Source organism: Sulfurimonas sp. (genome assembly GCF_029027405.1).
Taxonomy (GTDB): Bacteria; Campylobacterota; Campylobacteria; order Campylobacterales; family Sulfurimonadaceae; genus Sulfurimonas.
In genome coordinates, this window is sequence record NZ_CP093396.1 from 1,268,772 (window position 1) to 1,326,442 (window position 57,671).

A 57,671-nucleotide genomic window follows, 5' to 3' on the forward strand; every position below is an offset into this window, starting at 1 on the left:
GTGATGATTCAAAATATTTATATCTTTTAGCAAAAGGAATAATAAAACTATATAAGACTTCATCAAATCATAAAGAGATAGTTTTAAAATATTTTCATGAAAATGAGCTTATAGGAGAAGTTGCAAATTTTGAGCAAATTCCTTATCCTGCAACTGCTAAAGCATATACTGAAGTTGAAATTATGAAAATTGACTTTGATAAATTAAAAAAGATTATATATTCAAATCCTGAATTATCTTTTATGATTCAAACCTCTTTAATAAAAAAGATTAAAAACCTTGAAGCTATCATATCTACAAACTTAGTTCTAGATTCTAAAGAGAGAGTGGCAAAGTATATTTATAACCATTCAGATAGTTTTTTTACAACAAAAAATATAATTATTGCAGAGATTTTAAGTGTATCTCCAGAAACACTTTCAAGAATATTAAAGTTTTTTAAAGACAATAATATTATAAATATAAAAACAAAAATAATCAATAGAGATGCTTTGTTAGAGTATTTTGAATAAGGAGTTTAAGTGGTTATTTTAAATGCAGTCGTTTGTGATGCTAATGGAGAATATGAAGCAGATATTCGCATAGAAAATGGAGTTATAAAAGAGATAGCAAAGGGTTTAAGTGATAGCCAAAGCATAGATGCTAAGGGTGCATACTTTATGCCTTTGATGATAGATACAAATATTAGACTACTAGACTCAACACTAAACTCAAAAAATCTTGAAAAAATTTCAAATGAAGCATTAGAAGGTGGAGTAGGGCATGTTATTATAAATGCTGATAGCGAACCTGCCATAGATAATGAAGTAGTTTTAGAATTTGCACAAAATGGACTTCGTGACTTAAATGGCGCAAAAATAGACTTAATGCTAAATAGCTTAAAAGAAGATAGCACCTTAAGCAATATAGCAATTTTATTAAAAAGTGGAGCAAAAGTTCCCTTTATGAGTACCATTGCAAAAAATGATGTAGCTATAAAAATAGCAGAGTATGCTTTGATGTATGATGTAACTATTTTTTGTAAAGCAGAAGATAACTCACTTATAAAAAGTGGTGTTATGTTAGAAGCAACTGTTAATTCAAAGCTAGGACTTGCCGGTATTCCTGACTTGAGTGAAGTTTTACATGTCTCTCGTATGATTGAAATTGCAAGACATTTTAAGATAAAAATACTCTTTAAGTCAATAGCATCTCCTCGTTCAATATACTTGATAAATCAAGCTAAAAAAGATGGAGTAGATGTTAGTTGTGAAGTTTCTATTCATCATCTTATGTTTTGTGATGAAGCGTGTGAAGATTTTAATACAACAGCAAAATTAGACCCACCATTAGCATCTAGAAGTGATATGCTACTTCTTCAAGTTGCACTAAAAAATAACCAAATAGATATACTTACAACACTTCATCAACCAAGTTCTCCAGTAAATAAAGAAGTTGCATTTTTTAATGCTGCTTATGGTTGTGAGGCTCTTAGCGATGCAATGCCTCTTTACTATACAAAACTTGTAAAATCAAATATGATAACTATGAGTGATTTAGTGAAATTCACAACACAAAATAGTGCAAATAGTATAAAAAAAGAGTCTACAAAGATAGAAGTAGGTCAGAAAGTAAATGCTATGTTATTTGATAAAACTATAGAAAATATAGTTGATAATGAGCAGTCTTTATACAATGGACAAACTTTAAATGGTAAAGTCTTAATGACATTTATAAGTGAGAATATAAGAAGATTTTAATTATAGAATATTTTTAATACGAAGTATTAAAAATCAAGTTCTTTTTTTATAAAACTTTTTTTTATATTCTTCAAATTTATCTTCTAAAATCGACTTTCTAACTTCTCTCATAAGGTTTAAATAATAATGTAGATTGTGAATAGTTGCAAGTCTAAAGTAGCTTATCTCACGAGCACGAAATAGATGGTTTAGATATGCCCTAGTGTATCTTTGACATGTTAGACATTTACACTCAGCATCTATTGGCGTGGCGTCTTCTTTAAACTTTGCACCTTTTATATTTATACGACCAAAAGAAGTGAAAAGTGTACCATTTCTAGCATTTCTAGTTGGCATAACACAGTCAAACATATCGATGCCACGCTCAATGTTTTCTATGAGGTCTTCAGGAGTTCCAACACCCATAAGATAGCGAGGTTTATCCTCTGGCATATACTGCACTGTATGCTCAACTGTATCGTACATTTCGTTGTTTAACTCTCCAACACTAAGCCCTCCAATAGCAAAACCATCAAAGTCCATAGCACATAACTCAGTGGCACTTTTTGTACGAAATACCTTATCTGTACCGCCTTGAATAATTGCAAAAATATTTTGCTCAACACCAACGCCTTCTTTTTGTTTAGCACGAAAATACTCAATAGATTCTTTTGCCCAAGCAGTAGTTCTTTCAATAGAAGTTTTTATACGCTCTTGTGTAGCAGGTAATGCAACTAAATCATCTAAAATCATCATAATATCGCTTCCAAGATTGTGTTGAATATCTATGACTTTTATTGGTGTAAAGAAGTGTTTTGAGCCATCAATGTGAGAGCGAAATTCGATTCCGTTTTCTTTAGGTTTTGAGATGTCTGATAGTGAGAAAGCTTGAAATCCACCGCTATCTGTTAAAAAACTTTTTGGATAAGTTGTAAAACCATGAAGTTTACCCATTTTTGCAATGGTTTTATCACCTGGTCTTAAGTATGTATGGTAAGTATTTGCTAAAATTATTTCAGCACCAAGAAGATTTAATACATCGTCCATATCGAGAGCTTTTACACTTCCTAAAGTTCCAACAGGCATAAATACTGGTGTTTTTATAGTTGAATGTAAAGTTGTAATAGTACAGGCACGAGCTTTTTTACTTGTAGCATCTAAAGTGAATTTCATGAGGGTAAGTATCCTAGATAGTGTGTTATTTTTGACATTATAGCATTTGTGACTTAATGGATGTAGTTAAAAAAGATATGTAGAAGTTAGCTTCATAACATTATAAGAACCTTTATTGTAAAATTTTGTAATTATATTTTAAGGGTTTGTTAATGGCAACTATAGGAATGAGTGATATAAAAAAGAATGTTCGTCTAATAGTAGGTGAAGTACCATATAAAATTGTAGCGTTTCAACATGTAAAACCAGGGAAAGGTGCTGCCTTTGTTCGTATGAAAATGAAAAGTTTTTTAAATGGAAAAACTGTTGAAAAAACTGTTCATGCAGGAGATAAATTTGAAGTTCCTGTAATCGACTTTAAAACTATGCAGTATCTTTATGATGATGGTGATATGTATCAGTTTATGGATAACGAAACTTACGACCAACTTGGTCTTGCTTATGAACAATGTAGTGATGCTTCAAAATGGTTCAAGGATGGAATCAATGTTGATATCGTATTTTTTAGAAATAAAGCTATCTCAGTTCAAGCACCTGAAACTATGGAACTTATTATCACGCAAACTCCTCCAAACTTTAAAGGTGATACTTCAAGTGGAAGTAAAAAACCTGCAACTCTTGAAACTGGTGCTGTTGTACAGATTCCATATCATGTGCTTGAAGGTGATCTAATTAGGGTAAATACAGTTGATTGTGAGTATTTAGAGAAGATTAAATAATTTAATGCTATATTTAGCTAAATTATAACTTAAATTTAAGATTAAAACAGTATAATCGCGTTTATATTTAAAAAATGGAGAAAAAGTAACATGGGATTAACAAATAAGCAACTACCAAAACTAGGATTTTTATATTTAGACTATGTATTGAGATTTTTTGACCACTCAAACTTTAAAGGTTGGCCAAACAAAATTGAAACAGTAACTTACCATTGGAAAAATGATAAAGATAGATTTATCAAAGAGGTAAAACGCAAAAAAATCGATGTTTTGATAGGTAATATCCCTGCTACTGCTTATGAGACTTTTAGGGAGATTGCTAGAGCACTTCCTCATGTTCGTTTCATCCCATCTATGGATACTCAGTTTTCAAACAAGTCTAAAGAAAATGTAACTAGATTTGCTTGGAAATATGACCTTCCAATCCCAAAAACTTATATATATTACAAGCATGATAATGCGGACAAATTTTTGAAAAAATGTGATTATCCAAAAATCATAAAAAAATCTTATGGACCATCAAACTATGGTGGTTACTTTGTTCATAAAGTTGACTCTTACAAAGAAGCAAGAGAACTTTATGATGATAAACAATACCACCCACAATATTTCCAAGACTTTATCCCAATGGAAGCAGATATTCGCGTAATGCTTATCGGTCATAAACCTGTATGTGCTTTTTGGCGTCGTGCTCCAGAAGGTGAATGGCTTACAAATACTTCTCAAGGTGGAAGTATGGACTATATGGATGTTCCTAAAAATGTTCTTGATTTAGCTGTAAAAGTTTCAAAAGCTGCTAATGCTGAGTATTGGGCAGTTGATGTTGCTTATGGCATAGATGGAAAAGTTCGTATCTTAGAATGTGCTACCGCATTTGCAGCATTTCCATATATCAGAGATTGGATTGGTCAGTATATTATGTGGAGTTTAAGTGAAGGTAGATTTAGAAAACCTCATGCTCCTATGTTTAACTGGGAAGAGTTAGGTAAAATGGACGCATCTATACTAAGAACACTTAGACACATACACTTTGGTAATTATAATGCTAGTTATGATGGTGCATATTTTGGTAAAAAGAGAAAACTATTTGGTGAAAATGAAATCTATCTTCATGTTTTGGATAGTGAATATAAGATGCATGATGTAAAAAGAAGATGGAGTGAAGAATGGCCAAGTGAGAAGTGGAATTATCAAGATAATCTTGCGCTTAAACCATCTGCAAAATCAAAGAAAAAAGATTTTAAAAATGCACCATCTCCAACAAATGATGAATCAGCAGAATCAACTCAAGAAGAGTTTGAAATAACTAAAAAAGAGTTAAAAGAATTTTTAACTTCTATTGATGGTATTGGAAATAAAAAAGTTGATAGTATTGTAAACCACTTTGGTGATGTTAATGAAGTGATTGGCGTACTTCATCAAAATACCTCAATGCTCACAGAAGTAAAAGGCATCACAAAAAAACTTGTTTCTAAGATAACAAAAGCTTGGAGTAAACTTATAAAATAATCACTACATTATTATTTTTAGTCCCCATGTTTTGTGGGGACTTCATATTCAGTTTTAAAAAGACAACTTAATAAAGAATAAATTTATTTTTAAGTGATACTAAATTATTTTCTTTTATTTTTTTAATTAAATTTTTTAATTCAAGAGATTTCTCCTCTTCATTTGCGATAGAGCTTTTTGCCCCTAAATCAAACTTATTCATGTTCATGTCTAAATATCCCGTATCGAATTTTCCATTTTTAAAACTTTCATCTTTCGCAATCTCTCTATGGAGTTGTATATTTGTTTTGAACCCTTCTATGTGGAACTCATCCAATGCTCGTCTAGCTTTTTGAACTGCACCTTTCCAGTCAAGCGCCCAAACAATCAACTTTCCAAGCATTGAATCATAGGATGTTGGTAATTCATATCCTGAATACAAACTAGTATCAAGTCTTACTCCAGGACCACCAGGTGTTAAATATTTTTTTACCACTCCAGATGTAGGCATAAAATTATTTTGAGGATCTTCAGAATTGATTCTAAATTCTATAGCGTACCCTCTAAATTGTATTTCGCTTTGTTTATATTTTAATTTATCCCCAGAAGCTATCTCAATCATTCTTTGGATAATATCAACACCAGTCACTATCTCTGTCACGGGATGTTCAACTTGCACTCTCGTATTCATCTCTATAAAGTATGCATTATCTTTTTCATCAACTAAAAATTCAACAGTTCCTACACTCTCATACCCAAGTTCTTTCATAGCATTAACAGAAATATCACAAAGTTTTTGTCTAACTTTATCATTTAATAGCGGGGAAGGTGTTATCTCTATTACTTTTTGATGTCGTCGTTGAATAGAGCAGTCTCTTTCACCTAAATGAACTACATTTCCATATTGATCAGCAATAACTTGTATCTCTATATGTCTAGGGTTTTGAACATATTTTTCTATAAAAACATCCCCTTTACCAAAATATTTTATAGACTCATTAGTAGCAGATTCAAACATTTTAGAAAAATCATTAGCAAAATGAACAATTCTCATACCCCTTCCACCACCACCAAATGCTGCTTTAATTATAATGGGATAACCTATTTCTAAAGCAATTCTCTTACCTTCTTTTATATCAATAATAGGGCTGTTTGTCCCTTCTAATACAGGAACATTTATCTTTTTCATAGCAACTTTTGAAGCCATTTTATCTCCAAATAGTTCTATGTGTTTTGGTTTTGGTCCTATAAAAATCAAATCATTATCTATACACGCTTGTGCAAATTCAGCACTCTCTGACAAGAAACCGTAACCTGGATGGATAGCATCACAGTTTGATTTTTTTGCTAGATCAATTATTCTATCATACTTCAGATATGCATCTACAGGATTACCAAGTATAGGATAACACTCATCAGCTCGTGGCACCCATATTCCATTTACATCATCTTCGGAAAAGATAACTACCGATTTTATTTCAAGTTCTTTACATGCTCTTATAATTCTCAGAGCTATTTCTCCTCTATTGGCTACTAACACTTTAGAAATTCTTTTCATAACAAGTCCTCATATTAAATTTAAGCACTATTATAATAGATAGAGCAGTAAAAAATCTTCTTTTTTTTTGTCAATTTTTTTATTCATTAAAATAGAATAAATTGTCCATTATTGTTATTTTAATTGCTTATTTTTGCTATAATTTTTTATGCATAAAGATACACTGCAAAAAAACACTAAAATTGCTAATAGTATAATGTATTATATTTATACTCATATAGAAGTAGACATCGATATAAATGAGTTAAGTAAAAATCTTAATATTAGTAAATTTCATATGCATAAAGTTTTTAAAAAAATATTTGGAAAAAATATTTATGAGAGTATAAAATCTATAAGACTTCAAAAAGCAGCTAGTTTACTTTTAACGAATAAATACTCAACTATATCGGAAGTGGCAAACTTATGCGGATATAGTTCCCATTCTTCATTTATAAAAGCTTTTAGAAACAAATTTGAATCTTCTCCAAAAGAGTGGAGAAATGGAGCATATAAAAAATACTCGAATTCAATCTTACAAGATTCTAATATATCTACAGAAACTAGTATTGATTTTTCAAATATTATAGCTACTATTGTTGATATGCCAGAGATGAAAAGTTATTATATACGAAATAATAGCTATATAAATAATGTTAAAGAGACTTGGCAAAAACTATATACGCTGATTTTAAACAATAAAGTAAAAAAGTATCAAATGATAGCTTTATTACATGAAAATCCGACTATAACTGATCTAAATAATTACCAATATATAGCTTGTATCAAAACAGATGAGAAAGAAGATATATTAACACAGCGATTACCCAAATTCAAAATATCAAATGGTGTATACGCAAAATTTGATTTACAAGGTAAGGGTGAAGATATACTAAGGTTTATACAATGGGTATATCACGATTGGCTAGTTGATAGTGAGTATGAGACAACAACAAAGCCTTCATATATTATTTATCACAAGAATAATTATTTAAATAATGAAAATTTATTTGATATTAGTTATTACATATCAATTAAATTTTAATAAATCTTTTTAGACCAAGCTTTTCGAGGTAAGTTGTAGTTAATTTTAAAACTCATTTCATATTAAGAGAAATCCACTATAATCTCTTTAATAATTTATATACATTAGGCTTTTATTATGAGCGTACAACCTTTCACACATTTGCATCTACACACAGAGTATTCTCTCCTTGATGGAGCAAACAAACTTTCAAATTTAGTACCACGCTTAAAAGAGCTTGGAATGACTTCTGTTGCTATGACTGACCATGGAAATATGTTTGGTGCTATAGACTTTTATCAGCAGATGAAAGCAGCTGGAATAAAGCCTATTATCGGTATGGAAGGTTATATTCATAATGGTGCAACACTAGACGATAAAAGTACAAGACAGCGTTTTCATATTTGTCTTTTTGCTAAAAATCAAAAGGGTTATGAAAACCTTATGTATCTCTCTTCAAAAGCATACATAGAAGGAATGTATTACTTTCCTCGTATAAATAAAAAAGAGTTAGCTCTTCATAGTGAAGGTTTGATTTGTACTTCTGCTTGTCTTCAAGGTGAAGTAAACTGGCATCTGAACTTAGCAAATGATAGAAATGTAAGAAATGGAGCTTTAGGATATGATGGAGCAAAAGCAGTTGCATTAGAATATAAAGAAATATTTGGAGATGATTTTTACCTCGAACTTATGCGTCATGGTATTGGTGACCAACTTTTTATTGATAACAATATTTTACAAATTGCACAAGAAACAAACATTAAAATAATAGCTACAAATGATACTCACTACACTTTTCCTGGAGATGCACAGTATCATGAAGCATTTATGTGTATAGGTATGAATAAATTATATGATGATCCAAATCGTATGCGTCATTCTGTTCACGAATTTTACTTAAAATCACCAGAGCAAATGGCTAGAATTTTTGCGGATATTCCAGAAGCAATAGCCAATACTCAAGAAATAGTAGAGAAATGTCAACTTGAGCTTAAACTAGGTGACCCGATTCCTCCAAATTTTAAATTTACTCCAGAGTATGCTACGGCGGATGGTTTAGAAATAAATCACACAGATGATGAACCTTTAAGTCCAGATGCATCCCAAGAAGAAAAAAAGCTTTGGTTTAGTGCCATAGATAAAAATGATGCGGAGTATTTTACTTATAGATGCAAGGTTGGTTTAGAAGAGAGACTAAAGCATGTAGTAGAGGAAAAACATGAAAAGTATAAAGAACGCCTAGAATTTGAAATGAAGATTATAAATTCTATGAAGTTTCCAGGATATATGCTTATAGTTTGGGATTTTGTAAAGGTAGCAAAAGAGATGGGTATCGCTGTTGGTCCAGGGCGTGGTTCAGCGGCTGGTAGTTTAGTAGCATATTCTTTAGACATAACTGATATAGACCCTATGAAATATGACTTGCTTTTTGAGCGTTTTTTAAATCCTGAGCGTGTGTCAATGCCCGATATCGATATGGACTTTATGCAGGCAAGGCGTGGAGAAGTAATTGACTATGTTGTTAAAAAATATGGTCGAAATCAAGTAGCTCAAATTATAACCTTTGGTTCACTTTTAGCAAAAGGGGTTTTACGAGATGTTGCAAGAGTTCTGGATATGCCACTTTCTCAAGCCGACAAAATGGCAAAACTTATTCCTGATGAGCTTGGAATAACTTTAAATGGAAAGATGAAAAAAGGTGAGTTTATAGATGGGGCTTTTCAAAAAGAGCCTAAGATACAAGAACTTTTAAATGAAGATGCTAATGCAAAGAGAGTTTGGGAGTTTGCCAAAAAACTTGAAGGCTTAAAAAGAAACTCAGGTATTCATGCTGCTGGTGTTGTTATTTCAAATGAAGAATTATGGAAAAAAACTCCTATTTATAAACCTTCAGGAGAAGATACTTTTGTTACTCAGTATTCACTAAATTATCTTGAAGATGTTGACTTAATTAAGTTTGACTTTCTTGGTTTGAAAACTCTTGATGTCATAGACAATGCAATAAAACTTATAAAAAGAAGATATGACAAAACGGTAGACTGGCATAAAATAGATGAAAATGATGAAAAAGTATATGAAGTTATTCGTGGCGGAGATACAGTAGGAATGTTCCAAATAGAGTCTTCTGGTATGCAAGATTTGAACAAACGACTTAAACCTGATAGTTTTGAGGATTTAATTGCCGTACTTGCACTTTATAGACCTGGTCCTATGGAGTCTGGGATGCTTGATAGTTTTGTTGAGCGTAAACATGGTCGTGAGAAAATTGAGTACACTTTTGATATTATGGAACCCATTCTTAAAAATACTTATGGGGTCATCGTTTACCAAGAACAAGTTATGCAAATTGTTCAAAATGTTGGTGGATTTAGCCTTGGATATTCAGATATTATCCGTCGTGCTATGGGTAAGAAAAAAGATATGGCAACATATAATGCAGAGTTTAGCGAGGGAGCAGCAAAACAAGGACATCCCTACGATGAAGCATCAAAGCTTTTTGATTTGATAGAAAAGTTTGCAGGTTATGGTTTTAATAAATCTCACTCAGCAGCCTACGCAATGGTTACCTTTCAAACAGCATGGTTAAAAACTTACTATCCAAATGAGTTTATGGCAGCACTTTTGACATCTGATAAAGATAACATGGATAAAGTAGTTCGTTACATCGATGAAGTTAAGCGAATGGGTATAGAACTTTCTCCTCCTGATGTTAACGATTCTTACTTGGAATTTTCAGCTATAACAAAAGATGAAAAAGAGATTATTTTATTTGGTTTGGGTGCGATTAAAGGAGTTGGTGGTTCTGCTGTTGAGTCCATTATTCAAACCCGTGAAGAAGATGGAGAGTTCACTTCAATGGAGAACTTTGTAAATAGAATAGACCCATCAAAAGTAAATAAGCGTTTTATAGAGTCAAGCATAAAATCAGGTGGATTTGATAGATTTGGATTTTCGAGAAAAGCACTTCTTGACCAGCTAGAACTAATAGTAGATACAGCTAAAGATGCGTCTACTGCTAAAAAAAATGCAGTTGGAAGTTTATTTGGAGATGATGAAGAAATAACTACTGTAAAACTCTCTCTTGTAAACTCAGATGAGTATGAGTTAAAAGAAATTCTAGAGTTTGAAAAAGATACCTTAGGGTTTTATGTTTCAGGACATCCTCTTGATGAGTATAGAGAAAAACTTGATGAGTTAAACTACTCTCTATCCTCAGAACTAGAAAGCATTAAAGATGGCTCTTTTGCTATATTTATAGGAAAAGTTGAAGAGATTCAAAATAAAATATCTAAAAAAGGAAATCAGTTTGGCATAGTAAACCTGATGGATTTTCATGGAAATATAGAGATAATGCTCTTTAGCGATAAGTTAGAACAGCTAAAAGAAATGAACCTTGATGAACCTGTTGCTTTTAAAGTGAAAATCACACATACTGAGATGTTTACACGAATAGGTGTTACTAAGATAATGACACTCCAAGATGCTAAAAAAGAGTGTAAAAAAATAAAGACAGAAGTCAGAGAAGCTCCTCCTGAGCCTATATCTTTAGCTGTTAAATTAGATAGCGATACAAATGTTTTAGACAACTTATATACACTGATAAGACTAAACCCAGGGAGAAGACCTCTAAAACTAACAATCATCTCTAAACTTCAAAATGTTGTAATAGATTCAGCAATAAGAGTAGATACTAGTATTCTAATGGCTTTAGAAGGTAATGAAGCAGTGGATATTTTATGATAAGTGCTAGTTTGAAATCCTCTAAATTGTATAAAAGCTAACTCTTGTCCAGCTTATTATTCTGATGAGATTAACTCTATTTATTAGAGATTTAATGTAACAAGAATACAAAGATACAGCAAACTGTTTTTGTTACTTTTTAGATTGTGGTAGAATTGTATAATTTAAAATTATTTATATGAAGTAAGATAGATTTTTAGAAGTACTCATATGAATGTAAAAGGGTTAAAATGCCATTTAAACTAACTAATTTAAAAGAACATAATTCTGAACTGTTAAATCTTTTAACGCAACATCTTCCAGATATGTTTTGGGTTAAGGATTTAGAAGGAATTTATTTATATGCTAACAAAGCTATCTGTGATGGTTTACTAATGGCAAAAAATATAAATGAGCCGATAGGGAAGGGTGATGTGTTTTTTGCTCTTCGTGAGAGAAATGCACATAAAGATAAACCTGATTGGCATACTTTTGGAGAACTTTGTTTTAATAGTGACCTAGATGTTATAGAACAAGATAAGGCTATGAAATTTGAAGAGTATGGCAATGTAAAAGGTAAACTTATGTATTTAGAAGTATATAAGGCTCCTTTTTACGATAAAGATGGAAAGGCTATTGGAACTGTTGGAGCATGTCGTGATATAACCAAGCTTAAAAAGATACAAATGGATTTAGAAAAAAGTCTTAGAAGCCTTGATGAACAAAGAGAACAGCTAGAATACCAAGCTAATCATGACTATTTAACAGATTTACCAAATCGTATTTTATTTGTTGATAGATTAAAGCAGTCAATTAGTTTGGCAGATAGATATGATAAAAAAATAGCACTTTTGTTTATAGATTTAGATTATTTTAAAGAGATAAATGATTCGTTAGGTCATCATATTGGGGATATGATTTTAGTTGAATTTGCAAATAGAATGAAAAATGAAATACGAAAATCAGATACTATTTCTAGATTTGGTGGAGATGAATTTTGTATTATTTTAAATGACATCTCAAATGTTGATTTTATATCAAACTTTATTACACAATGTATGAAGATTGTTAAAAAACCTTTTATTACTAATAAGCAAAAATTTCATATTAGTATGAGTGTTGGTGTTGCATTCTATCCAAATGATGGAGATACTCCTAATACACTTCTTAAAAATGCAGATGCTGCCATGTATAAAGCAAAAGATAGTGGTAGAAGTACCTACTGTTTTTATGATGAAAATATGACTAAAAAAGCTTTAGATAGAATTTCTCTCGAAACAGAATTAAGAAGTGCATTGGAAAATGATGAACTAGTAGTTTTTTTTCAACCACAGATGGATGTAAAAATAAATAAATTAGTAGGAATGGAGGCTCTCGTCCGTTGGAAACACCCAACCTTAGGTCTTGTTTTTCCAGATAAGTTTATACCACTCGCTGAACTAACCGGTATGATTGTAGAGTTAGATAGATTTGTAATGAAACAAGCTATTAGAACATTTAAAGGATGGGATAAAGCAGGTTTAAACCCAGGTAAATTATCCATGAATTTAGCAATCAAACAGTTAGAAAGTGGTGATTTTATTGAGTTTATGAATAGCTTATTAAATAGTGAAGATTTTTATTATCATAACCTTGAACTAGAAGTTACTGAAAGTGAAATTATGAAAAATCCAGATAAATCTATAGAAGTTCTTAAAACCCTTGATAAGATGGGAATTTCTATTGCTATTGATGACTTTGGAACAGGATACTCATCTCTAGCATATTTAACAAAATTACCAATAAAAAAACTAAAAATAGATAAATCTTTTATAGACGGCATTATTGATAATCAAGAGGACTCCGTAATAACAATCGCAGTTATTAATTTATGTATAAGTTTAAATTTAAAAGTAATTGCTGAGGGTGTAGAGACAAAGGAACAAGAAAGTTTTTTACTAGAAAATGGATGTAAGTTTGTACAAGGTTATTTATACTCTAAGCCATTGTCTGCAAAAAATATGACAAATTTTTTGCAAGAAAGAGCCAAAGGATAAAAATGAACAAAGAAGATTTTAATGAAGGACTTTTAGGCTTTTTAGATGCTTCTCCTACGCCATTTCATGCTACAAAAAATATGTCACAGATGTTTGAAAATGCTGGATTTTTAAAGCTTGAAGAAGAGCAAAAGTGGGAACTTAAAAGGGGTGAAAAGTATTTTGTAACTCGTAATGATTCTAGTATTATTGCTTTTACATATCCAGATGCAAGTGATTATATTATGGTTGGTTCTCATACAGATTCCCCGAATTTAAAATTAAAACCAAAACCTGTGATAAAAGAGCATGGAGTTGTAAAATTTGGAGTTGAATCTTATGGAGGTTTACTTTTAAATCCTTGGTTTGATAGAGATTTGTCTATTGCAGGGCGTATTTCATACTTAAACTCAAAAGATGAAATAAAAGATGCACTTATAGATGTAAAAAAAGCTATCGCAGTTATCCCGTCTTTAGCGATACACCTTGATAATAAAGCGAACAAAGAAAGAACTGTAAACAAACAAACAGATATCTGTCCAATACTAACAACAAATGAAGATTTTGAATTTAATGAATTTTTAAAATGGCAACTTTCAAAGTTAGAAATTTTAGATGTAGAAGAACTTTACGCAAATGAGCTTAGTTTTTATGATACTCAAAAAGCTTCTTTTGTAGGTTTAAATAATGACTTTATAGCAAGTGCAAGACTCGATAATCTTCTTAGTTGTTATGTTGGTATGCTTAGTATTTGTAGTGTAGATGACAACAAGCCTATGCTTTTTATTGCAAGTGACCACGAGGAGGTAGGAAGTGAGTCAACAAGTGGAGCAGGGGGTAGTTTTTTAGAAAATACTTTAAAAAGAATGTTTAGTGATTATGATGAATATATGGGTATGCTAAGAACTTCTTTGATGATTTCGTGCGATAATGCTCATGCTATTCATCCAAACTATGCGTCTAAGCATGATTCCAAGCATACTCCTCACATTAACAAAGGTGTTGTCATTAAGGTAAATGCAAATCAAAGATATGCTTCTAACTCTAAAACAATTTCAAAGTTTATGCATGTTGCATCTTCTATAAATGAGTCTTATCAGGAGTTTGTTACTCGTAGTGATATGGGATGTGGCTCTACTATTGGTCCCATAACGGCTACAAGACTTGGTGTAGATACTTTAGATATAGGGATTCCAACTTTTGCGATGCACTCTATAAGAGAATTAGCAGGAAGTGAAGATGCTCATTCACTTTACAAAATTTTAGTAAAATTTGGGATGAAATAACGGAGAAAATTTATGTCAAATCAAGCAGTTGTAACACCAGAAGAGTTAAATCTTTTAATTGAGCAAACATATAAGGTTGAAAATGAGTTTAATGAACTTAAATCTTCTTATGCTCATTTACAAGATACTGTTGAAAAGGTTGTTGAGTTTTTACCAAATGCTATTTGGATTGTAAATCATGACAATACAGTATTCTTACAAAACTCAAAAGCTAGGGATTTATTGGAATTACTAAAACTTTTGGAATTTAAAGATGAGGATTATGAGATAAAGTTTAACTCTCTTTCGTATCTTGTAAAAACTTCAAACTACAAAGATAAAACTATGTTTAGTGTTATTGATATAACTGAACAAAAACGAAAAGAAAATTTAGCAACAATGGGACAAATGGCAGCGCATCTCTCTCACGAGATAAGAAATCCGATAGGTTCAATCTCTTTACTTAGTTCAACTCTCAAAAAGCGTGTTATTCCTGAAAACATCCCCATAGTAGAAGAGATACAAAAATCAGTATATAGAATAGATAGAATAATTAAAGCAACTTTGATGTTTAGCAAGGGTGTTGAAGTTACAAAAACATCTTTTATGTGGAGTGATTTAAAGAGTTCTCTTGATATGTCTATTGGTTATTATGGTTATTCTAAAGAAATATCTTTTATATTCCCTCAAGATGATTTTAACATAAGCGCAGATAAAGACCTACTAGAGATGCTTTTTTCTAATTTTATAGTAAATGCCATAGATGCCATAGAACTTGATGACAATGAAGATGGTGTTATTGAAATGATTTATAAATGTGATGAAAAGTATCATAAATTTTATATTTATGATACAGGGGTAGATATAGAGAGTAAACAAGATTTATTTGAGGCTTTTAAGAGTACAAAATTGAAAGGTAACGGCTTAGGCTTGATACTATCTAGACAAATTGCTGAGGCTCATAATGGTTCAGTAAACCTACTTGATAGTCAAAAAAAATGTTTTGAAATAAAAATATCTATTTAATTAAGTTTGGCATAATAATTGCTTTTATTAAATATAATTTAATATAAGGTTCTTAACAATGTCAATAAACCATAAAGATGTAACTCCTCTTTTAGAGTTTATAAAAATTGATAGATTTTATGTAGTTTGTCATTTTAGATGTAAAATAACAAATAAGACTATTATTTCAACTGTTCCATTTGAACCTTATGATGGAAAAATAGAAATATCATGGCAAGAAATATTAATGCACCCAATAGATACATATAATAGGTATTACCATACTTCTATAACAATTTATGATAATAATTCTCATGATACAATCGTTATAAAAGCTTTTGAAAAAATTTTAAAATACTTTGAATGGAGTAATAGTTATAATAGTTATATATATACAGCAAAAAGGGTTTGAGTTTTGAATAAAAAGTTAGTTGAATTAGAAGGAGCAACACTCCAGTTTAAGTCTTTTGAAGAAGATGGACTTGTATTTTACGAGTATGATGCAAGAGAGTGTCAGCCACCAGAACCAATGGTAAATACTATTAGAGGTTTGAGTCTTTTAAAAAACAAAACAGATAGATTGGTTGGTTTTTTCTTTCATGAGCCTTTCCCGCTTTATCAAAGAATACCTCTTACTATTTCTCATAGAGCAGAGGAGTTAGAAGATGGAGATTTTAAAATCACTTTTAAACTAGAGAGTTAAATACTATTTTAAACTCTGCTCCTTTTTTGTTGTTTGCAACAGACAAGGTTCCTCCTACGGTTTGTTCTATTATCATTTTTGACATATAAAGTCCCATTCCTGTTCCTTTTCCTTGCTCTTTAGTTGTAAAGTATGGCTCAAAAATTCTATTTATAACTTTTTTATCAATACCACCAGCATTATCGCTAACTGTAATTATATTTTGTTGTAAACTAATAAATATTTTTCCATTAGATGTTTTGTTCTCTATTAAAGCGTCTTTTGCATTTGTTATTAAGTTCAGTATAACTTGCAAAAATTCACTTTCAATAGTAGTTAGTTTAAAATCTTCTCCTAAAACTTTTATAGATATATTTAAATTATTTAGTTGAGCTGATTGAATTGAAATTGTAGTAAAAATGGCCTCTTTAACACTAAATGTCTTTTTGATTTTATCTATTCTAAAAAAGTTTCTAAAATCATCTATCGTTTTGCTCATAAAGTTCATTGTTTTTGTTTGCTTAATTATAAAAGAGTCTAAAAATTCAGCATCTATTAGCCCATCTACATAGTCATCATCTAAGTTTTGTATATTTATATTTAATGAGTTTAGAGGTTGCCTCCATTGGTGTGCGATTGCTCCAACCATCTCTCCCATTGCTGCAAGTTTTGATTGTTCTTGCATAATTTTATCTTTTTGAATAAGTTCATTTGTTTGTTTCTTTACTTCTTCTTCAAGATAATCTTTTGTTGTTATAATCCTATACAATAAAAATAGTATTATTGAGAAAATAATGAATGATAAAAAGTTAATAAGTTGATACCGTAAAAGAATATTTATGATATGTTGTGAATCGGTATATGAAACTATATATGCTGATGTACTTTTATTTTTTATGCTTTGAATAGGTAAAAATGCTAAAATTAGTGCTTTGTGTTTATATACACTGAAAAATGCAAATTTTTTCTGATCATTCATATTTTTTTTAATTAATTTTTTATTAGGTTTAATTATGTATTCTGCTAAGTTATCTATAGTTATTTTATCTTTATGGTGTGTAGATGTAAATATATAACTATTATTTTCTATACTTTGCTTATAGTCTAAATATAGATAACTTTTGCTCCATTTTTTAGTATTATATATATTCTTTTTTATAAGAAAGTGAGAGTATATTTTATTTACATTTGTTAAATTATTTTGCATTAGTTTGGAACTAAAAGATATCTCATAACACCCTATATATTTTTTATTTACATCAAAAAGAGGAAAAACATTTCTAAAAGAGTGTGTAGTTTTCCCTTGTTCAAATCCAGAACTTGCCTTATGTGTTTTATTGGTATAAACTAAAGTATATCTAACTTGGCTAAGATTATCTCCAAACTCATCAACTCTGTGCATTCTTAAAAATACCGTATTATCTGGAAGTGTGAACTGAAATTGAAGAACACCTTTCATCTTCATCGATTTATATTTTTTGAATAGATGATTGTAAAGAATTTTTCTTAATTTTACTCTTTGTTGTTCATTCGCTATTGTCGCTTTTGATATGATATCAATAATTTTTGGATCACTTTTGAAAAGGTAATTCATGGCATTAGCATCTATTGCGTTATAGTTGATGGTTATGTCAAAGTTAGTTTGTAGTACTTTTAAAGCTTCATTTCGTTCATTTTGTATAAGAGATTCACGATTGAGATTATTTATATAGTACATAAAAAACATTAAAACAGTAAAAACTAAAAAAAATTTTATTTTTAGTTTCAAACAACACTTCTTAAGCAGTTTCTACCACTATGTTTTGCTTCATAAAGTGCTTCATCTGCTCTTTTGAAAATCGACTCTTTGGTGTCACCTTTTTTGTACGAACTTAGTCCAAAACTAGCTGTTACTTTACCTGCTGATTTATGCTGTATGTTTTGTATTATTTTTCTAAAGTTTTCAGTAAGTTTTGTGGCAATTTCTAAGTTTGTATTTGTGAAAAGTATAACAAACTCTTCTCCTCCCCATCTTGCAAAAAAGTCACTTTCTCTTTTATTTTGCTCTATGCTTTGACTAAGTATTGTTAATATTTCATCTCCTATAAGGTGACCAAACATATCATTAAATTTTTTAAAATGATCTATATCTAAAATTACAAGAGAGAACTTTCTATTGTATCTTTTTGATTGAGTAAGTTCATATTCAAAAACTTCTTCAAATTTTTCTCTATTACTTATACCTGTAAGAGAATCTTTATATACTTTTTTTTCGGTAGCTTCTTTTTCTTGGCTTAATTTTGTTATATCTGTAAAATTTATTAGATAATTTATATCATTTATTTTTGATACATTGATAAAAAATGATTTATAAATATTTTTACTATTTTTTAATTTTACTACTCTTAAAGTTTCGTCTATAGCTTGTATGCAGTCGTAAAAATCTTTGCCATTTCTTATATTTTGTAATATATTTTCTTTGTTTATAATGTTATTTTCATTATTGAAAATATCTAAAAAAGTATAAAATTTAGTATGAAATTCTTCTATAGATGAGACACAAAAAAAGTTTAAAAAAGAGGTACTAACAAATGAGATATTGGTTGTATCGGTAATCACCGTTATACTGTTTTCGGAATCAATAATATATTGAAGTATGTCTCTTTGTTCTTTGTTTTGCTTTTCTAGCATAATTCTATATGATAATTTTTGTATTAAAGTTTGAAGTGACTTTTTTTGTACAGGCTTAAGTAAAAAACCTTCGACATGTAGTTCGATAGCTTCTAAAAGATACGCACTTTCACTGTGAGCAGTAGTAAAGACTATATTTGCATCTGCATCTATCTCTTTTATTTTTTTTGCCATGTCTATGCCATTCATTATTGGCATTTGTATATCGGTGACTATTATATTTGGAAGGTATTTTTTATAAAGTTCTAAACCTTCAAGACCATTGCTTGCAGTATAAAGTTTTTTTGAAATTCTACTAAGTGCTTTTGCATATCCATCTAAAATATCTTGCTCATCTTCAACATAAAGAATTGTTACTGTGTCGGTATATTTGTTCATAATGCTCCCTGTCACTTATTTTACATCAACTATTTTTAACTACAAATAAAATAAACTTATTAAAATTATTTTTTATCTATCTTCATGATTAAAAGTATCGAAATAAAAATGATAACTACTCCTGCTATGACCATAATATCTACATTTTTATCAAATAGTAACCATGAAATAAATACAGCACTTACAGGCATAAGATAAAAAATAGAGGATACTTTGGAGACTGCTCCTTTTTCTATCATAATATAGAGTAATGATAATGCTCCTATACTCACACCCACACTCATATATGATAAGGCTATGATAAAATCACTATTAAAATTCATATGAATATCTTCAAAAAATAAAAAAGGAATCACTAAAATTGTAGAAGACAATGTTTGTATCGCTCCCCCTGAAAAAAGATTCATATTTACACAGTATTTTTTTTGATATAAATTACCAAAACTTAAACCAAATAACGCAACAAAAGAAAACAATATCCCAAATATCTCTGTCATAGAAAAACTCATAGAAGAGATAATAACCAAACAAACACCTGTAAACCCAGTAATAAGACCAATAACTACATATTTGCTTACATTTTCACCTAAAAATTTCATTGCAAAATAAGTTACTACAATTGGTTGTAAAGCTATAACTAAAGCATTTAATGAAGCACTTACACCATAAGAAATTGATAAAAATACACCAATAGAAAAAGTACCTACAGTTAAACTTCCTGCTATACAGATATGTAAAAACTCTTTTATAGTTTTTGGCCAAGAAGATTTTAAATAGTATGCAATAGTAAGTAAAATAATAAAAGCAATGAAAAATCTTAAAGCCAAAAATGCCATAGGTGATGCATTTTCTAATCCAAACTGAGTAAATACAAATCCACTTCCATAAAGGAGTACAAAACCAATCGCTAAAAAACTACCTTCTATTGATTTTTTTATCTTATATTTATACATATAACTAATCCTCCTATATAACACTTGACTAATTAGTCAAGTGTGAGTGTATCAGAAAGTTGACTGATTAGTCAATAGTGTCTACTTGATATAGCTTTATTATTTTTTGAATTTTAGTGAATTTAAGAAAAGTTCTAATTGAGAAATACAGTTATTAAATATACCAGCATCATGAGATTTTTTGGCAGTGATTAAACAACCCTCTATAGATGCTACAACAAATATAGCTAAGGATTTAACATTATTGTGTTGTATCTCTTTATTTTGGATAGCTTTTGAAAGTACATCTTCTATGATTTTTTCAAATCTAAAATATACTGTCTCTAAAGCAGATTTAAATTCTTTGTCTTTTGATGATAGTTCTTGAACTAAGTTATTTACTTTACACCCTGATACAAAATCAAAGTTTTTTCTATCTTTTATTAGTTTTAAAAGTTCTTCTATAATATTAGTGTCATATTGTAAAAGAACTGAATATTTATTTTCTATATAATCATGCACTCGCTCTTTTATGACAGCAAGTCCCAACTCTTTTTTAGATTTAAAGAAGTGATATATAGAACCTTTATTCATATTGGCTTGTTTTAAAATTTTATCTATAGAAGTAGAATAGTAACCATTATAATAAAACTCATCAAAGGCTACATCTAAAAGTTTTTCTCTTGAACTACCCATGCTAAATTACTCCTATTATTATGACTTCTCAAATAATATCCTAAATCTATTTTAAAGTTAATTAGTTATATTATTTAAAGGATTTTTTATGAGTAAAGTTTTAATTTTAACAGGAGCAGGCATAAGTGCTGAGTCTGGCATCTCTACTTTTAGAGATAGTGATGGACTTTGGGAAAACCACCGCATTGAAGATGTTTGTACTGCTGGATGTTTAGATACAAATGAAGAAGCAACAAAAAAGTTTTATGATGCAAGACGGGAAGATATAAAAGATAAAAAACCAAACTATGCTCATCAACTCATAGTAGAACTAAAGCAAAAATATCCTCAAGAGATAGCAGTGCTTACTCAAAATGTAGATGATTTATTTGAAAAGGCTGGTATGAAAAGTGATGAAATTGTACATCTTCATGGTTTTTTAAAAGAACTTAGATGTAGAGGTTGTGATGAGATATTTGATATTGCTTATAAAGCACAAGATTCTTTTGCCAATTTATGTGAATCTTGTGGCTCACAACTTAGACCAAATATAGTATTCTTTGGTGAAGCAGCACCTAAATACCAGATACTTACTCAAAAACTAAATGAGTGTGAATTAATAGTAATAATTGGAACTAGTGGAAATGTTTTAGATGTAACATACTTTGCACAACTTACAGATAAATCAATACTTAATAATTTAGAAAAAAGTTCAGCTATAGATGATAGTTGTTTTACTAAAGTATATTACGCTAAAGCAACAGATGCAATAGCCGAAATAGCTGAATATATAGAGGATTTTTTAGAAGAGTTGTAATTCTTAATCCTCCATTATCTTATTTTAACTAAAATAGCTTTTTAATTTAAAGGCTATTTTATGAAACAACTATTTTCTCTTTTTGGTTCTATGAAAACTATGGCAGTTCTCATGTCCCTCTTCGCTTTAGCTATTGGCTATGCAACATTTATAGAAAATGATTATGGAACTATAACTGCTAAAGCAGATGTTTATAACGCTAGATGGTTTGAAGTTTTAATGCTTTTTTTAACCATAAACCTTATGTTAAATATTTACAATTATAAAATGTATACTATAAAGAAAGCTTCTATATTTATGTTTCACATTTCTTTTATTGTTATACTTATTGGTGCAGCAATTACTCGTTATGTTGGATATGAAGGAACTATGCATATTCGTGAAGGTGCTACTTCTTCGACTATGATAAGTTCAGATACTTACTTTAGAGTAGATGCAAAAGTAGGAGATAAACATATTATTTCAGAACAATCATTATACCTCTCCAAACGACTTATTAACAATGTAAATGCTTCCCTTGAAATCGAAGGTAAAAAAGTTAGTGTTGAGATGATAGAGTATATTCCAGATGCGGTTGAGACAACAGTTGAGTCGAAAACTGGCAAGGCTATGGCATCTATGATGGTTACTGGTAGTGGAAAAGGTGAGCCAATCACGCTTATCGAAGGTGAGTTTTATTCGAGTGAAAACTTCGTTTTAGATTTTGGCTCAGGAAAATCATTTGATAAGATGACAATATCTGTTTTTGTTCAAGATGATAAATTTTTTATGAAACATGATATGCCTCTTACATTTTTAAAGATGGATGATAATTCAAAAGGTGTTTTAGATGCAAATGATAAACAGCCATTTACGACAAGAACACTTTTTTCTACTGCTGGTGGCGGATTTGTTCTTCGTAATTTTTATGCTCATGCACAGAAAAAAATTGTTTCAAATCCGAATGCATCTGCACAAAGACCAGGTATAGATGCACTTAGATTTAATGTAAAAGTAGGAGATGTTTCAAAAAATGTTCTTATATATGGACAATCTGGAAGAATGGCAAAAGAACATCACAATGAGATAAACGGTGTTGATGTTCATTTGTCTTATGGTTCAAAAAGACTTACTCTTCCTTTTGAGGTAAAACTTTTAGACTTTGAGTTAGACAGATATCCTGGGTCAATGAGTCCAGCATCTTATGCTAGTGAAGTTATTTTAATCGATAAAGAGCAAAATATAGAGATGCCATATAGAATTTACATGAATAATATTTTAGAGCATCGTGGTTATAGATTTTTTCAATCATCTTATGACAGAGATGAAAAAGGAACTGTTCTTTCTGTCAACAATGATCCAGGAACACTCCCTACCTATATAGGTTATTTTCTTTTATCTTTAGGTATGGTTTGGTCTTTATTTTCTAGAAAAAATAGATTTGCACAGTTGGCAAAACGAGCAAAAAAAGCGGCTGATGAAAAAGCACTTGGAAGCTTAATCGCTCTAGCTTTAGTATTTAGTATTTCTCCATCGTTTGCAGAGGACTTAAATCCAACTATTAAAACTATTATGTCTTTTGATAAGGCACATGCTAAAAAATTTGGAGAGTTAGTTATACAAGATAGTGGCGGTAGGATGAAGCCTATGGATACTCTATCAACTGAAATATTAGCAAAAATATATAGAGGCTCACATGTTAATGTAGGTGAGTATAAATTAGACTCAAACCAAGTAATATTAGGAATGATGGTAAAGCCAGATGCTTATCGTGATATAAAAATTATCTATACAAAAAATGAAGAGATAAATAAAATTATTGGTACAAGTATAGATGCCAAGTATGCCTCTTTCGCTCAGTTTTTTTCAGACCCAGATAAAATGAGTGGTTATAAGTTAGCACAGATTGTAGATGAAGCAGTTAGAAAAGAGCCAAAACATAGAAATATGTTAGATAAAGCTGCTTTAAAAGTTGATGAAAGAGTAAATATTTCTTACTCTGTTTATACAGGTTCTTTGATGAGAATTTGGCCAAAACCAAATGATGTAAGTAATAAATGGTACCCAACAATAGAAGCACTTCAGACATTTACGCCAGTTGATGGTGAAAGATTGAGAATTATAGCGGTAGAGTATTTTACAGCGATTGATAAAGCATTACAAAATTCTGATTGGAGTGATGCAAACAAAGCGATTGTTAAATTAGCAAAATATCAAAGCTTTTATGGTGGAGAAGTTTACCCATCTCTTGATAGAGTTCGAGCAGAAGTTTTTTATAATAAAGCTAATATCTTTGAATCACTTTATCCTTTTTATTTTATATTAGGTTTTATACTTTTAGTTCTAAGTTTTGTAAAAATTATTAAACCAAAGTTCAACTTAGCAATTTATTCAAAAATTATACTAGGTCTTTTAGTGGTATTTTTTATAGCTCATACTTTTGGACTTGGTTTGAGATGGTATATTTCAGGTCATGCTCCTTGGTCAAATGGCTACGAGTCTATGATATATATAGGTTGGGCAACACTTTTAGCAGGTTTTATTTTTTCAAAACGCTCATCTATAACTATGGCATCTACAGCTATTTTAACAGGTTTGATTTTATTTGTGGCACATCTAAACTGGATGGATCCTCAAGTTACAAATATTGTTCCTGTTTTAAATTCTTACTGGTTAAGTATTCATGTCGCTGTAATTACTGCTAGTTATGGTTTCTTAGGTCTAGGTGCTCTTTTAGGCTTTATTGTTATTTTATTATTTATGATTAAAACAACCAACAATGAAAAGCATATAGGTTTATCTATAAAAGAGTTGAACTCTATAAGTGAGATGAGTTTAATGGCTGGGCTTGTTCTGCTAACTATTGGAAACTTTTTAGGTGGTGTTTGGGCAAATGAGTCTTGGGGTAGATACTGGGGTTGGGATCCAAAAGAAACATGGGCATTAGTAACGATTTTGATTTACGCTATTGTTGTGCATCTAAGGTTTATTAAGTTAATTTATAGTGAATTTAATTTTGCAGTTATCTCACTTTTATCTTATTCTTCAGTCATCATGACTTACTTCGGAGTAAATTACTATCTTGCTGGACTTCACTCTTATGCAAAAGGTGACCCAGTTCCTGTTCCTGATTTTGTGCCTATAACTTATGCTGTAATATTTGTTTTCGTTTTAATAGCTTTTAGAAATAGAAAGATAGCTTAGGCTAAGAAAAATGGACTTTAAAGGTTTTAGTAAAAAAACTCTTCCCTTTTTAGAGTCTATCCGTAAAAACAATGATAAAGAGTGGTTTGAAGCACATAGAAGTGAGTATGAAGAGTTTATCTTGAATCCTTCACGAGCTTTTGTAGAGGAGTTTGGTGAGCATCTCCAAGCTCTAGAACCAACTATAAACTTTTCTCCTAAAATAAACAAATCACTCTTTCGCATCTATCGAGATACAAGAAGAATGGGTGCGATAAAAGTACCTCTCAAACATCGAATTGGTATAATATTTTGGCAAGGAAATGGAAGTCGTATGCAGACTTCATCTTTTTATCTTCATTTTTCTCCTGATGAACTTTTTGTAGCAGTTGGTGTTAGATGGTTCGAAAAACCTATGCTAGATGCTTATAGAGAGTACATAAAAGATGACAAAAGAAGAGAATATCTAAGTACCTTACTTAAAAGTATAGATGCTAAAGGCTATAAAGTCATAGAAAAAGGCTACAAAAGATACCCAAGAGGTTTTAATGCCAAAATGCCAGATGCTCATCTTAGTTTGTTCAAAGGTATGGCAACATACAAAATATTAGATCCAAAACTTATAATAGATGGCGATAAATTTATAAGTACACTTTATAGCATATATGAAGATATGTTAGAGTTACAGCAAGTTGTTTATGAGATTAGTTTGAGAGTTCAAGAGGAAAATAGTTGAAAGAAGCAGTAATACTACTAAATATGGGTGGACCAAACAATCTTGATGAAGTTGAGATGTTTTTAAAAAATATGTTTGCTGATAAGAATATATTGACAATGAAGAGTTCTCTATTGAGAAAGTTTATTGGTGGAATGATAACTTTTTCAAGGGCTGAAAAATCACAAGATATTTATCGTAAACTTGGCGGAAAATCCCCCATAGTAGGACATACTAAAAGTCTTGTAAAAAAGTTGCAACAAAGACTTGGTAATGATGTTATAGTTGATTTTGTTATGAGGTATACTCCTCCATTTGCATCTGAAGTGATAAAAAAAATAAATAAAGAAGAAGTTGAGAAAATATACCTGATTCCATTATATCCTCAGTTTTCTACAACTACAACAAAGTCATCATTAGATGACTTTGAAGAGCATTATCACACCGAAGGTGGAGATGCTACTTTAGTAGAGATAAAGCATTTTTTTGAAAATGAAAGCTATAATAAAGCAATTGTAGAGAGAATTAAAGAGAAGATGGCAGATGCACAGTATGAAGATTTTGACATGATTTTTTCTGCTCATGGACTTCCTCAAAAAATCATAGATGCTGGAGATGTTTATCAGCGTCATATTGAGAAACATGTAAAGATATTAAAAAAGATTTTAACAGATGAAAAGATGAAATTTCATGAGATTCATTTGGCATACCAATCCAAAGTTGGACCTATGAAATGGCTTCAACCATCACTGGGGGACAAACTTAAAAGTGTTAGAAATAGGGGAGTGATTATTTTTCCTTTGGCTTTTACGATTGATAATTCTGAAACAGATTTTGAACTAGAGATTGAGTATAGAGAAATAGCAGATGAACTGGGTTTTAAAGAGTACAGAGTATGTAGATGTCCAAATGACAGTGAACATTTTATAGATGCATTAGAAAATATATACAATAAAATGAGGTAACTAAATGTTAAAAAAAACTATAAATAAACATAGTGCTTCTGAAGATACTATTAAATGAAAATAGTTATATTTGATATGGATGGGACACTTATAGACTCTAAAAAAGATATAACTATTTCTGTGAATTATATAAGAAACATGCACTATAATCTTGCTCCTTTAAGTGAGGAGTTTGTTGTTAAAGCAATTAATATGAGAGAAAGAAACCTACCAAAACTTTTTTATGAGACTGATATTTATCATGAAAGAGACAAAGATGTTTTTGAAATTCATTATGCTACTCAATGTACTAAAAACCCATATTTATATGATGGCATACTAGAGATGTTAAGTAGTCTTGTAAATTCAGGAGTAAAAATTTCCTTAGCCACAAATGCTCCAACTCCTTTTGCTTTAAGAATGTTAGAGCATTTAGGAGTAGATTATATGTTTGATGTAATTATTGGTGCTGATAAAGTTAGTACTTCAAAACCTGACCCAGAGATGATAAATGAAATACTGAATCATTATAATTTTGATAAAAATATAGATGAAGCATGGATGATAGGAGATAGTTCAAAAGATACAGATAGTGCCTTAAATGCTGGAATAAGTTCTATGTTTGTAACTTGGGGTTTTTCAAAAGAGTCAAAACATGAAGTGGTTGTGAGTGAACCAAAAGAAATTTTAGATATAGTTTTATAATAATTTATGATAAAATAACTCTAATTTTTAAAGTAAAGGGGTTTACGGTGTTTGATAACGATTTACTTTTAGCCTTCGGAGTTATGGCGATTTTATTTTTAAGACAAATTTCCATACTTAAACACCCAAACAAAATAAACTATGCACCTCTTATGATAGGTATAGGTGCTATTAGTAGTGTCGTTCATTTTATTATTCACCCTGATATTACTGATGTTATTTTACTTTTAAGAGAATCTTTTTTACCACTTCTTGTAGCCCTACTACTTTATATTGTTATGAATATATTACATCAAACACAACAGACACAAAGCGCAAGAGCGCAAGATAAATTTGCAAAAGTTATAACTACTCAAGTAAGTGAGCTTAAAGAGTTTATAACTGAGTTAGAATCAAGAATGATTTTATCTCAACAAGAAGATAGAAATGTACAAGTAGAAGTCCGTGAAAAATTCAAACAAGATATACAAGCATTAGATGCTATAAAAATAAATCAAAATAAATTTTTAGATAAGTTTGAGGAAATGGATTCTTGGCATCAAGGTGTTACAAAATCATTTGATAATTTTACAGATGTTCAGCTGCCAGAACTTGATAATGTTGTTCATAAGCATTTAGATATTTTAAGAGTTGCAGAACAAGACCATTACAATCAAGTTAAGTTGATTTTGGATAAAGCAGTTGATAGTAGGCATGATATTTCTGAAGATATGGAACAGTTAAAAGAAAGTCTAATAAGTATGAAGTCAATAGCAGATACAGTAGCACAGGCTATTGTTAAAAAAACGATAACAGAATTATCAGGTGTAACAAAAGCTTTTGAACAACAGCTAGGGTCTTTAAAGTCACATACAGAAGGTTTAAGTATAACTTTATATGAGAGTGAAAACAAATTAGGTTCTATTGGAGAGCAAAGTGAGTTGATTATGAAACAGATGATTTTATCATCTAAAAAAATGAATGATTTGGAATCTCAAAATAGTGGACTACATAATCTTTATACAACTATTAAAAGTCTAGTAAAAGAGGTTGAAGTCATAAAATCTGATTATGTGAAATCTCAATCACAACTTAGTTTGATTGCAAAAGAGTTAAATTCAACACAAGAACAACAAATAGTTTCTTTAATTCAAACTCTTAGTAAAAAAATAGATGATTCTTTGGAAAAACTACATGAACACTATCATATAGCATCTGATGATATAACTCAAAGCGTACAAATATTAACAAAAAAAGCCCAGCTAAAAAAAGGTTATTCTGATTAAGAATTTAAATCTTTTTTTAAGCTGAAAACGAAAGAATTTTAGTTAGTTTTAAACTCATCAAGCTGTGACTTTAGATCAGATGTCACCTTACTTAAATATGAAGAAGCTGTTGTCATTTCATCAATACTCTTTAAATTTTGAGAAGAAATATTATTTATATTGGATATATCACTAGCGATTTCAGAAGTTTCAACTGAAAGTTGTTCTGAATCTTTCATGATTTTTGAAGATGTATTCAACGCTTCTTGCATTATATTATTAGAATCATGTATAGCAGTCTCAACATCATTTGAAACATCAACAAGTTCTACAACTATCTTTGCATTTTTATTCATCTGTCCACTAGCATCTAAGATAGATTGAACTATCACGCTTATAGATGCATTTATTTCAAATAGTGATTTTTGTGTATTTTCAGCAAGTTTTCTAACTTCATCTGCAACTACAGCAAAACCTCGTCCATGTTCACCTGCACGAGCTGCTTCAATGGCAGCATTAAGAGCAAGTAAGTTCGTTTGATCTGCAATATCACCGATAACTGTTAAGACATCTTTAACATCTGTTGCATTTTTACTTAACTCTTCAAGTTTAGTAGCTAACTCTTGTTCTGTTTCACTAGTCTCATTAATTTGCTTGCTTAACTTTTCTATTTTAATATTGGCATCTACTAAGTTTGCACTTGCTTTTTCCATCTGTTTATAATTAGAACCTGCATCATCTACACTTTCGTGAAGACTTGAACTTATTTTTACAACATCAGTTGTGGCTTTTTGTACTACTTCACTCTCATGTGAGATATTGCCTTTAACACTTTCAATAGAACCATAAAGTTCTTCAGCAATAGAAACATTTTCCATACTGCCTTGTTTAACTAAATCAACTGTTATTTGAACTTTTTCAATAAACTTATTTATCTCTTTAGCCACATCACCAACTTCATCTTCAGAAGTAATTACAAGTCTTTTGGTTAAATCCCCATCTCCTGAGCTTAAATCTTTTGCAGTATTTAAAATACTAATTAGAGATTTGGTAATAAAAATAGAAATTATAAAAGCAAAAAATGCTGATATCAAAATTGAAATCAAACCAAAAATAATCAGCATTACTAAGTTACTTGATTCACTATCTATTATTTCATTTATATGACTTATTAAATCAACAGACAATTTATCTTCAATTTTTTTAAGTAAATTTATTTTTTTTGAAATTTTATCAAACCAAGCAGAAGCTTCAATTCCAAACCCACCAACCGTTGATGTATTTAAAGCAATATTTCTCATCTCTTGCACATCTTTGAAAACTTTTGAAGATACATGCTTATGATAAAATTTTAAAATATTTGCATTTGCATTTGCTTTAAAAGAGTCTAAATAAGTTGACTGTTGTGTTATAAGCTTCACGAACTCAACTTTCATATTATCTTCGAATTGATTTTTTGAGAATGCAGCTGCTAAGACAGCTCTTTCAATTCCTGCTTTTTCTTTTGACATTAAAAACGAATAGTAAGTGTTTAAATTTTTAGCATCTTTTGCTTTAGTTGTTGAGCTTATTAGCCTTGATGTTGCGTTTAACATTGCATTGTTTGATTGAGTGTAAAATAAGATAGCATCTTTTAGTGATATGCTTTGTATTTTCACATCTGTTCTTATTTTTTTCAAAGATTTCAGATTATTAAGTATTTTTTTAATAGACTTTTTGAAAAGTAATTCATTATTAGATGTATCTAAATTTTGTATTTTTAATTTGAATATTTTTATTTTATAGTCTGTTGATTTTCTTTGTTTTATTAAAACATCATCAAATTTTGCACCTTTACTAGCCAAGTATAGAGCTGTAATACCTCTTTCTTTTTGAGATTCATGTAGTACATTATTTAAAGAAATCAATATGTTTATTGATTTTTTAAACATTTTTGAACTTGGAGTGAACTGAGTGGTTATATAATCTTCAATTTTTTTAAGTTTAGTTATTTTGTTACTTATAGTATCAAACCAAAGTGAAGCATCTACATTAAAGCCTCCAATATTTTTAGAATTTAGTAAAACATCTCTCATCATTTGAACATCATCTATAACTTTACCACGCATTATATCTTCATAAAAAGTCACTTCTTTATCACTCTCTAATATTTTAAAACTTTTAATATAACTATTTTGTTCTGCTATAAGATTGTTAAACTTTATACGAGCAGATGAAGAGATGCTATCGCTTGAAAAGGCTGCAGCACCTACCGCCCTTTCAATTCCAGCTTTTTCCTTTGAATATAAAAAATTAACATAAGAGTTTAATTCTTTTACTATATCCGAGTCCTGTGAAAGCTTTGCTAATTCACCAATCGAATCTAAAAATAGAGTATTTGAATTTGTATAAAATGATATAGCTTTAGACTTATCTATAGACAAAGAATTTACTTGACTTCTAATATTTCCAATGCTATTTAAATTTAATAAAGCATTATTTAATTTACTTATATAAAGAGATGGCAATACACTTAAGTCTGAGACTTTTAAAAGTGATTTTAATTCTTGTAGTTTTACATCTGTAGATGCTATTTGAGTTTTAAGCGTTGAAGCAAATTTTTTTCCTCTTGAGCCAAGATACCCAGCAGTTGCACCTCTTTCTTTTTGTACTTCATGCACGAAAGAACTAACCTTAGTTGCAATTTCAACTGAAATAGCTAAAATACTTTCTTCTTGGATAATAGTTTTTTTATCTATAATATTTGAAGCAATTTGAAAAGTCAGAGCTAACGCAGGAATAATAAAAATCATAAATAACTTGATTCTTATACTTAAATTATTGATTTTGTTCACAATATATACCTTTATTACTAAATTAATATTAATTATGACTAAAGTTTTATTATTTAATGTTTAAAAGTGGCTCATCTATATAATAACCTTGAGAATAATCGATTTTCATCTCTTTTACCCTATCTAAAATCGTACTTGAATGAACATACTCAGCAATTGTCTTTATGCCTAACTTATTTGCAAAATCTACTATCGTTTCTACTACTAAAAGTGAATTTTTATTAATATCTATATCTTTTATAAGTGATCCATCAATTTTTAAATAATCAACTTTCATTCTAGTTAAGTAAGAAAAATTTGAGTAACCATCCCCAAAATCATCTATTGCTATTTTTGCGCCATATCTTTTTATCTCATTAATAAAGCGTGCTATTTTGTTGAAATCTTGTATGGCTTCTGATTCTACTATCTCAAATATTACTCTCTTTGAAGCACTACTTGATTTTAATTTATCAATAATAAAGTTAAAAATTCCACTATTCAAAATATCTTCCATTGATAAGTTGATACTAAATTCATACTTGTTCTCTTCAAATACCTCAAAAGCTTTTTCTATAATGGTTTTTGTTATATGATTATATACTTTAATGCGCTTTGTTATTGGGATAAATATTGTCGGTGACATGATTCTACCATTATCATCAATTAAACGAGCGAGGCACTCATACTTGGATATTTTAAGTGTTTTATTGTCTATAATAGGTTGAAAATATGGAACAATCTTAGAATCTTCTACAGCGCGTCTTACAACATTTGAAACACTTAAATTTTTTTCATATTCATTTTCAAAATTCATTCTATCTTCATAAATCCAAAATGGCATTCTGTTGTCTTTTGCATATTTTAGAGCCATGGAAACTTTTGAGAAAAGATTTTCTTGATTGTAGTTTGCACATGATGCAAGTGTTAAACTAACATTTATCTCATAATTTTGATAAATCACTAAAATATTACTAACTTTATCATATAGCTTAACAAGATACTTTTTCAAGTCATAAAAACCTAAGTCTTCTTTTAGATATAGAGTGAATTCTGTACCAGAAACTCTATATATTCTGTTATTTACATTTTGAATAAGATACTTTCCAACTTGCTCTATTATATAGTCACCAACCATGTAGCCGTAAAAATTATTTATAGTCGCAAAGTCATCTATTGCTATTGAAACAAGGGCATATTCTTCATTGTCATGTAAATCTTTTCTAAGTTGATACATATTTGGAAAACTAGTTAAATGATCTGTGAAATATCTACTTAGTAGTTGTCTCTTCACATTTTGTAAGTCTTGTGTTTTTTCATTATCTAAAAGTTGAATCTTTTGTAATATAACATCGCTTATATCTCCAGTATTAAAAATGTCATTTAAGCTATAAATAATTAAAGAAGTTTTAGTCTTATTATCATGTTTAAACATAACAATTTTTGCGTCTGAAAGTGTTTTTTGTAGCTCTAGCTTTAAATTTTGAACTAAAACTGTGTTGTGCATAAAAGAAGAAATATGGATAAGCAAATTTTTATAATTAAGTTCGCAAATAGCTCTAACGACGCTACCAACCTCGCTTGAAGAGCTTAATGAAAAACTATAAATATTTAAATTTTTATTTTTGTGATTCAAAGATATCCTTTTGTTGCGACATTCTAACATAAAATCATTATCAAAGTAGAATTTAATCACTCTTTAACTATACTCTCCAAACTAGTTAAAGCCCAAGGTAATAAATGAAGTCTTTTCAAAACTTACTACTTCTTCAAAATCTTTATCGCCAAAAAACTCTTGGATTTGAATACATAGATCCTTTTTCTGTAAATATAAAAACTTCAAATATAAAACCAAATACATTAAATGAACTTAATCAAAATATTTCTTCTTGTCATCTATGTGATTTAAGCAAATCAAGAAAACAAAGTATGGAAGGTTTTGGAAACCCAAATGCAAATCTCATGATAGTTGACTTTAGCGTTTCATTAAGTGAAGACTCTAGCAACTCATACTTTGTTGGTAATAGCGGTAATAGTTTAACAAACATGATAAATAATGTTTTAAAACTTGAAATCTCTGATATTTATTTTACACATGCCATAAAATGTAAACCATTAAATTCAAATACTCCATCTGCATCTGAATGGGATTCATGTAAATCTTATCTTTTTTCTCAAATAGAATTTATAAAACCAAAAATAATTGTTACTCTTGGTGAACAAAGTTACTATAAACTAACAAATGAAGACAAAGATTTCCAAAGTGTAAGAGGACATGTGATAGACTTCAAAAAGTATAAATTAATTCCAATATATCACCCTCAGCATCTACTGAGAAATCCTGAACTAAAAAAAATCACTTTAAATGATTTAAAAACTATAAAGAGTTGCCTATGAAAAAAAAACTGTTACTAACTATGTTGCTTCCTCTATCTCTATTTGCGCAGAGTTACCTAATATCAAATATTCCATTACCAAAAACATATATTCAGAACTTAGACCCTTATCCATGTGAAGAAAGTTGTATGCAAGAATATCTAGATAACGATATGATTTTTTCATTTCTCTCTCATGCTCAAACTAAACTTAATAATGAAGAGCAAGATGAAGTGAGAATGATGAATATTTCTATCTTAAACATTGGCTCACAAATTATAAATTATAAACTTCATATTGCTCTACTCTTACCATATAAAATTATAGGTAGATATGCTTCTTCAACAACAAATGCTTCATTTGCTTACCTCATATCTAAAAACCATTCTTTTGAGTTAAAGAGTTATAAAATACAAAGTGAAAGTGAAAAAGATATAAAAGAAGCTCTTTTAAAAATCAGTGCAGATGGTTTTAATTATGTAATTGCTCCCCTTACACGAAAAGGTGCGCAAACAGTTGCAGAAATAGATCCTGATATGAATATATTTTTTCCAACAATTAATAAAAAAGATATTAATACAACTTCTTCTTATTTAATTTATGGAGGCATAAATTATAAAGCACAAAGTGACTTACTACTTAAAGAAGCGGTTTCACCTTTAGTTGTCTTTTATGACCGTTCAAAAATAGGTAAAGAGTTAAGCATTTATGAAAAAAATAGATTTATATATGGTGTTTCAATGGACAACAACCTAAGTGTGGAAGAATCAAAAGCTCAAATACTAGATGCAAATAGAAGTGTTGTTAAGTTTTCTATACCAAAAAGGACTACAAATTTAGAGAGATATTTGAGTGAAAACGAAGATATTGTAGAAAGTTCATTTTTTATAAATACTCCTATTGTTAAAACAGGTATGATTATGTCGCAGCTAACACTTTATGATACGAATGCAACAAATATTTTGTCTACTCAAATCAACTATGATCCTCTTATCCTTTCAATAACCCAATATCAAGACAGAAAGAATATGATTATTGCAAATTCTATCACTAACAATAATAATATTTTTATAGAAAGTAACTCTCTTTTAGGAAATGACATTGTTTATGATTGGATTAACTATACGACTACTGTTGGGGTTGATTACTTTTTTTCTCTTGCTACAAGAGAAGACAGAGAATATAAAATAACTATAGAGGAAAATCAAATGATTTATCCTATTGAGCTGCTTAAACCTGCTAAATATAGGTTTATTAAATACAACTCAATCGAAGAGTGATATAACTAACTTTTTTGTGTCTTCATCTAGCTTTTGAGGTTTTCCATCAAATGTAATATATGCTAAAGTAATATCTAAATCAAAGATTTTTTCTGAATTTTTATATATTGTTTGTTGTATTACAAATGAAGCCGCTTTCATCTTCATTAGTTTATTTTGCACTTCTAATACATCGCCAAGTTTTGCACTTTTATAATACTGTGCTGTTAATTTTTTTGCAACAAAGTGACCATTTTCAAGCTGTGGTGTCATTCCTATTTTAAAAAACGCTTCACTTCTAGCTCTTTCACAAAAGTTAAGATAATTAGAATGATAAACTACACCACCAGTGTCAGTATCTTCATAATATACTCTAATTAGCATTTTCACACCCCTTATTCTTGGGCTTTAAGCCTTGTTGGATTATCGCTTGTGCCAAATATGTGCCATTATTTTATGAATAGAGGCTCGTACTTAAATATCTTTCACCTGTGTCACAAAGAATAGTAACTATTACTTTTCCTTTGTTTTGGGCTTTTGAGGCTACTTGCGTGGCAGCCCAAATATTTGCACCAGATGAGATACCTACAAGTAATCCATCTGTTTTAGCCAGTTCTCTTGACGATTCAAAAGCATCTTCATCATCTACTTTTATAATCTCATCGATAATCTTTGTATTTAAAATGCTTGGAATAAATCCTGCACCTATACCTTGTATCTTATGTGGTCCAGGCTTTTCTCCTGAAATAACAGGTGAACTTGATGGTTCAACTGCTATAACTTGAATCTCTGGATTATGCTCTTTTAGTACTTCACCAATACCTGTCATAGAACCACCAGTTCCAACTGCTGCAACTAAGATGTCAATTTTCCCGTCTGTATCTTTTAAAATCTCTAAAGCTGTCGTTTCTCTATGCATTTTAGGATTTGCAGGATTGTTAAACTGTTGAGGCATAAAAGTATTTTTCGTATTTTCATTTAACTCTGTTGCTCTGTCTATCGCACCTTTCATACCTTTTGCTGCTGGAGTTAAGTCTAGTTTCGCTCCTAAAGCACTAAGTAGTTGTCGTCTTTCAAGACTCATAGATTCTGGCATCGTTAAAAGAAGGTCAAGCCCTTTTGCTGCACAAACAGTAGCTAATCCTATCCCTGTATTTCCACTTGTAGGCTCTATAATTAAAGTACCTTCTTTTATATCTCCATTTTCGATACCTGCATTTATCATAGCTAAAGCAATTCTATCTTTAACAGAAGAAGATGGGTTTAAAAATTCACATTTACCCAAGATTGTAGCACCTGTTGTGTCTGATAGTTTATTTATTTTAATTAATGGTGTATTTCCAATTAACTCAGTTACATCTTTTGCAATATTCATTTTTTATCCTTCAAATATAATATGTGAAATTTTCAGAACTTTTTTGTAAAAATTCATCTAGTTCATTCAGGGTTAGTAAAAAAATCTCTTCTATTTTATTTTGAGAATCATCCCAAAATGGTTGAAGAAGAGAGTTTCTAGTTTTTATATCTGTTTGTGCAAAACTACTCTCAAGTGAGTTTAGAATTTCCAAAACAGTTATATTGTTGGCGTTTTTAGATAGTCTGTATCCACCACTAGCCCCTCGAATGCTCTCAACAATGCCACTCTTTTTCAAAGTAACAAGTATTTGTTCGAGGTAGTTTTGCGGAATATCGCCTTTGGATGCAATCTCTTTGATTTGTAAAAGCTTCTGTTCATTTTCTTTCGCTAAAATAACCATTGCTGTTAAACCATAGATGCCTTTAGTTGATACTATTGCCACATTAAAACCTTTTTCTTTAAATAACTGAAAAAATTATATCAAATTAAAAATATAATGTCAAGTAACTCTATCGATTTACTATAGAATAAACTGTAAACTCATCTCCTTCTATTAAATCTTTTAAAAACAATCCTAAATATTTTTTAGAACTTTTTATATATGCATCAATTATATTTGCAACTGTATGATTTACATTTTGTGGTGCAATTTTTAACTTCATCTTCTTTCCTAATGTTGATTTATTTCCCTCTAAGTTCCCACCTAAAACTAACTCGAATCCTGTGATAGTTTCTCCATGTTTATTTTTAAACTTCGTTCCAACTAGACCAATATCCACAATATCTGGATGCCCACATGAGTTTGGACAACCATTTAAAGATAGAGATACTCTCTCATCAAAGTCAGGGAACTCATTATTTAAATACTCTGCTAACTCAATAGCTTTGTCTTTTGTTTCTGTGACTCCAAATTTACAGTATTTTGAACCTGTACAAGATAGAGTTCTTGCTTTAAATGGGTTTGGATTAGCATCTATGTTTATGCTTAACAACTCTTTTGATAAATCCTCAGCATTCTCAGTTGGCACATCAGCAACAACAAAATTTTGCGTTGTTGTTGTTCTGATAGATGCTGCTCCATGCTTGTGTAAGATGTCTGCTAAAGAAGCTAATCCCACTGAGCCAATATATCCACCATTTACAGCACAACCAATATATGATTTACCATCTTGCTTAGAAGCATGAATACCAAAGTGTTCTCTTTTAGAATAAGGAGTATATTCTTGAATTAGATCACTTATAAAGTTAAAACCAAGACTTTTTTGTACTTCATCTTTAAACTTACTTAATCCCCAACTATTTATAAGATGACCAAGTCTAGCTTTTCTTCTACTCTGTCTAAGTCCTTTATCTCTGTAAAGGATAGAAACAGCTTTTAAAACATCTAAAACTTGTTCATCTTTTACATAGCCAAGATGCAAAGCAAACTGTTTATTAGAAGCCAATCCACCACCAGCACTTACATCAAATAAAACTTCGCCATTAGCTGTTAGTACTGCAGTAAAAGAAAGGTCTTGTATCTCATGTCCCATACAGTGTTTAGAACAGCCACTAATCCCAACCTTATATTTTCTCGGAAGATTAACTAGCTCTTTATTTCCATCAAGATATGCATTTAACTCTAACGCTAATGCACTAACATCATAGATTTCGCTTTTGTCGATGCTAGATACTGGACAAGTAGTGATATTTCTAGGAACATCACCTGCTGCATAAAGACTACTTAAACCAACGCTTTTTAATCTGAAAAAGATTTCAGGTAAGTCAGCAACTCTTATAAAGTGAAACTGTACCGCTTGTCTTGTTGTAAAGTTCGCAGTTCCTCTTGCAAACTCTTTAGAAATTCCAGATAAAACTTTTAACTGTTCTATATTTATAGATCCAAGAACAAGCTTAACTCTTAACATGAAGTAAAGAGTTTCATCCATCTCAGCTTGTAAATTTTTGTTTTGAGTGTAGAGTCCATACCATTTAAATCTATCTATGTCTTCTGGGTCTACCTCTTTGTTATAAATAGCATACTCATGTATATCTTTAAGTACATCTATTCCACTTTTTTCTTTTTTTATGCGCTCAACTCTTTGTGCAGGGTTCTCTTTTTTTGTTGCTTGTGTCATGTCATCTCCTACAAAATTTCTTTAGCTTCCCAATGAGGAAAGTGTTTTCTTACAAGAGCGTTAAACTCAACTTCAAACTCTGAATGCTCATGTATAACAGTTTTAGTGCTTGTATCAGACTTTTTAACAATCATTCCCGCACCAACAGTGTTGTTCGTGATTCTATCTATGATAATAAATGAACCCATTGCTTTTATATGCTCATATGCATCAAAGGCTATCTTTTGATTTAAAGATAGTTTTGCATGACCAATCTCATTTAAGTTGAGTAGTTTTGCACTTTGTTGCTCCAGTGTATTTACATCAGTTTTATGATAAAAAGACTCTATCGTTCCTGTTGTTACAGTTGAAGCTCTTTTTATAAAATACTGCTTGCCTTTAGTTAAAGGTTGCTCATCCATCCAAACTATGTTTACATCAAAGTCACTTGCTATATCAGGTTGTTCATCACTTTTTACTAAAATATCTCCACGAGAGATATCTATCTCATCATTTAGAGTAAGAGTAATAGCTTGTTGAGCATATGCATGTTCTAAATTTCCATCATAAGTTACGATCTCTTTAACTGTAGAACTTTTACCAGATGGAAGAACTGTTATAGAATCTCCAACACTGATAATTCCTGCTGCAATAGTCCCACAAAAACCTCTAAAATCAAGGTTAGGTCTATTTACATACTGAACAGGCATTCTAAAGTGAGTTAAATCTCTGTCTGATGAAATCTCAATATTTTCTATTGTATTCATCAAAGTCTCACCCTCATACCAAGGTGATTTAGAACTTCTGTTTACAACATTATCTCCATCTAGTGCAGATAAAGGTATAAAAGTAAGATCAGAAGTTAAACCTAACTCTTTTGCAAATTCTAAATAATCTGCAGTAATCTCTTCATATCTTTCTTTTGAAAAATCAACCAAATCCATTTTGTTAACAGCAATTACTAGATGCTTAATACCTAACATCTTTGTAATAAAAGAGTGTCTTCTAGTCTGTGTTTGAACACCATATCTAGCATCTATCAAGATAATAGCTAAGTCTGCTGTTGAAGCACCTGTCGCCATATTTCTAGTGTACTGCTCATGTCCGGGAGTATCTGCAATAATAAACTTTCTTTTATCAGTTGCAAAGTATCTGTAAGCAACATCAATAGTTATACCTTGCTCTCTTTCACTTTGCAATCCATCAACTAAAAGAGATAAGTCAAACTTTTCTCCAGTTGTACCACTTTTTTTACTATCTTTTTTTATAGATGCTAGTTGGTCTTCAAAAATCATTTTAGAATCATGTAATAGTCTTCCTATTAGAGTACTTTTTCCATCATCAACACTACCACAAGTTATAAATCTTAGTAGTTGTTTGTTTTCATGCTCTTTTAAATAACTCTGAATATCATCAGCTATTTTTTTATCTAATATTGACATCTTAAAAGTACCCCTCTATTTTTTTCTTTTCCATTGATCCTGCGGAGTCATTATCTATAACTCTACCTTGACGCTCACTTGTTTTTGTTAGTAGCATCTCTTGAATAATTTCAGGAAGTGTTGCTGCCTCTGATTCTACTGCACCAGTAAGAGGGTAACAACCAAGTGTTCTAAATCTTACACTTTCCATAGTTGGTACTTCACCTTCTCTTAATGGTAATCTATCATCATCAACTAAAATCTTAACTCCATCACGAACTACAACAGGTCTTTTTTTAGCTAAGTAAAGAGGAACAATAGGAATCCCTTCAAGATAAATATATTGCCAAATATCAAGTTCCGTCCAGTTTGAAAGTGGGAAAACTCTAATACTTTCACCTTTTTTAACTCTTGAATTGTAAACATTCCATAGTTCTGGTCTTTGATTTTTTGGATTCCATCTATGCTTTTCATCACGAAAAGAATAAATTCTCTCTTTTGCACGAGATTTTTCTTCATCTCTTCTTGCTCCACCAAAAACAGCATCAAACTTATACTTGTTAAGTGCTTGTTTTAAACCTTGTGTTTTCATAATATCTGTATGAACAGCACTTCCATGAGTAAATGGTCCTATATCTTGCTCTATTCCATCGGGATTTGTATGAACTAAAAGTTCAAACCCGAGTTTTTTAGCCATCTCATCACGAAAAGCTAACATCTCTTTAAATTTCCATCTAGTATCTACATGAAGCAGGGGAAATGGTAATTTTGCAGGAAAAAAAGCTTTTTGGGCTAAGTGCAACATAACTGCTGAATCTTTACCAACAGAGTAAAGCATTGCAGGGTTTTCAAACTCCGCTACAACTTCTCTCATGATGTGCATAGACTCGGCTTCTAGTTGTTTTAAATGTGTTAATCGCTCTGTACTTATCATTCTTTTTCTCCTTTTTATTTTGTGTGTAGTCCACACTCTTTATGTTCTGGGTTTTCCCACCACCATCTACCGCTTCTTACATAATCTCCATCTTTAATGGCTCTTGTACAAGGAGCACAACCAATACTTGGAAAGCCCTCGTCATGAAGTGAGTTATATGGAACTTTGTTTTCTTTTATATAAGTCCATACATCTTCTTCACTCCATAGAAGCAAAGGGTTTACTTTAATTACTTTGTTCACTTTATCAAACTCAATAATATTAAGTTCTTCTCTTGTTACGCTCTGAGTAGCTCTAAGTCCTGTTATCCAAATAGACAATTCTCCTAAAGCTCTTTGAAGAGGCTCTATCTTTCTAACATAACAACATGATTTTCTATTTTCTATAGACTCATAAAAACCATTTACACCCTGTTCTTGATAGAGTTTTTGAACTTCATCAGTTTTAGGAAAAAAGACATTTACTTTAACACCGTATTTTAGGTTTGTTGCATCCATTACACTATATGTTTGAGGATGAAGTCTTCCTGTATCGAGTGTAAATATATTTGCCTTTTTATCAAGTTTAAGCAACATATCTGTTATAACTTGGTCTTCAGCACCAAAACTACTCGATAACGCTGCTTTAGTTCCGTACTTTTTTAAAAAATACTCTAAAATCTCTTGAGGTGATAAGTTCTTAAATCTTTTATTTAAGTTAGTTGTGTCCATTTTCTTTTCCTATATCTGATAATCTGAAGTAGTTTTTACTATTCCAAAAGATGACTTACTCCAAGCTCTTTCATGAAAATAATAAAGCCCCATTTTCGTAAATAGCTCAATGGCTCCAATAGATGCAGCCATTTTAAGATTTCCAGTTATAAAGTAAGAAATAATCATAGTGTCCATTGTCCCAAGTGCTCTCCAAGAGATAGTTTTTACAATGCTTCTAAAAGGCTTTTCATGCATCTTTTGCTCCAAATTTGTTTATCTATCGATTTAGTATAGATTGAATCTTAGGTGCAATAATAGAGTAATTTTATTCTATTGTCAAGTAAATATATAAGTTTAGTAGGGAATTAATAAAAAGTAAAAATAAAGAGCTTAGATTGAGGCTAGATGCCTCAATCTATTAGTTTGTTAGAATAATATTTTTTAACTCATCAGCAGAGTTTATTGTTCTTATAGATGTTATAATTTTATTTTCTAGATATACAATAACTATTTTTTCAACATCAACACCGCTTCTAAAAGATGCAGCAATTTTTTTGTCATCTAAGATTAGAACTGTGTGTTTAAAATCTTTTAATCCGGGAAGTATAAAAATACTACGAATCAAAGATGGAGCGGCACTAACATCTGCAATAAATTGAGTTTTGTTTTCACTTAAGTAAGTTGGTTCTTGAGTTACAAAATAATCATTACAAGTATGAGCAACATCTTTTGAAAATGCAAAAATAACTTTTTTTGTATTAGCATCTATGGTTTGTGGTTTTTCAAATTGGTCATTAATTACTATAGCATCTAAGCTTTTTCCAACAACAAGTTTTGGTTCCACAACTACTTCTTCTGAACCTTTAGAACTACAACCTATAAATAAAAAGGCTATCATAAGCCCTACGATAATTTTTTTCATTTTTTCTCCATAATATTTTTGAAAATAATACTATTCTAATATTTGGATAAGGTAAAAAGAGATAATTAGTTTAACAATTCAGGTTTGTAAAGTATAATTATCAAATTATACCCTCAAGGGGTACCTCGTAATTTATAGGATTCAAACAATATGAACAAACTTACACTTGAAACACTTGAACGATGGCTATGGGATAGTGCTGACTTGATGAGAGGGCATATTGATAGTTCAGATTTTAAAAACTATATCTTTGGACTACTGTTCTTAAAAAGAGCAAATGACCAATTTATAGAAGAAGCAAACCAAGCTGTTAAAGATGATGGTGTAAGTTTTAAAGTTGCTCTCCTTGATGAAGATTATCACCAATTTTTTATTCCTCGTGATGCTTATTGGTCTGAGCTAACTAAAAAGACTGAAAACATTGGTCAAGCACTTGACAAAGCTTTTTCACTCATAGAAGAGAATAACTCACAACTTGAGGGTGTTATGACTGCTGTTCATTTTGGAGATACTGAGAAACTTCCTGATAGCTTACTTTCAAGATTACTACAACATTTTAATAAATACTCTCTTGCTAATGAACATCTTGATAATCCAGATATTCTTGGATCGGCTTATGAGTATCTAATCCGTGAATTTGCTGATGATGGTGGAAAAAAAGGTGGAGAGTTCTACACTCCAAAAGAGGTAGTGAAACTTGTTGTAAGCCTCATAAAACCAGAAGCTGGGAATAGTGTTTATGACCCTACTTGTGGAAGTGGCGGCATGTTAATACAAAGTGCTTCGTACATTAAAGCTAATGGTGGAACTGTTGGTAAGTTTGTAGATGCCAAGCTTTATGGTCAAGAGAAGAACCTTGGAACTTGGGCTATTTGTAAGATAAATATGATTGTGCATGGCTTTAAAGATGCTGATATAAAAAAGGGTGACACTCTAGCAAATCCAAAGCATGAGCAAAACAACGAACTAAGAAACTTTGACCGTGTAATCGCAAATCCACCATTTAGCTTAAAGAAATGGTGGGCAAGTACCGAGATAGATGTTAAGAGTGATGATAATGGTAAAGAGATAGCACCAAAGTATAACTCTGTTGTTTGTGATGAGTATGGAAGATTTAAGTATGGCATACCACCAAGAGGTTATGGAGATTTAGCATTTGTTCAGCATATGATAAGTGTTCTTAAAAATGATGGTCGTATGGGTGTTGTATTACCACACGGTATTTTATTTCGTGGTGGAACTGAGGGTAAAATACGAGAGGGATTTCTTAAAGATGACATCATTGAAGCTATTGTTGGACTTCCTGAAAAGTTGTTTTACAACACTGGCATCCCTGCATCTATCATCATCATAAACAAAAGCAAAGCTCAAAATCTAAAAAACAAAGTTGTGTTTATAGATGCTTCAAGTGAATACAAAAATGGTAAAAATCAAAACACTCTGACAAACGAGAACATTAAAAAAATAGTTGATGGCTATGATGGACTTACAGAGATAGATAAATTTATGAGAGTTGTCGATATGAGTGAGATAAAAGAGAACGATTACAACTTAAATATTTCACGATACATAGATACAAGTGATGAAGAGGTTATTATTGACATCAAATCTACAATGCTAGATATTAGTGATTTAGAAGTAAAAGAACAAGAGATAGATAGTAAGTTAAATGGTTATTTAAAAAGTTTGGGTTTTTAATATGTATGATAAATCTCTAAAATTAAACAGTTGGAATGATGTCAAACAAAATACTCAAAAAATAGATAAAAAAGTATATTTTAAAGAGAGAGATATTTTTTGGTTAAAAATTGGTGAAAATATTGGTTTTGAACAAAATGGAAAAGGCGATAAGTTTCAAAGACCTGTTTTGGTTTTAAAAAGATACACCAACGATATGTTTTTAGGTATCCCACTTTCAACAACTTTAAGAGAGGGGAGTTTTTACTTTCAGTTTAAATTTTTAGATGAAAAGATAAGTACGGCATTGCTTGTTCAACATAAACTTTTTAGTTCTAAAAGATTTATCAAAAAAATAGGCAAAATAAATGAGAATGATTTTAGATGTTTAAAAAAGAAATTACATAATTTAATATTTGAAGAAGATTTTTGCCCCTCTAAAAAAGAAGGGACGATCCCGAAGGAAAATTGTATAGATATTGTAGCAGAAAGTACTTTAGAAGTAAAGAACTGAAAAATGACTAAGATAAAAGATGGTTATAAGGATAGTGAGATAGGGGTTATTCCTGTTGAGTGGGATGTTGTAAAAGTCGGTGAAATATTAAATGTTAAAACTGGAAAGATGAATGCCCAAGACCAAGTAGGTGGTGGAGAATATCCTTTTTTTACTCGTTCTGTTGATGTTCAAACTATTGATACTTATGCTTTTGATGCAGAAGCTTTGTTTATAGCTGGTGAAGGTAATTTCAAAGTTAAATATTACAATGGAAAGTTCAATTGTCATCAACGAACTTATATGCTAACTTCAATAAATGGTAATAATATGAAGTTTCTATTAAATGCTATTCAACCAAAAGTTAATAAACTAATCGCTACTTCTGTTGGTTCTACTGTTCAATCACTACGAAAGCCAATTATAGAAGCTCTTAAAATCCCACTTCCACCACTAAAAGAACAAGAGAAAATAGCTAATATTTTATCAACTGCTGATGATAAGATAGATGCTATTGCTACTCAGATAGAAAAAGCCCAAACACTTAAAAAAGGGCTACTACAAAAGCTACTAAGTGATGGTATAAATCATTGTGAGTTTAAGGATAGTGAGCTTGGGAAGATACCTGAGAGTTGGGAGATAGATAAATTAGAAAACCTTACAACTAAAATTGGAGATGGCTTACATGGAACACCAAAGTATCTTAAACAATCTGATTATTATTTTATCAACGGAAATAATTTGAATGGCAAAAGTATTGAAATTATAGAAAATACTAAATGTATAAGTGAAGAAGAATATAATAAGAACAAAAAAATATTAGATGATACTACTGTTTTACTATCAATAAATGGAACAATTGGAAGTCTTGCTTATTATAGTAATGAAACTGTTATGCTTGGTAAAAGTGTGGCATATATAAACTCAAATAATAGAATATCAAAACAATTTTTATTCTATCTTTTAAGGTCAAGTCATATTCTTGATTATTTTATGTTAGAACTAACTGGAACTACAATTAAAAACTTATCATTAAAGACAATTAGAAATACAAAAATTCCACTCCCACCACTCAAAGAACAAAAACAAATAGCCGACATCTTATTAACTGCTGATGAAAAGTTAGAAGTTCTTAGAACTAAAAAAGAGAAATATCAAACACTTAAAAAAGGTTTATTACAGAAGCTTTTAAGTGGAGAAATTCGTACTGTTTGACTTATGTATATAAATAGTATATAATTTAAGATATAAAAATACTAAAAGGATTTTACTATGCACTCACTAGCAAAACTTCAAAAACAACAAGTAGGGCTTAGACTTCCCGTTTATTTGGTAGAGCAGATAGATGAATTTACAAAAGAGTATAACTTAAATAGAACAGATATTATTATAGAGTCTATCAAGTCTTATATGGCAGAGCAAAAGGCACAGGAGTTTTACAAAAGTTTTGATGAAGGATGTAAACAACTCAAAGAGATACTAGATGACCCAAAGAAAGCTGATGAACTAGAAACACTTGATGAGTTTTTAGATGCACTTTAATGTTATTCCATTAGATAGCTTTAAACAAAATTTTAAAGCATTACAAAAAAAATATAGAAATATAAAAAATGATTTTAAAAAATTGACTAAAGAGTTAGAGAATAATTCACAAGCAAGAATTGCTTTAGGACATAATTGTTATAAATTGAGGGTAGTAAATTCATCTATTCCTACAGGTAAAAGTGGAGGCTTTAGAACTATTTATTATTTTATAGGTGAGCATAATACTGTTTATCTCATAGCTATTTATTCTAAAACACAAAAAGAAAGTATCAACGAAAGTGAACTATTGGTACTTTTAAAACTTAATGGTTTAGAAAAATGAGTGAATACCTACAAAGTGAACTCCCAGCGATAGAGCTTTTTAAAAAGCTAAAATACGATTACTTAGATGCCAAAGGCGAAATGTATGAAGTTGTTCTTGAAGATAGATTAATAAACTCACTTAAAAGAATAAACCCTTGGCTAAATGAAAATAACTTACAAAAAATAATCCGTAAAATCTTAGCTGTAAGTGGTAGCTCACTTATGGAGATAAACTCCCAAATTCATAAGCTCATAACTCGTGCGGATGCACTATCACTTAAACCTACGACCGATGCAAAACCAAGAACTGTAAAGTTTATAGACTATGAAAATCTTCAAAACAATGAGTATTTGATAGTAAATCAAATGAAGTTCAAGGGAGAAAGAGCTAACTCTATCCCTGATTTAGTTGTGTTTATAAATGGACTACCATTAGCAGTCATAGAAGCAAAAAATCAAAAGGTAGATATATCTGATATTGCTGATTTAGACTACTACCAAGCTAACTCTGTAAAACTATTTTACTACAACCAAATCATAGGGGCTATTAATCGTATAAGTGGATTATATGGAACTATAGAAGCAGATATGAAGTTCTACTCAAAATATAATGAAGTTGCATCTGATGAACTCATAAAACTTCTTGAGAATGAACCAACACCACAAGATATTTTAATCTATAACCTTTTTGAAAAAAGAAAATTTCTTGACATCATCAAATACTTTGTAATTTTTGAAGTTGTTGAGGGTAGAACAATCAAAAAGCTACCAAGATACCAACAACTTAGAGCTGTAAATAAAATAGTAGATAGACTTAAAAATGAAAACCGTGGTGGTGTTGTATGGCATACACAAGGAAGTGGTAAATCTATTACTATGATATACCTTGCTACTAAGTTAAGAGCTGCTACAAGTGGGTTTGATAATCCTACTATTTTAGTTCTAACAGATAGAACAGATTTAGATAATCAAATCAGAAGTACTTTTAACAGAGTTGGTTTCTCAAATGTTCATCAAGCAAATTCAATCTCACACTTAAAGACACTACTCAAAGATAGCTATGGTAAAACTTTAACTTCTACTATTCAAAAGTTTCAAGAGAGAGCTGAGGAAAAGAAAGAAGTAGAAGTATTAAGTGAGAAAGAGAATATATTTGTTCTTATAGATGAAGCTCATAGAAGTCAATACGGACTAACTGCTTCATATATGCGACAATCATTGCCAAATGCTAAGTTTATAGCTTTTACGGGAACACCAATAGACAAAGAAAACAAATCAACACTTCACGAGTTTTATGGTGGCGATTACATAGACAAGTACACTATAAAACAATCAGTAGCAGATGGTAATACGCTACCAATTTTATATGAAACAGGACTAAGTAAGTTCTTCATTGAAAAAGAGCTTTTAGATGCTGAGTTTGCTAAGTCGTTTGGAAATGAAAGTGCTAAAAAACAAGCGATACTAAAAACCAAAGCAACGAGCCTTGATAAAAATGCTACTCGTAGAGTCCAAGAGATAGCAAAAAGCATTGTAGAACACTATAAAAATAAGAGCTATTTGGACGGTTTCAAGGCGATGATAGTTTGTCACAATAGATACCAAGCAATAGCTTATAAAAAAGCATTTAATAAATTGGCTGAGCAAGGTGTTAATAATTTTCAATCAAAAGTTATAATGAGTTTTGATACAAAGAAAGACCCACAAGAGTTTTATGATTTAGCCTCGTCCCAAGCAGATACAAAAAAAGCGATAGAAGATTTCAAACTACCATTTGGAGATGAGAACGATAAAAGCCGTGGAGGTAAAAGACAGTTTGACAATACTGCTTTTCTAATCGTAAGTGATATGCTACTAACGGGATATGATGCTCCAATACTTCAAACTCTTTATGTTGATAAGATACTTCGTGAGCATAATCTACTTCAAGCAATAGCAAGAGTGAATAGAACTCGTAAAGGTAAAAATGCTGGGTATGTAGTTGATTTTGTAGGAATAACTAAATACCTCGTAGATGCTCTTGAAATATTTAGTGGAGATTTAAAGCCGTGTGAGGTAATGGCAGATATAGAGAGTGAGAAAACTACACTTGAAAATAGACACACAAAGATGGTTGATTATTTTAAATCAGTTAAGAAAAATAGAGAAAATGAAAGAGATGATTTTATACTTCAAGCAATAAAGCACTTGAAACCACAAGATATAAAAGATAAATTCAAAGAGCTTGTAAGTGATTTTAACAAATCAATGAACATAGTTCTTCCAGACCCTTTTGCTTCAAGATATGATTATGACTTCAAACTGTTCAATGAAATAAAGATGATGGTTAGAGATTCTAAAGAGAAGATTACTCGTGAAGATTCTAAGAAGTTACAAATGATTTTAGATGAACACCTTAGAGCTAATGGGATAGAATATCTACTTAAAGCACCTATTGATATTACAGACTATAGACAGTTTCAAGCAGAACTTACAAGAGAGGGAAAACATAACCCACTTGATAAAGCAAAAGCAATTATAAAAGCAAATGAAGAAAAAAATCCAGCGTTAGCACTTGAACTTTCAGAGTTATTGGAGAGAAAATTAATAGATGCTAAGGTAGACCGAAAGCAGGCTGTTATAGATTTGTTTAATGATATGCAAGTGATAATCAATCGCCATAAAAATAGACATAGTAATAGTGGTTTAAGTGATGAGAAGCAACTTGTAGTTTATGACTTAGTTAAAAAGTTAAGTGATGAAGCAACTGAGCTAACACTTGAAATATTTGATACTCTTGATGAGTGGTTAAATAAAAAAGCAATACTGACTCAAAGTGATGCTCAAAAAGAGATGAGGAATTCTATCAAGCCGATACTTGCTAAGTATAAAGTGGATAAAAAACTCTCAAAAGATATAGTGGCTAAGTTGGTAGAAACAAATGTATAGTGTAGAGTATGGCACTAAAAATATTGTATTTTATATAAAGAGAAAAACTAAACTAAAAAATACATATATTCATGTTGATACTGATGGAGTGCTTGTCAAAACAAATGATACTACCCCCATAGAAGATATAAACAAGATGGTTAAAAATAAATCAGCTTGGATAGGTAGGAAGCTTGATATATTCAGATCAATAGCAGTTAATGAAGATATAACAACTGGCTCAAGGCTTTACTATATGGGTAAGAGCTACTATGTAAATATGCTTAAAGATGAAGATGCGGACACTATTGCTATAAACTTCACTCACTCCAAGTTTCATATAATGACACCATTAAAATGTAGTGATGTTGAGCTTCATAATGCTATTGAAAACTTTTACAAGCAAAAAGCGATAGAGAAAATAATACCACTAACAAAAAAGTGGGCTAAGACTATGCAAGTTCTACCAGAACACATAAGTTTTAGATACTCAAAAAATAGATGGGGAAGTTGTAGTTCAACTAATCGTATCTCATTTAACTACCATCTTGTAAAACTATCTTCATCGTTAATTGAGTATGTTGTTATACATGAATTAGCTCATATCGTATATCAAAATCACTCCAAAGAATTTTGGAGGTTGGTTCATAAACAACTACCAGATTACAAGATTAAAGAAGAAAAAATTAGAGTGTTTGAAAAGTTGATATAAGGAGAAAAAATGTTAGAAAAAAATTATCAACTTTTTTACGACAATATTATAAAAATAATTTCTGATGAGTTTGTCTTTACACAGAAATTGCATCTACTCGCCTTCGGCACAGATGCTTCCTTTTATAGGCTTATACCAAAGATAGTTATCAAGGCTCAAAATAGTGAAGATGTTGCTAATATTTTAATATTAGCAACAAAGTACAAACTAAGTGTGACCTTTAGAGCTGCTGGAACATCTCTTAGTGGTCAGGCAATAAGTGATTCTATACTTGTTGTAACTGCACGAACTTTTAATAATATTAGAATTAGCGAAGACAAATCAGAAGTGAGTTTAGAACCTTCAGTCATAGGTGCAGATGCAAATCTTTTCTTAGCGCCGTATCTTAAAAAAATAGGTCCAGACCCAGCAAGTATAAATACAGCGATGATAGGTGGAATAGCTGCAAATAATGCAAGTGGAATGTGTTGTGGTGTAGCTGATAACTCATACAATACTCTTAGTAGCATGAAGATTCTTTTTTATGATGGAACTCTTTTAGATACTTCATCTCAAAAGAGTAAGCAAGAGTTCTCTTTATCCCATAAATATTTTTTACAAAGCCTAGATGCTTACGCAAAAGAGATAAAAGCAGATGAAGTTTTAAAAGCAAAAATCATCAAAAAGTTTAAAATAAAAAATACTTGTGGATATTCTCTTAATTCTTTTGTAGATTTTGATGATGTTTTTGAAATCTTAGAGCATCTAATCATCGGAAGTGAAGGAACTTTAGCTTTTATAAAAGAAATAACTTATAAAACTGTACAAGATTATCCTCACAAAGCTAGTTCTTTAGTCTTTTTTGAAGATATAAATGAAGCTTGTAAAGCAGTTGCTTTGTTAAAACTTTCTTCAAAGGTAAGAGTAGATGCTGTTGAGTTGATGGATAGAAAAGCTTTGAGTAGTGTTGAGAACAAAAAAGGAATGCCCTCTTATTTAAAAACACTTCATAAAGATGTAGCGACACTTTTAATAGAAACAAGAGCATCTAACAAAGAAGATTTGTCAGCTCAAATAGAATCTATAAAAGAGCTACTAAAAACTGCAAAAACAATTCAAGATATAGAATTTACAGATAAAGAAGAAGAATACTCTCTTTTTTGGAAGATAAGAAAGGGTCTGTTTCCTGCTGTAGGAGCGGCAAGAGAGATTGGTACTACTGTAATTATAGAAGATGTTGCTTTTCATATTGAGCATCTAGCAGAGGCAACTTTGAAGCTTCAAAATCTTTTTTTAAAATACAACTATGATGAAGCTTTGATATTTGGTCATGCCCTAGATGGAAACCTTCACTTTGTTTTTACACAAAATTTTTCAGAAAAACAAGAGATAGATAGATATAAAAAATTCATGGACGAAGTGGTAGAACTTGTAGTTAGTTACGATGGAAGTTTAAAAGCAGAACATGGAACAGGTAGAAATATGTCACCATTTGTTGAGTTAGAGTGGGGAGTGGAAGCTTATGCAATGATGAAAAAAATAAAAAAACTTTTTGATCCTTTAAATATTTTAAATAAGGGAGTTATTATAAATGATGACTCCGAAGCACATATAAAAAATCTTAAACCGATGCCCCAAACTCATGAGTTAGTAGATAAATGTATAGAGTGTGGTTTTTGTGAGAGTGTCTGTCCATCTAATGTAATCACTTTTACTCCAAGACAAAGAATAGTATCAAATAGAGAGATAAGTGCTTTTAAGCGTGTAAATAAGCGTGATGAAGCATTAGAACTTGAAAAAGAGTACCAATATGCTGGTTTAGACACTTGTGCCACCTGTTCGCTTTGCTCGACTCTTTGTCCTGTTGATATCGATACGGGTGCATTTACAAAATATTTAAGAGAAAAACAGATAACTAGCTTTGATAACAAAATGGCAAATCTAATAACAAATAATTTTTCTACTACCTTAAAGTTTATGAAAGTAGGGCTAATGGCAGCAGATGTCATTCACTCTATAATCGGTACAAATCTTATGAGAAAAATCCCAAAATGGTTGCCAACTCTTTCAAAACCAATAAGTATAGATGCCAATAGGCCTAGTATCAAAAGTCAAAACAAAGTAGTCTATTTTCCATCTTGTGTAAGTAGAACAATGGGTGATACTTTGTTTGATGTTACTTTTTCTCTACTAGAAAAAGCTGGTTATGAAGTAATATTGCCAAAAAATTTAGAAAATCTTTGCTGTGGTATGCCATTTTCTAGTAAAGGTTTTAGTTCTCAAGCAAAGATGAAAGCTAGGGAGTTAGAAAATAGTTTGAAAATTGCTACTAAAGATGGAGAATATCCTTTACTTTGTGACACAAGTCCTTGTACGAAAAAAATGATAGAGAGTTTTAAAGGTAATTTAAAACTATATGAACCAATAGAGTTTAGTTTAGAATTTTTAGTACCAAAGCTAAAAATAACTAAAGTTGATGAGCCTATTGTAATTCACTCAACTTGTAGTACTCGAAAGATGGGACTTCACTCTAAGTTTATAGAACTTGCAAAATTATGCTCAAATGAGGTAATAATTCCAAAAGATATAAAATGTTGTGGTTTTGCAGGAGATAGAGGATTTAATTTTCCTGAGTTAAATAAGTCTGCACTTAGAACTTTAAAAGAGCAAATCTCACAAGCTACTAAACTTGCCTACTCAACAAGTAAAACTTGTGAAATTGGGCTTAGTGAGCATAGTGAGATAGACTATAATTCTATACTTTACTTAGTGCATAGATGCTCTAAGTAAGTTACTCACCTTTTTTTAAAATAAGGGTTGTAGATTTGTTAAAGTTAAAATATTTTTTAGCTGCATCTTGAACTTTCTTAGCTGTTACTTTTTTAATATCTTCTTCATACTCTAAAAGAGGTGTTAAATCTCCACGAACTAAATAACTTCCAAATAGATTTGCAACAGAAGTTGAACTTTCAAGAGAGTAGACGAAATCTGCTTTTGTGTTGATTTTTACTTTGTCAATTTCAGCTTTTGTTACTTTTGTACTTTTCATCAGTTCTATTTGCGATATTAGCTCTTTTTCAACATCTTCAGCTTTTACATCAGGGTTACAAGTTGCTAAAAATATAAAAAGACCTGGGTCAATATTTTCCATATTATAAGCATATATAGAGTTTACAAGGCGTTTTTTATCAACTAACTCTTTGTAAAGTCTTGAACTTTTTCCAGAAAAAAGAATTTCAGAGATTACATTTAGAGTTACTTGGTCTTTGTCTTTAAAATCAGGAATATGAAAAGTAATAGCTAGCATTTCTACTTCACTATCTCTGTAAATAGTTACTCTTTTGGGTCCATCTTGCTCAGGCTCTACAAATTTAAATTTTGGTATTTTAGCTTTGTTTTTGATGCCTCCAAAAGCTTTTTTCGCCTTCTTGAAAACTTCTTTTGCCTCAACATCTCCTGTAACCATTAAAATTGCATTGCTTGGTTGGTAGTAAATTTTATGAAAATCTTTTATATCATCAATAGTCCAAGTTTGTATATCATTCATAAAACCAATAGGCGTCCAATGGTAAGGATGATAAACATAAGCGTTATTAAAAAGTGCAAAGTAAAGATAACCTAGTGGAGAGTTTTCTGTTCTCCAGCGTCGCTCTTCTGCAACCACATCGCGTTCTGGTTGAAACTCTTCATCTTTAAGATTTAGATTTTGCATAAGTTCAGCATATAGAGTTAGAGACTTATTAAGATTATCTGTACTTGATTTTATGTAGTAGTGAGTATAGTCAAAACTTGTAGATGCATTGTTTACGCCACCTATGCTTTTAACTTCTTTGTCAAACTCTCCAGCTGGTAAGTTTTTTGTAGATTTAAAGTTCATATGCTCTAACATATGAGCAATCCCTGTTTTACCCATAATCTCGTTTCTACTTCCAACCTTGTAAAAGATGTCAGTAGATATAACATTCGTAGAGTTTTTTAAAGGAATTACAACTATTTGTAAACCATTTTTTAAAGTTTTTGTTTCGTATGTTGGTAATGAAGATGCCATTAGTGTTCCTATAATTAGTGTAAGTATTAGTAAGTATTTCATGCTTTTCTATCTGCCCCGATGGCTTCAGTTATGTTTTTATAGCCATCTGCTTTTATAAGTTTTGTTAACTCATTATTTATATTCATAATCATATCTGGACCATGAAATACAAGTCCGCTAAGGATTTGAACAAGAGATGCACCTGCTTTTATGCGTTTGTATGCTTCTTCTGCTGAGTCAATTCCACCAACTGAAATAAGCACAGTTTTTCCATAAAGTTCTTTTGCGATTGCTTCAAATATTTTAAAACTTTTCTCTTTTAAAACTGCTCCACTTATACCGCCAATTTTTTTAGGCTCTTTTACTAGTGAATAATCTACGGTTGTATTTGTCGCAATGATTCCATCTGCACCTTTTTCAACTGCCATTTTAGTAAGTGCTACAGCATCTTTTATTTCCATATCGGGGGCAATTTTTAAAAGGATTGGCATTTTGGTTAGTTTTTTAGCTTGTGTGAATAGTTCTGATATAAACTCTTCATTTTGTAAATCTCTTAAACCAGGGGTATTTGGAGATGAGATATTTATAACAAAGTAATCTCCCCAGCCGTTAAAAGTATCGATAAGTGAGATGTAATCATTTATAGCTTGATCATCAGGAGTTGTTTTGTTCTTCCCGATATTTATACCAATCGGAGTCTCGTAAGGAAACCTTTGCTTTAACATATTAACAATTTTTGGAGCACCATGATTGTTAAAACCCATAGCATTTTGAATAGATTTTTCTTCAATATGACGGAACATTCTTGGTTTTGGATTTCCCTCTTGTGGTTTTGGTGTTACCGTTCCAATTTCTGTAAAACCAAAACCTAATGTTCTGATACCTTTTATCATAGTTGCATTTTTATCAAACCCAGCTCCAAGTCCAACAGGGTTAGAAAATGTACGACCAAAAAGTTCTTGAGTTAAGACACTGTTATCCACAAAATGAGATTTTAAAAATGGTTTAAATGGGATTTCACAAAGGTTTGTAAGTCTAAGTACACACTCTGCTAAATGATGTGCATCTTCGGGTTCTAGTTTAAAAAGCCAAGGTTTTATTGCTTCATAATTTATCATAATATTAAAGTTGCCTTTTATTTTTTATGAGATTATACTAGAATTAAACAAATGATTTGATAAGAGGAATTCAACATGTTAAATAAATTTATATTAGTTTTATTTTTTTGCTCAAGTGTACTTTTTAGTTTTGATTTTGGAAGTTTTATGAGTGATGTCGTTAAGAGTGTTTCAGAACCAACTACATCTTTTTCTTCAAAAAGCACACTAAGTAGTGATACTATCTCTAATGGACTTAAAGAAGCCCTTAATGTAGGAGCAAAGTATGCAGTAAAAGAACTTGGTAAAAAAGATGGTTATCTTAGTAATGCATCTGTGAAAATTCCACTTCCAAAAAGTATAAAAAAAGCAAAAGATATCATACGCGGTTTTGGTGGAGATAAGTATGTAGATGATTTTATAAAGTCAATGAATTCTGCGGCAACAGATGCTGCACCTAAAACAATAGGTATATTTTTACATGCTATACAAAAAATGACAATCGATGATGCAAGAACAATCTTATCTGGCAATGAAGATGGAGCAACTGAGTATTTTAAAACACACACAACTAACTCTTTAACTAAGTTAATACTGCCTATTATTAAAAAAACTATGGAAACAAATAATGTAACGGCTTATTATAAAAAAGCAAATAGTTTTTATAAGTCAGATATAAAGAGTAGAGCAGTAGAATACGGTATAGGTTCATTCTTACCAAAAGAGAATGATGAAAATTTAGATGAATATGTAACTTCAAAAGCGATAGAGGGGTTGTTCAAAATAATAGCTCAAAAAGAGACAGAGATAAGAAAAGACCCTCTTGCTCAAACAACATCACTTTTGAAAAAAGTATTTGGAAACTAATTTAATGAAAATTTTTCCTATAAAGCAATAACTTTGTTTCTTCCATTATTTTTAGCTTCATAGAGTGCTTTATCCGCTCTCATGAAGGTGTCTTCTTTCTTATCATTTTTATCGTATTGGGCTACTCCAATACTACAAGTTAAATAGCCTATCTCTCTAAAACTAAAGTTTTCAATATTTTTTCGTATCTTTTGAGCAAAGATTTCAGTTTCTTTTAGATTTGTTTCAGGGCAGATAATTAAAAACTCTTCTCCTCCCCAGCGTCCTAAAATATCGACATTTCTTTTACTATTATTCAAAATATTTGCAAATTCAATTAAGATATTATCTCCAATTTTATGTCCATAAGTATCATTGATTTTCTTAAAAAAATCTATATCTATAAGCATAATAGATAGATTATTATTATATCTAATAGAGCGTTTTTGTTCGCATTCATAGTTGTTATCAAGATATAGCCTATTTGGTATTTGCGTTAATGTATCAGTTATTGAAAGTTTTTCTAATTGTTTTTTAGTTGTAATATCTTGGCTTATCGCATGATTTCCATTAAGTTGATTATTTGCATCAAGGATAGGAGTAATTGTCACATATACCCAGTAATGACTTCCATCTTTTTTTAAGTTTTTAATTTCTCCTTCCCATTTTTTTCCTTTAATGATACTTTTGTGTAAGTTAATAAATGTAGTGGTAGGTGTGTCTGGATGTCTTAAGGTACTGGTGTGTTTTCCTATTAACTCTTCTTTTTTGTAGCCAGATAGTTTCGATAGCGCTTCACTAATATCAGTAATTATACCTTTTTTATCACTTGATGAAATTAGAACATTTTTATTTATAATTTTTAATTGTATCGCTAGTTTTTTGTTATAAGTTTGTAATATTATATATCTGTACAATGAAAATATAGATACAAGTGTAAAAATAGCAAAAATTTTAATAAAAAAAGAGTAGTCAAATTCTTGTTCATATTTTATTGGGATATGTTTATTTAAAATATTTTGCTTTATTTTAGGTGTTAAGTTTTCTATGATTTTGTTAAAAATATTTAAAAGAATCAAGTCATCATTTCTTACACCAACTCCTAATTTTAGAGTAATATTAAATTTACCAGTAATTTTTAGGTTGTTTGAATAGTTCGCTTGAAGTTCATTTGAAATAACAGGTATAGTGTCTATAAATCCAAATATTTCTCCGCTTTGTACTTGCTGAAAACCATCTGTAATGTTTTGTACTTCTATTATAGTTATATCTGGATATTTTACTTTTATTATTTCGGCAATGCCGTAATCTTTCACAATACCGATTTTTACATCCTTTAAGCCATTGAAATTATCTATAAATGATATGTTTTTATTTGTTGCAAGTCCTATTGGTGCTTCTAAATATTTTTTAGAAAAATTCAAATATTTACTATTTTCTTTTGTTTGCATTGTTAAAGATAAGATGTCGCACTTTCTTTCTTTTGCAAATTCTAGTGACTGTGTCCAGTTATGTGTATCAATCAATTTTATGGGTATGCCTATTTCTTTTTTAAATATTTTAAAGTAAGAAGCAGATATCCCAATATATTTTCCATTATTTACACTTTCAAATGGCATCCACG

At 30.5% G+C, this 57,671-nt stretch carries 48 protein-coding genes (2 of these 48 cut by a window edge); 28 read left to right on the forward strand and 20 right to left on the reverse strand.

What is annotated here, in order from left to right; all coding sequences use genetic code 11:
* Positions 1 to 512: the 3' portion of a Crp/Fnr family transcriptional regulator gene (locus MOV42_RS05990; protein ID WP_324172866.1), read on the forward strand. 121 nt of this gene lie to the left of the window's left edge; only the last 512 of its 633 coding nucleotides appear in the window; its start codon lies off the left edge, out of view; the stop codon is at positions 510 to 512.
* 9 nt (positions 513 to 521) lie between these two features.
* Positions 522 to 1,739: a dihydroorotase gene (locus MOV42_RS05995; protein WP_324172867.1), complete on the forward strand. Its 1,218-nt coding sequence runs from the start codon at positions 522 to 524 to the stop codon at positions 1,737 to 1,739.
* Positions 1,740 to 1,772: 33 nt separating this feature from the next.
* Here the strand turns inward: MOV42_RS05995 and tgt are convergent, their stop codons facing one another.
* Positions 1,773 to 2,891, reverse strand: coding sequence for a tRNA guanosine(34) transglycosylase Tgt (gene tgt, locus MOV42_RS06000; RefSeq protein ID WP_324172868.1), 1,119 nt, complete (start codon positions 2,889 to 2,891; stop codon positions 1,773 to 1,775).
* A 152-nt stretch (positions 2,892 to 3,043) separates the two neighbouring features.
* Between tgt and efp the strand changes: the two genes are divergently transcribed.
* Both efp and MOV42_RS06010 read left to right on the forward strand, forming a co-directional pair.
* Positions 3,044 to 3,610 carry an elongation factor P gene (gene efp / locus MOV42_RS06005; RefSeq protein WP_324172869.1) on the forward strand — a complete coding sequence of 189 codons (567 nt, stop codon included), beginning with the start codon at positions 3,044 to 3,046 and terminating at the stop codon, positions 3,608 to 3,610.
* A 90-nt stretch (positions 3,611 to 3,700) separates the two neighbouring features.
* The gene (locus MOV42_RS06010) at positions 3,701 to 5,119 is read left to right on the forward strand and encodes a helix-hairpin-helix domain-containing protein (protein ID WP_324172870.1); all 1,419 of its coding nucleotides are present in this window, start codon (positions 3,701 to 3,703) and stop codon (positions 5,117 to 5,119) included.
* A 67-nt stretch (positions 5,120 to 5,186) separates the two neighbouring features.
* On the opposite strand, the gene MOV42_RS06015 is transcribed toward MOV42_RS06010, so the two are convergent.
* On the reverse strand, positions 5,187 to 6,656 hold the full coding sequence (locus tag MOV42_RS06015; protein ID WP_324172871.1) for an acetyl-CoA carboxylase biotin carboxylase subunit: 1,470 nt from the start codon (positions 6,654 to 6,656) through the stop codon (positions 5,187 to 5,189).
* Positions 6,657 to 6,804: 148 nt separating this feature from the next.
* On the opposite strand from MOV42_RS06015, the gene MOV42_RS06020 reads away from it, so the two are divergent.
* The 7 genes from MOV42_RS06020 to MOV42_RS06050 all read left to right on the forward strand — a co-directional run bounded on the left by MOV42_RS06020 (position 6,805) and on the right by MOV42_RS06050 (position 16,367).
* On the forward strand, positions 6,805 to 7,680 hold the full coding sequence (locus tag MOV42_RS06020; protein ID WP_324172872.1) for an AraC family transcriptional regulator: 876 nt from the start codon (positions 6,805 to 6,807) through the stop codon (positions 7,678 to 7,680).
* Positions 7,681 to 7,797: 117 nt separating this feature from the next.
* Positions 7,798 to 11,400, forward strand: coding sequence for a DNA polymerase III subunit alpha (gene dnaE, locus MOV42_RS06025; protein WP_324172873.1), 3,603 nt, complete (start codon positions 7,798 to 7,800; stop codon positions 11,398 to 11,400).
* Positions 11,401 to 11,630: 230 nt separating this feature from the next.
* Positions 11,631 to 13,415: an EAL and GGDEF domain-containing protein gene (locus MOV42_RS06030; RefSeq protein ID WP_324172874.1), complete on the forward strand. Its 1,785-nt coding sequence runs from the start codon at positions 11,631 to 11,633 to the stop codon at positions 13,413 to 13,415.
* A gap of 2 nt (positions 13,416 to 13,417) precedes the next feature.
* The gene (locus MOV42_RS06035) at positions 13,418 to 14,680 is read left to right on the forward strand and encodes a M18 family aminopeptidase (RefSeq protein ID WP_324172875.1); all 1,263 of its coding nucleotides are present in this window, start codon (positions 13,418 to 13,420) and stop codon (positions 14,678 to 14,680) included.
* Between the two features lie 12 nt (positions 14,681 to 14,692).
* Positions 14,693 to 15,685: a HAMP domain-containing sensor histidine kinase gene (locus MOV42_RS06040; protein ID WP_324172876.1), complete on the forward strand. Its 993-nt coding sequence runs from the start codon at positions 14,693 to 14,695 to the stop codon at positions 15,683 to 15,685.
* Between the two features lie 58 nt (positions 15,686 to 15,743).
* Entirely contained in the window at positions 15,744 to 16,076 is a 333-nt protein-coding gene (locus tag MOV42_RS06045; RefSeq protein ID WP_324172877.1) for a hypothetical protein, read from the forward strand.
* Between the two features lie 3 nt (positions 16,077 to 16,079).
* Positions 16,080 to 16,367 (forward strand): hypothetical protein, encoded by a 288-nt coding sequence (locus MOV42_RS06050; RefSeq protein WP_324172878.1) that lies wholly within the window; start codon positions 16,080 to 16,082, stop codon positions 16,365 to 16,367.
* Here MOV42_RS06050 and MOV42_RS06055 read toward each other — a convergent pair.
* The 4 genes from MOV42_RS06055 to MOV42_RS06070 form a co-directional block, all read right to left on the reverse strand.
* Entirely contained in the window at positions 16,351 to 18,114 is a 1,764-nt protein-coding gene (locus tag MOV42_RS06055) for an ATP-binding protein (protein WP_324172879.1), read from the reverse strand. The two genes, MOV42_RS06050 and MOV42_RS06055, sit on opposite strands and share 17 nt — an antisense overlap.
* Positions 18,111 to 19,394 (reverse strand): diguanylate cyclase, encoded by a 1,284-nt coding sequence (locus MOV42_RS06060; protein WP_324172880.1) that lies wholly within the window; start codon positions 19,392 to 19,394, stop codon positions 18,111 to 18,113. Before MOV42_RS06060 ends, MOV42_RS06055 begins: the two co-directional genes overlap by 4 nt.
* A 65-nt stretch (positions 19,395 to 19,459) precedes the next feature.
* Positions 19,460 to 20,347: a DMT family transporter gene (locus MOV42_RS06065; RefSeq protein ID WP_324172881.1), complete on the reverse strand. Its 888-nt coding sequence runs from the start codon at positions 20,345 to 20,347 to the stop codon at positions 19,460 to 19,462.
* A gap of 99 nt (positions 20,348 to 20,446) precedes the next feature.
* Positions 20,447 to 21,022 carry a TetR/AcrR family transcriptional regulator gene (locus MOV42_RS06070; protein ID WP_324172882.1) on the reverse strand — a complete coding sequence of 192 codons (576 nt, stop codon included), beginning with the start codon at positions 21,020 to 21,022 and terminating at the stop codon, positions 20,447 to 20,449.
* Between the two features lie 88 nt (positions 21,023 to 21,110).
* Here MOV42_RS06070 and MOV42_RS06075 point away from each other — a divergent pair, with 88 nt between their 5' ends.
* Genes MOV42_RS06075 through MOV42_RS06100 form a run of 6 tightly spaced genes read left to right on the forward strand, consistent with a single transcriptional unit; the run spans position 21,111 to position 28,609 of the window.
* Positions 21,111 to 21,818: an SIR2 family NAD-dependent protein deacylase gene (locus tag MOV42_RS06075; RefSeq protein WP_324172883.1), complete on the forward strand. Its 708-nt coding sequence runs from the start codon at positions 21,111 to 21,113 to the stop codon at positions 21,816 to 21,818.
* A gap of 60 nt (positions 21,819 to 21,878) precedes the next feature.
* Positions 21,879 to 25,001 carry a cytochrome c biogenesis protein CcsA gene (gene ccsA / locus MOV42_RS06080; RefSeq protein ID WP_324172884.1) on the forward strand — a complete coding sequence of 1,041 codons (3,123 nt, stop codon included), beginning with the start codon at positions 21,879 to 21,881 and terminating at the stop codon, positions 24,999 to 25,001.
* Between the two features lie 10 nt (positions 25,002 to 25,011).
* Positions 25,012 to 25,716 carry a DUF2461 domain-containing protein gene (locus MOV42_RS06085; RefSeq protein ID WP_324172885.1) on the forward strand — a complete coding sequence of 235 codons (705 nt, stop codon included), beginning with the start codon at positions 25,012 to 25,014 and terminating at the stop codon, positions 25,714 to 25,716.
* Positions 25,713 to 26,660, forward strand: a complete 948-nt coding sequence (gene hemH / locus MOV42_RS06090; protein ID WP_324172886.1) for a ferrochelatase — start codon at positions 25,713 to 25,715, stop codon at positions 26,658 to 26,660. The genes MOV42_RS06085 and hemH overlap by 4 nt, the downstream gene beginning before the upstream one ends.
* A gap of 54 nt (positions 26,661 to 26,714) precedes the next feature.
* Complete coding sequence (locus MOV42_RS06095; protein ID WP_324172887.1) at positions 26,715 to 27,344, forward strand: HAD family hydrolase; 630 nt, start codon at positions 26,715 to 26,717, stop codon at positions 27,342 to 27,344.
* 47 nt (positions 27,345 to 27,391) lie between these two features.
* Entirely contained in the window at positions 27,392 to 28,609 is a 1,218-nt protein-coding gene (locus tag MOV42_RS06100; RefSeq protein ID WP_324172888.1) for a hypothetical protein, read from the forward strand.
* Positions 28,610 to 28,647: 38 nt separating this feature from the next.
* Here MOV42_RS06100 and MOV42_RS06105 read toward each other — a convergent pair whose 3' ends face one another.
* Positions 28,648 to 31,422, reverse strand: coding sequence for a methyl-accepting chemotaxis protein (locus tag MOV42_RS06105; protein WP_324172889.1), 2,775 nt, complete (start codon positions 31,420 to 31,422; stop codon positions 28,648 to 28,650).
* Positions 31,423 to 31,471: 49 nt separating this feature from the next.
* A complete protein-coding gene (locus MOV42_RS06110; protein WP_324172890.1) occupies positions 31,472 to 33,037 on the reverse strand; it encodes a GGDEF domain-containing phosphodiesterase in 1,566 nt (521 codons plus the stop codon).
* 104 nt (positions 33,038 to 33,141) lie between these two features.
* Between MOV42_RS06110 and MOV42_RS06115 the strand changes: the two genes are divergently transcribed.
* Both MOV42_RS06115 and MOV42_RS06120 read left to right on the forward strand, forming a co-directional pair.
* Positions 33,142 to 33,798 (forward strand): uracil-DNA glycosylase, encoded by a 657-nt coding sequence (locus MOV42_RS06115; protein WP_324172891.1) that lies wholly within the window; start codon positions 33,142 to 33,144, stop codon positions 33,796 to 33,798.
* The gene (locus MOV42_RS06120; RefSeq protein ID WP_324172892.1) at positions 33,795 to 35,057 is read left to right on the forward strand and encodes a hypothetical protein; all 1,263 of its coding nucleotides are present in this window, start codon (positions 33,795 to 33,797) and stop codon (positions 35,055 to 35,057) included. The genes MOV42_RS06115 and MOV42_RS06120 overlap by 4 nt, the downstream gene beginning before the upstream one ends.
* Here the strand turns inward: MOV42_RS06120 and MOV42_RS06125 are convergent.
* The 9 genes from MOV42_RS06125 to MOV42_RS06165 all read right to left on the reverse strand — a co-directional run bounded on the left by MOV42_RS06125 (position 35,043) and on the right by MOV42_RS06165 (position 42,458).
* Positions 35,043 to 35,420 (reverse strand): YbgC/FadM family acyl-CoA thioesterase, encoded by a 378-nt coding sequence (locus MOV42_RS06125; RefSeq protein ID WP_324172893.1) that lies wholly within the window; start codon positions 35,418 to 35,420, stop codon positions 35,043 to 35,045. The genes MOV42_RS06120 and MOV42_RS06125 overlap by 15 nt on opposite strands.
* A gap of 70 nt (positions 35,421 to 35,490) precedes the next feature.
* On the reverse strand, positions 35,491 to 36,411 hold the full coding sequence (gene cysK / locus MOV42_RS06130) for a cysteine synthase A (RefSeq protein ID WP_324172894.1): 921 nt from the start codon (positions 36,409 to 36,411) through the stop codon (positions 35,491 to 35,493).
* Positions 36,412 to 36,421: 10 nt separating this feature from the next.
* Positions 36,422 to 36,835 carry an Rrf2 family transcriptional regulator gene (locus MOV42_RS06135; RefSeq protein WP_324172895.1) on the reverse strand — a complete coding sequence of 138 codons (414 nt, stop codon included), beginning with the start codon at positions 36,833 to 36,835 and terminating at the stop codon, positions 36,422 to 36,424.
* Between the two features lie 67 nt (positions 36,836 to 36,902).
* The gene (locus MOV42_RS06140; RefSeq protein ID WP_324172896.1) at positions 36,903 to 38,510 is read right to left on the reverse strand and encodes a nitrite/sulfite reductase; all 1,608 of its coding nucleotides are present in this window, start codon (positions 38,508 to 38,510) and stop codon (positions 36,903 to 36,905) included.
* Between the two features lie 8 nt (positions 38,511 to 38,518).
* On the reverse strand, positions 38,519 to 39,931 hold the full coding sequence (gene cysN / locus MOV42_RS06145; RefSeq protein WP_324172897.1) for a sulfate adenylyltransferase subunit CysN: 1,413 nt from the start codon (positions 39,929 to 39,931) through the stop codon (positions 38,519 to 38,521).
* Position 39,932: 1 nt separating this feature from the next.
* Positions 39,933 to 40,844: a sulfate adenylyltransferase subunit CysD gene (gene cysD / locus MOV42_RS06150; protein WP_324172898.1), complete on the reverse strand. Its 912-nt coding sequence runs from the start codon at positions 40,842 to 40,844 to the stop codon at positions 39,933 to 39,935.
* 14 nt (positions 40,845 to 40,858) lie between these two features.
* Positions 40,859 to 41,554 (reverse strand): phosphoadenylyl-sulfate reductase, encoded by a 696-nt coding sequence (locus MOV42_RS06155; protein ID WP_324172899.1) that lies wholly within the window; start codon positions 41,552 to 41,554, stop codon positions 40,859 to 40,861.
* Between the two features lie 9 nt (positions 41,555 to 41,563).
* On the reverse strand, positions 41,564 to 41,791 hold the full coding sequence (locus tag MOV42_RS06160; protein WP_324172900.1) for a DUF2061 domain-containing protein: 228 nt from the start codon (positions 41,789 to 41,791) through the stop codon (positions 41,564 to 41,566).
* Between the two features lie 163 nt (positions 41,792 to 41,954).
* Positions 41,955 to 42,458 carry a hypothetical protein gene (locus MOV42_RS06165; protein ID WP_324172901.1) on the reverse strand — a complete coding sequence of 168 codons (504 nt, stop codon included), beginning with the start codon at positions 42,456 to 42,458 and terminating at the stop codon, positions 41,955 to 41,957.
* A gap of 150 nt (positions 42,459 to 42,608) precedes the next feature.
* Here MOV42_RS06165 and MOV42_RS06170 point away from each other — a divergent pair, with 150 nt between their 5' ends.
* The 8 genes from MOV42_RS06170 to MOV42_RS06205 are packed head-to-tail and all read left to right on the forward strand — an operon-like array spanning position 42,609 to position 52,864.
* Entirely contained in the window at positions 42,609 to 44,156 is a 1,548-nt protein-coding gene (locus MOV42_RS06170; protein WP_324172902.1) for a type I restriction-modification system subunit M, read from the forward strand.
* A gap of 1 nt (position 44,157) precedes the next feature.
* Entirely contained in the window at positions 44,158 to 44,649 is a 492-nt protein-coding gene (locus tag MOV42_RS06175) for a type II toxin-antitoxin system PemK/MazF family toxin (protein WP_324172903.1), read from the forward strand.
* 3 nt (positions 44,650 to 44,652) lie between these two features.
* Positions 44,653 to 45,843, forward strand: coding sequence for a restriction endonuclease subunit S (locus MOV42_RS06180; protein WP_324172904.1), 1,191 nt, complete (start codon positions 44,653 to 44,655; stop codon positions 45,841 to 45,843).
* A gap of 57 nt (positions 45,844 to 45,900) precedes the next feature.
* Positions 45,901 to 46,170, forward strand: a complete 270-nt coding sequence (locus tag MOV42_RS06185) for a hypothetical protein (RefSeq protein ID WP_324172905.1) — start codon at positions 45,901 to 45,903, stop codon at positions 46,168 to 46,170.
* A complete protein-coding gene (locus tag MOV42_RS06190; RefSeq protein ID WP_324172906.1) occupies positions 46,160 to 46,495 on the forward strand; it encodes a type II toxin-antitoxin system RelE/ParE family toxin in 336 nt (111 codons plus the stop codon). The genes MOV42_RS06185 and MOV42_RS06190 overlap by 11 nt, the downstream gene beginning before the upstream one ends.
* Complete coding sequence (locus MOV42_RS06195) at positions 46,492 to 49,404, forward strand: HsdR family type I site-specific deoxyribonuclease (RefSeq protein WP_324172907.1); 2,913 nt, start codon at positions 46,492 to 46,494, stop codon at positions 49,402 to 49,404. The genes MOV42_RS06190 and MOV42_RS06195 overlap by 4 nt, the downstream gene beginning before the upstream one ends.
* Positions 49,397 to 50,095 (forward strand): SprT family zinc-dependent metalloprotease, encoded by a 699-nt coding sequence (locus MOV42_RS06200; protein ID WP_324172908.1) that lies wholly within the window; start codon positions 49,397 to 49,399, stop codon positions 50,093 to 50,095. The genes MOV42_RS06195 and MOV42_RS06200 overlap by 8 nt, the downstream gene beginning before the upstream one ends.
* A gap of 9 nt (positions 50,096 to 50,104) precedes the next feature.
* Entirely contained in the window at positions 50,105 to 52,864 is a 2,760-nt protein-coding gene (locus MOV42_RS06205; protein WP_324172909.1) for an FAD-binding and (Fe-S)-binding domain-containing protein, read from the forward strand.
* Position 52,865: 1 nt separating this feature from the next.
* On the opposite strand, the gene MOV42_RS06210 is transcribed toward MOV42_RS06205, so the two are convergent.
* On the reverse strand, positions 52,866 to 54,164 hold the full coding sequence (locus MOV42_RS06210; RefSeq protein ID WP_324172910.1) for a pitrilysin family protein: 1,299 nt from the start codon (positions 54,162 to 54,164) through the stop codon (positions 52,866 to 52,868).
* Positions 54,161 to 55,222, reverse strand: a complete 1,062-nt coding sequence (locus MOV42_RS06215; protein WP_324172911.1) for a quinone-dependent dihydroorotate dehydrogenase — start codon at positions 55,220 to 55,222, stop codon at positions 54,161 to 54,163. Before MOV42_RS06215 ends, MOV42_RS06210 begins: the two co-directional genes overlap by 4 nt.
* A gap of 75 nt (positions 55,223 to 55,297) precedes the next feature.
* Here MOV42_RS06215 and MOV42_RS06220 point away from each other — a divergent pair, with 75 nt between their 5' ends.
* Positions 55,298 to 56,068 carry a DUF4197 domain-containing protein gene (locus tag MOV42_RS06220; protein ID WP_324172912.1) on the forward strand — a complete coding sequence of 257 codons (771 nt, stop codon included), beginning with the start codon at positions 55,298 to 55,300 and terminating at the stop codon, positions 56,066 to 56,068.
* Between the two features lie 17 nt (positions 56,069 to 56,085).
* Here the strand turns inward: MOV42_RS06220 and MOV42_RS06225 are convergent, their stop codons facing one another.
* On the reverse strand, positions 56,086 to 57,671 hold the 3' portion of the coding sequence (locus MOV42_RS06225; RefSeq protein WP_324172913.1) for a diguanylate cyclase. Its footprint extends 847 nt past the window's final position; only the last 1,586 of its 2,433 coding nucleotides appear in the window; the start codon falls outside the window, past its right edge; the stop codon is at positions 56,086 to 56,088.

Coding starts and splice junctions, on each gene's coding strand:
- tgt (WP_324172868.1), bottom strand. CDS start 2,891: ATGAAATTCACTTTAGATGCTACAAGTAAAAAAGCTCGTGCCTGTACT.
- efp (WP_324172869.1), top strand. CDS start 3,044: ATGGCAACTATAGGAATGAGTGATATAAAAAAGAATGTTCGTCTAATA.
- MOV42_RS06010 (WP_324172870.1), top strand. CDS start 3,701: ATGGGATTAACAAATAAGCAACTACCAAAACTAGGATTTTTATATTTA.
- MOV42_RS06015 (WP_324172871.1), bottom strand. CDS start 6,656: ATGAAAAGAATTTCTAAAGTGTTAGTAGCCAATAGAGGAGAAATAGCT.
- MOV42_RS06020 (WP_324172872.1), top strand. CDS start 6,805: ATGCATAAAGATACACTGCAAAAAAACACTAAAATTGCTAATAGTATA.
- dnaE (WP_324172873.1), top strand. CDS start 7,798: ATGAGCGTACAACCTTTCACACATTTGCATCTACACACAGAGTATTCT.
- MOV42_RS06030 (WP_324172874.1), top strand. CDS start 11,631: ATGCCATTTAAACTAACTAATTTAAAAGAACATAATTCTGAACTGTTA.
- MOV42_RS06035 (WP_324172875.1), top strand. CDS start 13,418: ATGAACAAAGAAGATTTTAATGAAGGACTTTTAGGCTTTTTAGATGCT.
- MOV42_RS06040 (WP_324172876.1), top strand. CDS start 14,693: ATGTCAAATCAAGCAGTTGTAACACCAGAAGAGTTAAATCTTTTAATT.
- MOV42_RS06045 (WP_324172877.1), top strand. CDS start 15,744: ATGTCAATAAACCATAAAGATGTAACTCCTCTTTTAGAGTTTATAAAA.
- MOV42_RS06060 (WP_324172880.1), bottom strand. CDS start 19,394: ATGAACAAATATACCGACACAGTAACAATTCTTTATGTTGAAGATGAG.
- MOV42_RS06065 (WP_324172881.1), bottom strand. CDS start 20,347: ATGTATAAATATAAGATAAAAAAATCAATAGAAGGTAGTTTTTTAGCG.
- MOV42_RS06070 (WP_324172882.1), bottom strand. CDS start 21,022: ATGGGTAGTTCAAGAGAAAAACTTTTAGATGTAGCCTTTGATGAGTTT.
- MOV42_RS06075 (WP_324172883.1), top strand. CDS start 21,111: ATGAGTAAAGTTTTAATTTTAACAGGAGCAGGCATAAGTGCTGAGTCT.
- ccsA (WP_324172884.1), top strand. CDS start 21,879: ATGAAACAACTATTTTCTCTTTTTGGTTCTATGAAAACTATGGCAGTT.
- MOV42_RS06085 (WP_324172885.1), top strand. CDS start 25,012: ATGGACTTTAAAGGTTTTAGTAAAAAAACTCTTCCCTTTTTAGAGTCT.
- MOV42_RS06095 (WP_324172887.1), top strand. CDS start 26,715: ATGAAAATAGTTATATTTGATATGGATGGGACACTTATAGACTCTAAA.
- MOV42_RS06115 (WP_324172891.1), top strand. CDS start 33,142: ATGAAGTCTTTTCAAAACTTACTACTTCTTCAAAATCTTTATCGCCAA.
- MOV42_RS06120 (WP_324172892.1), top strand. CDS start 33,795: ATGAAAAAAAAACTGTTACTAACTATGTTGCTTCCTCTATCTCTATTT.
- MOV42_RS06125 (WP_324172893.1), bottom strand. CDS start 35,420: ATGCTAATTAGAGTATATTATGAAGATACTGACACTGGTGGTGTAGTT.
- cysK (WP_324172894.1), bottom strand. CDS start 36,411: ATGAATATTGCAAAAGATGTAACTGAGTTAATTGGAAATACACCATTA.
- MOV42_RS06140 (WP_324172896.1), bottom strand. CDS start 38,510: ATGACACAAGCAACAAAAAAAGAGAACCCTGCACAAAGAGTTGAGCGC.
- cysN (WP_324172897.1), bottom strand. CDS start 39,931: ATGTCAATATTAGATAAAAAAATAGCTGATGATATTCAGAGTTATTTA.
- cysD (WP_324172898.1), bottom strand. CDS start 40,844: ATGATAAGTACAGAGCGATTAACACATTTAAAACAACTAGAAGCCGAG.
- MOV42_RS06155 (WP_324172899.1), bottom strand. CDS start 41,554: ATGGACACAACTAACTTAAATAAAAGATTTAAGAACTTATCACCTCAA.
- MOV42_RS06160 (WP_324172900.1), bottom strand. CDS start 41,791: ATGCATGAAAAGCCTTTTAGAAGCATTGTAAAAACTATCTCTTGGAGA.
- MOV42_RS06165 (WP_324172901.1), bottom strand. CDS start 42,458: ATGAAAAAAATTATCGTAGGGCTTATGATAGCCTTTTTATTTATAGGT.
- MOV42_RS06170 (WP_324172902.1), top strand. CDS start 42,609: ATGAACAAACTTACACTTGAAACACTTGAACGATGGCTATGGGATAGT.
- MOV42_RS06175 (WP_324172903.1), top strand. CDS start 44,158: ATGTATGATAAATCTCTAAAATTAAACAGTTGGAATGATGTCAAACAA.
- MOV42_RS06180 (WP_324172904.1), top strand. CDS start 44,653: ATGACTAAGATAAAAGATGGTTATAAGGATAGTGAGATAGGGGTTATT.
- MOV42_RS06185 (WP_324172905.1), top strand. CDS start 45,901: ATGCACTCACTAGCAAAACTTCAAAAACAACAAGTAGGGCTTAGACTT.
- MOV42_RS06190 (WP_324172906.1), top strand. CDS start 46,160: ATGCACTTTAATGTTATTCCATTAGATAGCTTTAAACAAAATTTTAAA.
- MOV42_RS06195 (WP_324172907.1), top strand. CDS start 46,492: ATGAGTGAATACCTACAAAGTGAACTCCCAGCGATAGAGCTTTTTAAA.
- MOV42_RS06200 (WP_324172908.1), top strand. CDS start 49,397: ATGTATAGTGTAGAGTATGGCACTAAAAATATTGTATTTTATATAAAG.
- MOV42_RS06205 (WP_324172909.1), top strand. CDS start 50,105: ATGTTAGAAAAAAATTATCAACTTTTTTACGACAATATTATAAAAATA.
- MOV42_RS06210 (WP_324172910.1), bottom strand. CDS start 54,164: ATGAAATACTTACTAATACTTACACTAATTATAGGAACACTAATGGCA.
- MOV42_RS06215 (WP_324172911.1), bottom strand. CDS start 55,222: ATGATAAATTATGAAGCAATAAAACCTTGGCTTTTTAAACTAGAACCC.
- MOV42_RS06220 (WP_324172912.1), top strand. CDS start 55,298: ATGTTAAATAAATTTATATTAGTTTTATTTTTTTGCTCAAGTGTACTT.